This is a genomic window from Streptomyces sp. NPDC050504 (genome assembly GCF_044458065.1).
Classification (GTDB): Bacteria; Actinomycetota; Actinomycetes; order Streptomycetales; family Streptomycetaceae; genus Streptomyces.
This window is the reverse complement of sequence record NZ_JBITHO010000001.1, coordinates 1,176,123-1,232,828: the sequence shown is the minus strand read 5'-3', so window position 1 is coordinate 1,232,828 and position 56,706 is coordinate 1,176,123. Positions and strand designations below refer to the sequence as shown.

Genomic DNA, 56,706 nt, shown 5'->3' with positions numbered 1-56,706 from the left:
TCGGTGCACAACTAGTTCTCGTACCTGAAAAATTCCATGGCTCATCCACGCGGCCGCCTTTCGTGCCGCGCCGTGTCAGGGAATTCTGTTGTTCAGCGCACGGAAAGCCGTCGGCGCAGATTTCCGAGGACGACCCGTCCGATGGTCGCCGGGGTGAACAGGATCGTCGGGGGCGAGAGGAGGGCGCTGACCTTGACGAACTCCTGGGTCAGCGCGGAGTCGCGCTCGGCCGCGGTCATCAGCCGGTCGAAGTACGCGTTGAGGACGCGTACCGGCAGCGGTCGCGGGCCCGCCACCTCGGGCAGCGAGAGGTCGCTGCCGAGGGCCATCCGCCAGGCGACCTCGATCCGGCGGGCGGCCGCCTTGAAGAAGCGTCGAGGCAGTTGCTCCCCGCCCCGCGCCAGGGCGTCGCGCAGCGCCTCGGCCTGGAGCGCGGCCGCGGACATCCCCTGGCCGTAGACGGGGTTGAAGCTGCAGACGGCGTCACCGAAGACGAGCAGCCCTTCGGGGAAGCGGTCCAGCCGCTCGTAGCGCCGGCGCACGCTCGCCGGGTAGCGGTGGGCGACCGGGGCGTCGAGGGGTTCGGCGGCGCAGAGGACCTCGAAGACGTCCGGCGGCACGATGGGTTTGGCGAACTCCAGGAAGTCGCCCGGGTCGGTGGGCGGGTGGTGCCCGCCGTAGCCGATGAGCGTCAGCATCCAGTGGTCATCGCCGTGCTGGAGGAAGGTCGCGCCGGTCGGCCGTCCCGGGCGGGCGCCGACGATCACCACCTTCTTGTCGCCGAGGGCGCCCGGGGCCACCTTGAGGTTGCGGCTGACGTACTTGATGTCGATCGCGAGGCGTTCCTCCTTCGGCGGTTCGTAGCCGAGGTCCGTGAGCCAGTGCGCGGTGCGTCCGCCGCGGCCCGTCGCGTCGACGACGAGGTCCGCGGCGAGTTCCCGTCCGGCTCCGCCGTCCCGGTCGGCGACGCGGGCGCCGACGACGCGCCGGCCGTCCGGGGAGCTCATGAGCCCGGTCGCCTCGCACCGGTCGAGGAGTTCCACGTTCGGCCGTGCCCGCAGCCGGGCGCGGATCCCGCCTTCCAGCCGGGGGCGGTTCGGCTGGTAGGTGGGGATGGGGTCCCTGTAGCGGCCTTCCTGGCTGAGGAGGTGCCCTCCCGGGGCGAAGTGCATCTCGGTGGGTTCCCTGACCACGGGCACCCCGTCCGCCTCGAACTCCTCCAGGAGGCCGGGGAACATCTCCTGGAGCCACTTCGTGCCGGCGGGCAGGATGGCGTGCGCGTGGCGGCCCTGCGGCACGCCCCGCCGGTTGTCGTCCGTCTCCGGCAACGCGTCGCGGTCGACCAGGGTCACCCGGTCGAACCTCTCGGACAGCACCCGCGCGGCGAAGAGCCCGCCGATGCTCGCCCCCAGCACCACGCAGTGGCCGTTCTTTCCCGGTCGGGGCCCTTCCCGGTGGTGCGGGCGGGCGGTGTCGTCTGGCATGCGATTCCTCCGCTGCGCTTGGGGGATGCGGTTATGACGTGGTGGTGGCGCGGCAGGCGGGTCGCTTGTCGCTTTCTTGGGCGTCACCGGGTGTTTCCTCGTGCTTTCGCGCGCTTCCGCATGCTCCCGCGCGTTTTCGACAGGCAGGGGACGGCCGCCTCGTAACCACGGCAGCACTGAACCGTCACGGTCGGCGACCGACCGTGCTGCGGCAATCGGAAAACCTGGTGAATGACGCCCGTTGTTTTTCTGCGGGACAGTCGCGTGGCACCGGAAACTACATCACAGGTAATGGAATTACGTATTCCAGGGGATCCCGCCCGCGCCGGACTTCCCGTCAGCCCGCGGGACTCCCGGCCCCGCCCTCGGGCCTCCCGGCCGCACCTGCGGGATTCCCGGCCGTGCCCGCGAGCACGCCGGACGCCAGCCAGCACGCCGGGAGCGGGGCCACGGTGCGCCCGTGCCCGATGCGCGGATCGTCCCCCGCGTACACCCGGGCGCTCCAGCCGTGGGAGCCCATCCAGGACACGAGGTCGTCCCGGGCGGAGAGCCAGGAGGCCCCCTGCTCCTCGACCCGTTCGCGCACCGGCCGCCCCTCCTCCTCCAGCATGGCCGCCTTGAGGTGCTCCAGCATGAGCCGGCTCCCGGGGGCCGACAGCTCGCCGACACCGGCCAAGATCGCGTCCCCGGCAGCGTCCGTCAGGTACATCAGGAGCCCTTCGACCAGCCAGGCCGTGGGCTGCGAAGGATCGAAACCCGCAGCTCGCAGGCGCGCCTGCCAGTCCTCCCTGAGGTCCGCGGCCACTCCGCGACGCTCGCACGCCAGGGCCAGCCCCGACCGCTCGATCAGCGCGTCCTTGAACGGCGTCATCTCCGGCAGGTCCACCTCGAACCAGCGCGTCCCGGCCGGCAGGTCCAGCCGGACGGTGCGCCCGTCCACGCCCGCGGCCAGCGTGACGACCTGCCGGATTCCCTGCCGGGTCGCGGAGATCACCTCGTCGTCGAAGAACCGGGTGCGCACCGCGAAGTAGGTGGGGAAGCCGGCCGCGCTGCGGTGGGTCTGCTTGATCACCTCGGCCACGTCCGCCAGCGCGGGGTCCTGCGCCAGGACGGAGAGCATCGTGGCGGCGAGCGGGTCCCGGAACAGCGCGTCCGGACGTTCGCTCTCCAGCTGCCGCATCCACGCGACGAAGAGCGCGGTCTGCCCGACCCCGACCGAAGGCGTCTTCAATTCGACCATAAAATCCTCCCCAAGAAGAATTAAAATCGACACAAAGAGGCGAATCACCGCTGGTTCCGTAGCGTCCGAAACGCATGCTGAAATGGCTTGATTTTTTCCTTGGTGGATGGAGCTGGAAAGAGCGCGCGCCAGTAACTCGGACCCGTCCGCAGAACGCTCCGACGATGCGCAGCTCTCTTCTTGAGCGGTTAACTATTGGAATTCTGTGGGCTCTGAAGCTGCGATGGTAGCGTGGTCTCGGTTATCTTCAAGTTTATTCCACGGAGCAGGCCCCCACTGAAGGATGCGTGCATGCTCGACACCCTGGACCGTGCCCTGATCCACGCGCTGCACATAGACGCCCGCGCGCCGTTCAGCCAGATCGCCGCCGCCCTCGACGTCTCGCCCCAGACCATCGCCCGCCGCTACCGCCGACTGCGCGACGAGGCGTCGTTACGCGTCGTCGGACTCGCCGATCCCCACCGCGCGGGTCAGACGCAGTGGCTCGTCAGACTCACCGCCGCGGCGAGTTCCGCGCAGGACCTCGCCCACGCCCTGGCCAGACGGCCCGACACCTCGTGGGTCAAACTCACCTCGGGCGGCACCGAGATCGTGGCGGTCATCCACACGCCGACCGACTCCTCCGACGGCAACTCCCTCCTGCTGCGCGACATCCCCCGTACGAACAACATCACCGCCGTGTCGGCCCACTGTCTGCTGCACATGTACCTCGGGGGCCCCACCAACTGGCGCCGGAGCGCCGACACCCTCAGCGAGGAGCAACAGCGCGCACTGCGGTCGCACGTCGCCGTCGACACGGCGTACGTCGCCGTGCCGCGCCAACTGGGCGACGCGGACACGGATCTGCTGGTCGCGCTCCAGAAGGACGGGCGCGCCAGCCACGCGGACCTCGCCCAGGCGACCGGCTGGTCACCCGTCACCGTCGCGCGCCGCCTGGCCGACCTCCAGGCGGGCGGGGCCATCTTCTTCGACATCGAGGTGGACACCGGGCTGTTCGGCGCCAACACCCGGGCGCTGCTCTGGATGTCGGTGAGCCCCGCGCACCTGGAGCACGTGGCGACGACCCTGGCCGGCCACGACGAGCTGGCCTTCGTCGCCACCACCACCGGCCCCACCAACCTGGTGGCCCAGGCGCTCTGCGAGGACCCGGCCGACCTGCACCACTACCTGTCCCGTCGGCTCGGCTCCCTCGACGCGATCCACACCCTGGAGACCAGCCCGGTCCTGCGGAACGTCAAGGCGGCGAGCCCGATGATCACGGATCTCGCCCGCGGCCGGAGGACCGCTCCGAGCATGCGCGCCCGGACGTGAGTCCTCGGGTTCCGTGCGCCCGGTCGCACGCCGATGCGGCGGCCCAGGGGCCGCCGCATCGTCCGCCCGGGTCCGCCACCCGGTCAGTGCTGTGCCCCGGCGCCGTCCGGGACCTTCTTCTCGACCATCGGACGGCTGCTGACGAAACTCACCACCACCAGTGCCGCGGCGACCCAGAACGCGACCTGGATCGCGTGCAGCGAGGCCGCGGCGCCGCCGGGCACCGCACTGTTGAGGTAGACGCTGCCCAGGACCGCGACGCCGAGCGTGGCGCCCAACTGCTGGACCGCGTTCAACAGCCCGGCGGCCGAGCCGATCTCCTGGGGCTCCAGCGGATGCAGGGAGATGCTGAAGAAGGCGGGGCTGAAGAGACCGGCCCCCACGCCGATGACGCCCAGCGCGCCCAGCAGCGGCACGGGGTACTCCGAGGGATCGGCCGAGCGGTACACGGCGATGGCCGCCAGCACTCCGACCAGGAACACCGCGAGACCGAGGGCCATCGTGCGGTCGCCCAACCGCCGCATCAGGTGGGCGCCCGCCACCCACGACGCGACGGCCAGGCCGACCGACCACGGGGCGAGCGTGAGACCCGCGTCGAGCACGTCGACGTCGAGCCCCAGCTGGAGTTGCAGCACGATGACCATCATCAGCCCGTTCGTCACCGCGAAGAAGGCGGTCGAGGTCACCATGGCGGCCGGGAAGCCGCGCCGCGCGAACAGGCTCGGCTCCACCAGCGGGCTACGGCCGCTCGCGGCCACCCGGCGCTGGTGCACCACGAAGACCGCCATCACCAGCAGCCCGCCCACGATGGCCGCCCAACTCCCCGCCGACAGCGCGGAGATGTCGCCGTCGATGAGCGGGTAGACGACGAGCCCGATACCGGCCACGGCCAGCAGTGTGCCGGTCAGGTCGAGGGTGGGCCGGTTCGGGGCGCGGTTCTCCAGCATCTTGGGGGCGATGGCCAGCACCACCAGCGAGAGCGGAACGTTGACCAGGAAGGTCGCGCGCCACGACGAGCCGAACAGGTCCGCGTGGGTCAGCACGCCGCCGAGCACCGGTCCGCACACGGCGGCCAGACCCATCACGGGGCCGATGCTGCCCAGGGCCTTGGACATCTCGTCACCGGAGAACATGGTTTTGATCAGGCCGATGGTCTGGGGAATGATCACGGCCGCCGCCGCGCCCTGCACCACGCGGAAGGCGATCAGCAGCCCCACGGAAGGCGCCAGGGCGCAGGCGGTGGACGCCAGCATGAATCCGACGATGCCGACGACGAACACGCGCCGCCGCCCGGCGATGTCCCCCAGCCGGCCACCGGTGATCAGCAGCACCGCGAACGGAAGGGTGTAGGCCGTCGTGAACCACTGGATGTCGGACACCGACCCACCCAGGTCGGCGTGGATCGCGGGCGCGGCGACCTGGACGATCGTCGCGTCCAGCAGGTTCATGGCCTCACCGAGCAGCAGGGCGGTGAGCGCCAGCCATCGCCATCGGTACGCCGCCGCGGGAGTCGGCGCGAGCACGCGCTCAGCAGTCATCGGGGTTCCTCTCCGTCATCGTCGGTCCATCCACTCGGCTCCCCCTCCTCTTGGCGGGCAGGGCACCGAGTTCGACCACGCATCACAGTGGAGGGGGCGGCTCGCACGACTCCAGCCGGAGCGCGGAAGTGGAGGATTCCTTCCACCCGGGGCCCGTCCGGTGACGAAATCCCACGCGCCGACCGAGGCCCGTGCCCGCGGCCCTCGACGCGGCACCCGGGCCGACCGGGCCCCAACGGGGTGTGCGCTTCCTTCAGACAGCCGCTCGGGATGGAAGAAATGTGCCAGTCGGCGGCCGTGACTGGAGGTGACGCGCCTGCCGACGCCACGCTGGGGCCCCTTGGTCACCCGCTGTGCACCAGGGCCCTACTCCCCCCTACGTTCTCCCCGCTCAGGAGCGTGAATGGCAGCCCTGCCCGCCACCCAGAGAGAAGTCCGCCTCGTCGCCAAGCCGGACGGCCTGCCGCGGCTGGAGCACCTCCGCGTCGTCGAGACGCCCCTGCCCCCGCCGGACCGGGGCGAAGTACTGGTCCGCAACCGGTTCTTCCACGTGTTCGCCACGCTGCGCATCCTCATCGCGGGCGCGACGCAGGACACCCCGTTCCCCGTCCTCGACGTGGGCGACACCCTGGTCGGTGCGGCGATCGGCGAGGTCGTCCGCGCCCCGGAGGGCAGCGCGCTGCTGCCCGGCGACCTGGTGTCGCACTGGCTGGGCTGGCGCGAGTACGCCGCCGTGCCCACGGCCGGGTGCACGCGTCTGGACAGCGGGGCGCTGCCCGATCCGATCACCCATCTGGAACAGGGCTGGACGGCCTACGCCGCGCTGACCCGCGGGGTCGAAATCCGCCCGGGAGACACGGTGTTCGTCTCCGCGGGCGGCAGCGGGATCGGCGCGATGGCCGGGCAGATCGCCAAGCGGCTGGGGGCCGGCCGGGTCATCGCCAGCACCAGCTCGCGGCAGAAGGCCGACCGCCTCGTGCACGAACTCGGCTACGACGGGGCCGTCGTGCGCGGCGCGGCGCCGCTCGCCGAACAGCTCGCGAAGGCAGCGCCCGGCGGCATCGACGTCTACTTCGACAACGTCGGCGGCGAGCAGTTGCGGGCCGCCGTCGAAGCGGCACGGCCGGGCGCCAGGTTCGTCCTGGTCGGCGCCCTGTCCGGGCAGCTCTCGGAGGACGGCACGGGCACTTCGGCACCCGTCGAGCTGGACTCCCTGCCGCTCATCCACAAGCGGATCGTGATGCGCGGCTTCAGCTCGGACGACTTCGACGACCGTGCGGAGTGGACCGAGCGGTTCGGCGCGTGGCTCCGCGCGGGAGAGATGGTCTTCCCCCACGTACGGGTCAAAGGCATCGAACAGGCGCCGCGGGCCCTGCTGGAGGTGATCGAAGGGCAGCACATCGGTGCCGTCATCGTCGAGCTGTAGCCACGCCTCCACCCCACCCCGCCCCACCCCGCCCGCCACGCCAAGCCACGCCACGAAGGAGTCCCCGTGCCGCGCGCCAGCACTGAAGTCCTCGACCTTCCCGTCGGTGTCCGCCCCGAGCCGGACGAACTGATCCGGGCCGCCATGGAGTGGCACTTCCACCCCGACACGGGTTCCCGGTTCTGGCTGGAACGGGCCGCGACCCTGCCCTTCGATCCCCGCCGCGACGTCCGCACCCACGAGGACCTCCGGCTCTTCCCCAACGTGGCGGCCGAGCTGCGCGACGTCCGCGCCGAGGACCTGGTGCCCCGCGGGTACGGCAAGACCCCCGACGTCGTGGGGGTGTTCGAGAGCGGCGGCACCACGGGAGCGCCCAAGCGGGTCGTCCTGCTCCGCGACTGGCTGGAGCGCATGCTGCACTGGAGCGACGCCAACCTCGACGCCCACGGTTTTCCCCGCGGCGCCGACTGGCTCGGTCTCGTCCCGACCGGCCCGCACATCGTGGGCGAGTACTTCCGCGGGTCCGCGGCCACCCACGGGCGCCACGGCTTCACGGTCGACCTCGACCCCCGCTGGGTGAAGAAGCTGCTCGCGAGCGGGCGGGGAGCCGACGCCGGCGCCTACGCCGAACACCTCGTCGACCAGGCCGGCACGGTGCTCCGCACCCAGGACGTCGGCGTCCTCACCATCACTCCCCCGCTGCTGGAACGCCTGGCGCGCCGGGACGACCTCGCCGAACTGGTCAACGAGAAGATCCGGGCCATCCGCTGGGGAGGCACCCAACTGGATCCCGATTCACGCCACTTGTACAAGACCGAGGTGTTCCCCGAGACGGCCCTGTGCGGCAACTACGGCAGCACCATGATCCTCGGCTTCGCGGGCGAGCGCCCGGACCTCCCCGAGGACTCCGGCTGCGTCTTCGACGCGTACGACCCGTACGTGACGTTCTCCGTCGTCGATCCGGACACGCTCACACCGGTCCCGTACGGCGAGCGCGGCCGCGTCCTGGTCCACCACGTCAGCAAGTCCTTCCTCCTGCCCAACAACCTGGAGCGGGACACCGCGGTCAGGACCGCGCCGCTGCCCGGTCACACCGGTGACGCGGTGGCGGACATCGCTCCGGTCGAGACCTTCGAGGACGAGGCCGTGATCGAGGGGGTCTACTGATGACCGGGACCCGCACCGGACCGGTGCGGCTCGACGCACTGGGGGCGCGGGGCGCCTTCAGGGCCCGCAACCGCATCGCCGTGCACGACGTCGCGGGCCGGGAGGCCGCCGAACTGAGCCTGGTTCCCTCCCTGTTCGTCGAGCGCACGATGAAGTCCCTGCGCCGCGCGTCCAGTCCGGCGCCGGACGACCGGATCGCCATGATCGGCCGCGCCGCCGAGCTGTTCGCGACCGCGGCGCCGGACGGCCGACCGGTCGAGGAGTACGAGTACCTGGTCAGCCGGGTCGGCGGGATCCCGATCACCGAGGTGCGGGCCACCACCCGGGCGATCGCTGACCGGCTGAAGAAGGTCCGCTCCAGCGTGGAGCACGCCAGGCCGACCGGGTCGGTGGCGCGCTGGGACGATCCGTCGACCCGCACCGGGCGTGCGGTGTGGGCGCGGCGCGGAAGCGTCTTCGCCGTGCACGCGGCCGGCAACCATCCCGGCCCGCACAGCCTCTGGCCGGAGGCACTGGCGATGGGCTACCGCGTGGCGGTCCGGCCGTCCCGGCGCGAACCCTTCACCCCGCACCGGCTGGTCTCGGCGCTGCGCGGCGCCGGTTTCGGCGACGACCAGGTGGCGCTGCTGCCGACCGACCACGCCACGGCGGACGCCGTGCTGCGCGGCGCCGATCTGAGCCTGGTCTACGGGGGCGAGGACGTGGTGCGCAGGTACGCCACGAGCGCGTCGGTCCTTCCGCAGGGGCCGGGCCGCTCCAAGATCCTGCTGACCGGTGAGGTGGACTGGCGGGACCACCTCGACACGATCGTCGACTCGGTGAGCGGCCACGGCGGCACCGGTTGCGTCAACACCACCGCCGTCTTCGTGGAGGGCGATCCGACCCCGCTCTGCCGGGCGCTTGCCGAACGCCTCTCCGCCCTGCCCAGCCTGCCGCCGGAGGATCCCCGGGCGGTCTGTCCCGTGCAGCCGCTCGCCGCGGCCAAGGCCCTGGAGGGGTTCCTCGCGCGCAAGGCGGCGGGCGCCGAACCCTGGCTGGGCGGCGACGGCATCGCCGACGAGCTGGGCGACGGCAGCGCGGTGCTCCGGCCCGCCGTCCACCAGCTCGACCGGCCCGACGCGGCGCAGGCCTCCGTCGAACTGCCCTTTCCGTGCGTGTGGGTCGCCCCGTGGACGCGCGAAGCGGGCCTCGCGCCCCTGCGGAACAGCCTCGTCCTGACGGCGATGACGCACGACGACCGGCTCGTCGACCGGCTGTTGGACGAACCGTCGATCAGTAACGTGTACGTGGGAGACCACCGAACGTACTGGATGGAGTCCGGCATGCCCCACGACGGCTACCTCGCCGAGTTCCTGATGCGCTGCAAGTCGGTGATCAGGGGCTGACCGCCCTCCCGGCGCAGGACGCCGCCACCGCCGAGGGGGGATCCTTCCTCCTCGGCGTTCCGGGCAGCCGGGCTCCGACCACGACCGAGCCGAGCACCGATGTGCGCGGGCGTCGCCACCGGCGTTCGGCGCGCCCCGCCACATGGTGCGTGAAGGATGGTGTGCGCATGCTCAACGACCTCGATCGCGCTCTGATCCACGCGCTGCACATCGACGGCCGTGCCTCTTTCACGCACATGGCGAACGTGCTGGCCGTGTCCCCGCAGACGGTCTCCCGCCGCTACGAACGGCTGCGGGAGCAGGCCGCGCTCCGGGTCGTCGGCCTGCCCGACCCCCATCTGACCGGCCACGAACAGTGGCTGCTCCGTCTGACGGCGGCCCCCGAGACGGCACTCGACCTCGCCCGCGCCCTGGTCCGGCGCGAGGACACGTCGTGGGTCTATCTGACCGGGGGCGGCACCGAGATCGTCGCGGTGCTCGAAACGCCCCTGGGCACGGCGCACGGCCACACCCTGCTCCTCCACGAGCTCCCGCCCAGTGTCGGGCTCACCGCCGTGTCCGCGCACCAGCTGCTGCACGCCTACATCGGCTGGCGCACCCCGTGGCGCATGAGCGCCAACGCCCTCACCACGCGGCAGCAACGCCTGCTGAGGGGCGCGAGACCCGTGGGGGGCACCGGGTCACCGCCGCAGGCGGAACACCGGCGGGTGCGGCTCTCGCCCGCCGACCACGCCCTGATGGACGCCCTGCGGAGGGACGGCCGCACCAGTGTCGGTGACCTGTCGGCCATCACGGGCTGGTCGTCGGCGACGGTGTCGCGCCGACTGGACGGCCTGCGCGAATGCGGGGCCGTCTTCTTCGACGTCGAGTTGGACCCCGCGCTCCTGGGCGGCAGCACCCGGGTCCTGCTGTGGATGGCGGTCGCTCCGGCGCACCTCGACGAGGTGGCCACGACGCTGGCCGACCACGACGAGCTCGCGTTCGTGGCCCATACGACAGGACCGACCAACCTCGTGGCGCACGCCCTGTGCGAGGACACCGCGGCTCTGTACCACTACCTCACCCACGGTCTGGGCGGGGTGAAGGCGATCCGCACCCTGGAGACCGCCCCCGTCCTGCGGACCCTCAAGGCGGTGGGCACGATCACCTCCGGCCCGCCCTCGTACCCCCGCTGAGGTCAGTGTCCCGTCGGCGCGGACACCCCGTGCGGGCGCAGGACCATGAGCGAGCCCTCCACGGTGGCCACCATGGCGAAGGGGAACCGGTCGAGTTCGAGGCAGAGCGCGACGTCATCGGGGTGCGAGCCTTCGCGCACGCCTTCCGTCAGCTCGGCGGCGGCGCTCGACTCGGCGGCGCGGCGGAGGTAGTCGGCGGCGTCCGTCGCGTCCCCCGCGGCCCTGCGGGCGATGTACTGGGCGCAGGCCAGGTCTTCCTCGGCCTTCCCGTCCTCGCCCGTGACCACGAACGTGACGCCGTCGTTCCCGTGCTCCCGGAGGAGCAGCGCCGTAGCCTCCGCCACCGCGAAACTGGCGCACAGCACCAGCCGCGCGTCCTTGACCGCGAGGGCGCCGACCGTGCCCGCCGTGGTCTTCTGCACGACGGTCCGGCCGCCCAGGTCGACGGAGCGCAGCAGGGCGGGCGAGTTGACGGCGTCGAACCCCGGCGCGGGCGGGCCGTCCTTGAGCGCCGCCCAGTCCGGGTGGCGCTCCTTCAGCTCCAGCACCTCCTCCAGCGACTCGGCGAGAACGATCTTCTCCGCCCCTTGGGCGAAGGCCCAGGCGGCCACGGTGAAAGCGCGCATGACGTCGACCACGACCGCCACGGGCGGGGTCTCGACCAGTTCGGGTATTCCGAGGAAACGGGTGTCCATCCGGCCATGATCACGTGTGTCGACCCCGGTCACCAGGCATTTTCGCCGTGCCGCTTCGCGGGGCGCCGCTCCCGGCCGGAACCCGGCTCCCGCTTGACCTTGACACGGTGACAAGGTCTTCACTGCTCGCCGAGGAGGTGGTCCGATGACGATCACTAGGCAGGACACACATGCGGACCGGGCGCTCCAGGGGCTGGCGGACGACCGTTCGTCCGTGCGGCTGCGGGCCGCTCTGGACCTCGGTACGGAGCCCGACCCGCGGTTCGTGGACAAGCTGATCGAGCGGTGTGCGGTGGAGCCGGAGTTCTTCGTCCGCGACATGCTGACCTGGGCGCTCACCCGTCACCCGGTGTCCATGACGCTGCCCGCGCTGCTGCGTGAGGTCCGTTCGGAGCGTGCGCAGGCGCGGAGCCAGGCACTGCACACGCTGTCCAAGATCAAAGACGGGCGGGCCTGGCCCGCGATCACCCGGGCGGTGCTGTGCGACGCGGACGACGAGGTGGCGCGCAGTGCCTGGCGGGCGGCGGTCCTGCTCGTGCCGGAGGGCCGGGAGTCCGCGCTGGCCGTGGTGCTGGCCACGCAGCTGGGGCGCGGTGAGCGCCGGACGCAGTTGAGCCTCAGCCGGGCGCTGGTCGCGCTGGGGGACGTCGTCGTGCCCGTTCTACGGGCTCCCGCGGCGAGCCCCGACCCGGGCGTGCGGGCGCACGCGCTCGCCACGCGGCGGCTGCTGCGCGACCCGGACACCGGGTTCGAGTTCGCGATCGAGGAGGCGAAGCGCATCGTGGCCCTCGGCGGTGCCGGCGAGTCGGGTGCGTCCGGCGAGTCCGGCGAGCTCGATGAGGTCGGTGGGGCTGATGAGGCCGGTCAAGGGGGTGCGGGGGATGATGAGGTGTGTTGATCGGTGAGGTGGCTCGACGGTCCGGGGTCAGCGCCCGCATGCTGCGGCATTACGAATCGCTGGGGCTGGTGCGGCCTTCGGGCCGTTCGGGCTCCGGCTACCGGGAGTACTCCGCCGCGGACATCCGGCGGATCTTCCACATCGAGAGCCTGCGGTCGCTGGGGCTGTCGCTGCGGGAGATCGGGCGTGCGCTCGACGACCCCGGCTTCGCGCCGTCGGCGCTCGTCGGCGACCTCGTCCGTCAGACGCGCGAACGCATCGCGGCGGAGACCGAGTTGCTGACGCGGCTGCGCCGGATCGACGCCGCCGGACCCGCCGACTGGGAGGACGTCCTCCAGGTCGTCGCGCTCCTGCAGGCGCTGGGGTCCAAGAGCGCGGACGCGCGCCAGCGCGCGGCGCTCTCTTCGGTCGACGAGGTGCCGGTGCCGGTGGAGGCCCTGGTCGAGGCGGCGTTGGCCGAGGCGGACCCGAACGTCGCCGGGGCCCTTCGGTGGGCGCTGGCCCGGTCGGGCGGTGAGGGCCCCGCGCTCCTGGCGAAGGGACTGGACTCGTCGGTTGCCGCCGTGCGGCAGCGCGCCGTCCTGTCCCTCGCCGAATTGCCCGGTGACGAGGCGGCCGGGCGGTTGCGGGACGCACTCGCGCATCCGGACGCGGTGGTGCGCAGGTACGCGGCCCTTGCACTGGGCGCCCGTGGGGCGACCGACGCGGTGCCGGTGCTCATCGACGTCGTCGTGGCGGGGCGGAACGACACCGACGCGGCCGATGTGCTGAGCGTGCTGGCGGGCGACACCGCGACGGCCGAACGGATCGCGACCGGGCTGGTCGCCCGCCTGGCCGACGACGGCACGGACGCGGCGGCGCGCGGACGGCTCACCCAGGCGCTGGCGGGCATCCCGGGCGAGGCGGCCGCCCGCGCCCTCGTGGAGCTGTCGCACGACGAGGACCGTGCGGTCGCCCTGACCGCGACGTACCTCCTTCGGCTGCGCGACGCGCGGTGAGGCACGCGGCGGGCGCCCGGGACCATCGCCCCGGACGCACCGCGCGTGGCGCGCCGGTCGGGCCGCAGGTCCGTCAGACCATGATGAGCAGGCGGGTCTTCGGCTTGAGCTTCCTGTTCACCGAACGGCTCTGGACGTACACCTCCAGCTCGGGGTTGTTGCCCGCCTTCACGGAGACGGTGCCCCGGACGTCCGCACCGAACAGGAGGCTGCGCGCCGCGTCGCCCGTGTAGGCGCGGTCGGTGGCCTTCTCCACCACGACGACTTCCTTGTCCGGCTGCACCTGGGCCCGTGCGCCCAACTGGTAGTAGCACGCGCCCCGTTCGTACGTCACTCCCGGATGCGAGTCGACGAAGGAACGGATTTCGATCTCCCGGTCCACCTTGAGGAGCCGGTATTTGTCGACCGGAATCGGATCCAGGTTCGCCCGCACTTCGTCGACCGATACGTCCTGGCCGACGGCGAACAGGTTCTTCGTGCCGCGCACGCCCTTTTCCCGCCCCCGGAGAAAGCTGGTGGCGGCCGCCCGTACGGTACCGATCGCTTCCTCCACGCCCTTTTGGGAATCGGCGTCCCAGATGGCGATGTTCCCCGCCGGGAATCCGTAGTTCTGGGCGGTCCGCTTGGCCAGCGAGTTCGGGACGAGGATCGCCGACGTCCAGTGGCCCGGAAGGCCGCCCATCTTCTCGGTGATCCTTTCGAGCCAGGGCCCGAGGATCGCCATGTCCCCGTCGTGCCGCCGGTCGCCGCCCGAGGCGTTCTCCTCCCCGTCGGTCACCACGATCTGCAGGAAGCTGTGCTCGCCGTACTCCTCCCAGATGTGTCCGAGGTCGTCCAGGGACTTCAGGGATGCCTCTATGAGGGCCGTCGCTCCGTTGTTCACCTGGTACAGGCCGCGCATCGACGGAAGGTGTTTCACGTCCATGTCCCAGACCAGGTTCTCCACCTTGTGGTCGAAGGAGTAGAGGCTGATTCGGGTTTCGTGGCCGAGGCTGTCGGATTCGGCCTTCAGACCCGCCACGAACTCGTCCACCACACGAATGAGTTGGCTCTGGTGGGGACGCATCGAACCCGAGCAGTCCACTACCAGTGCGACGTGGTTCACCTTGTGCTGAATCTTCTTTGCGGGCACGCCTCTGATCCCCCTCCGGTGTTCCCGAGTGATGTTTTCACTCTAGGGCGAGGCACTGACAACGACCGGTGGCCCGGAGTCGTCCGGCGGAAAGTCCAGCGGCGTTCACTCCGCGTTCCCCTGGCCGGGTGAGGGTGACGTGCCCGGCCCCATGCGGGGCCCGCATGTTTCTGTTCGGCATTTGAAAGGAACCCTCTGGTGGAGCGCAGGTCCCTGTTCACGGCCACGGCAGGCGCCGTCGCCCTCGGCTCCCTCGCCGCGGCACCCGCCGAGGCCCGTCCTTCCGGTGGAGGTGCGCCCGTGACCTCGTTCAACGTCATCAGCGACATCCAGGGGGACCTCGCCGACCTGACCGTCGCGCTCAAGGACATCAGGGCCACCAACCCCCACGGGTCGGGGCTCGCGGTCGCGGGCGACATCACGCCGCGCGGCTACGACTTCGAGTACGCCGAGGTGCACAAGGTGATGGAGCGCGGCCCGCGGCCGCGCGAGGTCGCCTGGGCGATCGGCAACCACGAGTTCTACGTGCCCAAGTGGGCGGACCCGAAGACCCTCGCCCAGTCCACCTGGCCCAACGGCACGACCGAGGACTCCCTGTTCCGCAGCTTCTACCGCTTCGCGAAGCGCGGGAAGGTCTACACGGAGACGACGTTCGGCGGCGTTCCCGTGCTGAGCATCGGCACCGAGCGCTACATGCACTACCACGACCCGAAGCTCTGGGACGAGGTGTGGCTCAGCGACGAGCAGCTGACCTGGATCGAGAGCCGTCTGCGGTACTGGGCGCGGCGCCGCAGGCCGGTCATGGTGATCACGCACCACCCCCTGCCCAACACCGTCTCCGGCACCCGCAACAAGCTGTACCTCAACGACTACCTCCAGGCCGACCGGCTGCTCGGGATCCTCGGCAGGCACCGCGACGTGTTCCTGTTCAGCGGGCACACCCACTGGGACCTGGCCCTGTCCGACTGGTACGTGCGCCGGGTGGTCCCCGGAACGGCCAACCTCGACGGGTTCTCGGTCGTCAACACCGGCGCGGTGCAGACCGGTTACACGGACAACGGCCAGGGCGGCGAGTCGTCCGTGGACGGGGCCTTCAACCAGGGGCTCCAGGTCGAGGTGCACCGCGACCGCGTCGTCGTCAGGGCCCGCGACTTCGCGTCCGGCAGGTGGCTGAAGCAGATCAGCGTGCCGCTGGCCACGCACATGTGAGCCGAGCGGGCGGGCGCGGCCGTCTCCAGGGCGCCGCACCCGCCCGGCGCCGGTTCACCCCGCCTCGCCGCCCGGCCCCGTTGCCCCGCCTTCCCGCCCCGCCTCGCCGCCCGGCCCCGTCATCCGGCCTTGTCCGCGCGGAAGGCGCGCCGGTAGGCGGCGGGGGTGGTGCGCAGCGCCTCGTGGAAGCGGCGGCGCAGGTTGACCGCCGACGAGAGGCCGACCCGGTGCGCGATGGTCTCCACGGGCAGGTCCGTCTCCTCCAGCAGCGCCCGCGTGGCGGCGATCCGCCGGTCCAGCAGCCAGCGCCCCGGGCTGATGCCCAGTTGCTCGGTGAAGCGGCGGGTCAGCGTGCGGGGCGAGACCTGTGCGCGCAGCGCCATCTCGGTGACGCTGACCGGCTGGTCGAGGCGCGCGGCCAGCCAGTCCAGGAGCGGCGCCAGCGAGTCGGCGACCGGTCCCGACGTGGGCAGTTCGGCGTACTGCAGCTGGCAGCCCTCGCGGTGCGGCGGCATCACCATCTGCCGGGCGACCCGCATCGCGTACGCGGATCCCTGGTCGGCGCTCACCAGGTGCAGGCACAGGTCCACGCCCGCGGCCGCCCCCGCGCTGGTGGCGACGTCGCCGTGGTCCACGTAGAGCACCGCGGGATCGACCTCGACCAGTGGGTGTCCGGCGGCCAGTTCGGCGGCCCTGGCCCAGTGGGTGGCGGCCCTCCGGCCGTCCAGCAGTCCGGCCGCGGCGAGCACGAACGCGCCCGTGCAGAGGCCGACGACGCGCGCGCCGCGCCGGTGCGCCCCGGCGACCGCGTCGATGACGGCCCGGGACACCTCGACGTCGACGCCACCGGCCGCACCGGACGGCCCTTCGGGGACGGCCGTTCCCGGCCAGCCGGGGACCAGCACGGTGTCCGCGCGCTCCAGCGCCTCCAGCCCCGCCGTGACCAGCATGTCGTAGCCGGCCCCGGTCCGCACCGTGCCGGGGTGCTCGGTGCAGACCTCGAACGCGTAGCGGGCGGGGACGTCCGGACCGTGGTCGCCGAACACCTCGGTGGCACAGGCGAGCGGGAAGTTCGACTGCGGGGGTCGCAACAGGGCCACGACCCGGTGCGGTTCAGGGGCCTGCGGCAGAGGACGGAGCGTCATGGCGGGAAAGTACCCCATCATGTCGTTCGAGACACTGGGACGACCGATTGGTCTAGTCCAGCATCGACGGGGTGACCACCGCGCAGACATCAGACGGGGCCGCCCAGCCGGCCCGTACCGCCCAGACCCCGCCCGACGTCGCGGCGGCCCTTCGGCCGCACGACCGGCCGCCGCTGTGGGACCGGCGCTTCACGCTCTACTTCGCCGCCCGCGCGGTCTCGCTGCTCGGGGACGCGATGATGCCCGTCGCCGCCGCGCTCGCGGTCGGCGCGCTGTACGGGGTGTCCGGCGTCGGTCTCGTGCTCGGCGTCTGGACCGGGACGTTCGTCCTCCTGGTCCTGTTCGGCGGCGTGTTCGCCGACCGGTTCGGCGCGCGCCGGATGATGGTCGGCGCGGACCTCGCCCGGGTGCTCACCCAGGGCGTGCTGGCCGCCGCCTTCTTCGCCGGGCCGCCGCCGCTGTGGCTGCTGGTCACCATGGCGGCACTGGCCGGTGCGGCCGTCGCGATGTTCCTGCCGGGGGCGAACGGGATGGTCCCGCTGGTCGCCCGCGAGGCGCAGCGCGCCAACGCCACGCTCAAGGTCGCCGACGCGCTCGCCCATCTGCTCGGCCCCGCCCTGGCGGGGCTGCTGATCGCGCTGGTGGGCGCCGGAACCGTGTACGCGATCGACGCGGGCACCTTCCTGCTCAGCGCGCTGTGCCTGGCGCTCATCCGCCTCGACCCGGTCGGCAGGACCTCCCGGGGCGCCGACACCGGCGCGCACGGCGGCGGTTCCCTCCGGAGGGATCTGCGCCAGGGCTGGCTGGAGTTCCGGGCGCGCACCTGGATGTGGTCGGTGATCCTGATCTGGGTGGTCTTCGGCGTGCTGGTCTTCGGGCCCCTGGTGCCGCTCAGTTCGGCACTGATCGGGGACCGGCTCGGCGCCGACGCCTACGGCCTCGCGGTCTCCCTCCTCGGCGCCGGGACGGTGCTCGGCGGCCTGTTGGCGCTGCGGCTGCGACCGGCCCGCCCGTTGGCCGCCGGTGCGGTGGCGATGATCCTGTACACCGTGCTGCCGTTGTGCGTGGCGCTGGGCACCGACCTGCCGCTGCTGTTGTCGGGGCACGTGCTCGGCGGCGGCGCGCTGGCGTTCTGGTCGGTGATGTGGGCGACCAGCGTGCAGACCCACACCCCGCCCGCCGTGCTCAACCGGGTCAGCGCGTACGAGTTGGCCGGTTCCGTCTCCGGGATCGCGCTCGGCCAGATACTGGCGGGCCCGGCCACCGCACTGGCCTCGCCGGAGCGGCTGCTGCTGGTGTCGGCGGGCGCGTGCGTGGTGGGCTGCGCGGCGCTGCTCGGGACCCCGGCGATCCGCACCCTGCGGCGCGCTGCCGCGTCGGGCGGCGCGGGCGAGGGGCAGGCGGCCCCCGGGTCAGCGTCGCCCCGGCAGGGCACGGGGCCGGACGGCACGGCTGCCTGACCAGGCCCCGAGGACGGCGGTGGCGACCGCTGCCAGACCGGCCGCCTCCGCGTCCTCGGCGATCTCGTCCAGGGCGACGTGACCGGGTTTGCCCACTCCCGGGGTGAGGATCCAGACGAACCCCTCGTCGGTCAAGTACTCGGCGACGTATCCGAGTTCGTCCACGAGGTCGCCGTCGCCCGCCCGCCACCACAGCAGGACGGCGTCGACGGCCAGGTCCGTCTCCCCGTCCACCGTCCCGCCGCCGATCGCCTCCTCGACATCGGCGCGGATGTCGTCGTCGGTGTCGTCGTCCTGTCCCAGCTCCTGGACCACCAGGGGTTCCGTGATGCCCAACGTCCGTGCATAGCGCCGCACTTCACCGGAGCTCATCGTCGCGACCGCCCCACAGGGCCGCGGCGGCGGCCGGCCTCGGGCCGTCGGCACGGAGGGTGTCGCGGGAGGTCGGGGAAGGTCGGCGGTGTCGTCATCCGCCCAGTGTGGTCGACACGGCCCCGCCGCTCCATCCCTGTCCGTCCCCTCCGGGCCCGGCACGCGCTCTTCGGCGCTCGGCCGGGCCGACGGGGCGTCAGCCCGCGCCCGCCGCGCGACGCTCGGACCGGAAGCGGTGAACGGCCCGTCCCGCGCCCAGCGCGGCCGCGCACCAGACGACGGTCTCGGCGACGACGATCGTGGTGGTCATCGTCACGTGGGGGCGGGGCGGCATCACGACCATCTGCGCCGCCGCGCCCACCGGCACCACCAGCGCGGCGAGCAGACCGGGCAGCCCCGGCCGTCGGGCCGCGGCGCCCACCGCGCCCAGGGCCGAGCCGAACAGCACGGCCGCCGTCGACCACACCACCAGTTCCAGCCGGAACAGCGACAGCGGCTCCCCGAGTGCGAAGGCGTCCGTCACGTAGTACGCCACGGAGGCCGCGACCAGCGACAACACCCCCGCAAGGGCGCCCCGGGCCCACGTCCCCGCCAGCCAGCCCAGCGCCACCGCCAGCGCGGCCCAGGCCCACCCGGCGTCCATCAGCAGGCTGAGCACCTTGCTGCCCTTGCCCCAGACCGTGCCGACCAGCGGTTCACCGAGCCCGGTGTACGGCGAGGAGAGCGCGTTGACGAGCGAGGTGACCGCCCCGAAGCCCGCCCCGACCGCGAGGGCCCCCATCGTGATCTTCACATCGGGAGGATAGCCCGGGGCCCACCGCCGCCCACCGGGCGGCTGGTCAGGTGGCCGGTCAGGCGCGGCAGCGCAGCATCACCAGCGGCGGGTTCGCGAGGAGGTCCGCCCAGAAGTCCGCCCCGAACTCCCGGACACCGGCCTCGGACACCTGGAGCGGCACCCACTCCACCTCGCCGAACCCCGCCGCCCGCAGGCACTCCTCGTACACCTCGCGGCGCGGGACGGTCCCGACGATGCTGATCGGCCGCGGGTCGAGGAGGGCCGTGACCCGGACCCTCGGGCCCGCCTCGGCCTCCTCGCCCGTCGGCTCGCAGCGGAAGCCGTACTTGTCCAGGGTCTCCAGGTCGAAGCGGTAGTCGGGCCGTTGGGCGAACACGAAGAACTCCCCGCCCGGCGTCAGGCTCCGGTGGACGTTGCGGCACATCCGCTCCAACTCCGCTATGTCCTGCGCGTAGTTGAGGCACTGCACTCCGAGTGCGACGTCGAAGCGACGCTCCAGGGGACGCAGTTCGGCCACGTCGCCGACCTCGTAGCGCACGCCCAGCGGGTCGCGCGCGTCGATGTCGCGCGCGGCGGCGATCATCTCGGTGGAGATGTCGACGCCGAGCACTTCGGCGGCGCCGCGCCGCTTGCACTCCCTGCTGTAGAAGCCGGTGCCGCACGCCAGGTCGAGCACCGACCTGCCGCTCACGTCCCCGACCATGGCCAGGAAGCTCGGCACCTCCCCGTAGCGGATCAGGGGGAGGGACTTGAACCCCTCGAACGCCTCGCCGATCCCGTCGTACTGCTGCACGCCCACGTGCCGCCCTCCTCGCGCTTCGACCGCGCCCTCCTCGGCGCGGTCGTGGCAGCGAGTCTTCCTCCGCCACCTCGGGACTCCGTACTGGCGGATGGCACGAAGAAGCCGGCCGGCGGACCCCGCATCGGCCAAGGATCCGGGCGTCGCCGCAGGCCAGGCGCTATCCGACGGTCAGGTCGGCGTAGAACATGTGGTGGTCCGAGTTGTCGCTGGGCCGCACCTGGCTCTTGCGCGGGGTGACGCCCCGCAGGAAGACGTAGTCGTACTTGCTCTGCCAGTCGGTGGTCACCCGGCAGGCGCCGTCGCCCGAGGGCCTGCACCGGGGGTCGGCGTCCTTGGCGACGGCCCACATCCTGCCGAGCTCGTAGGCTTCGGGCACCGCGTTGAAGTCGCCGATGACGATCGCGCGGTCGTGCCGTGCGACCTCCGCGGCGAGCACGCCGGCCTGCTTCGCCCTGACCGCCTCCTGGCGCCGCTGGGCGAAGTGCGTGTTGAAGACCCGGACGGACTCGCCGTCCACCGTGGTGGTGACCGCGAGGTAGCCGCGGTCCTCGGAGCCTCCGTCGGGGTACTCCACGTTCACGCGGTCCTTCATCGGCGCGGCCGAGAGGATCGCCTGACCGAAGGCCCCCGGGCTCCACGGCATGCCCCCGCAGCGGCCCCGGTTGCGCAGCACCGATCCGTACTCGACGTGGTAGACCAGCCCGTGGCGGCTCCTCAGCCGGTCCCTGATCTCCTCGACGTCCCGTACGCACGCCTCCTGCATGCCGACGACCTGGGGGGCCAGCGCGGCGATGTCCGCCGCCCTGTCCTCGTTCCGCACCCCCTCCTTGTTGCAGGGGTTGCAGATGTTCCAGGTCATGACCCGGTTCGGCACGGCGGCCCTGGCGGACTCCGTCGGCAGGGGCTTGGTGGGAGCGGGGGCGGGGTCGCCGCCCTGCGTGCTGGAGCCCAGGAGCACCACGCAGGCCACGATCACCGCGCCCACGAACCAGCTCACACCCGTCCTGATCACCATCGCCTCCTCCGGCTGGACGCGCACCGCGTCGCACGTCCCGCCCACGAGGTTATGGGACGGGCCGCCGACAGGGCGTGCGACGGGGAGGGATCCGGCCCCCGGCGCGGGCCCGGGAACACCTGCGGGCCCTCTTGTCACCCCCGCGTTCCGCGTCACCACCAAGCAGTTTCCAGCCACATGCACTTACCATTTCTTTACACACGGGCACGATTCACTCCCCCTTCGTACGCATGCCCTCACGCATGATTGTCGGCTACAGGTAGCTCATGCATACTGCCAAGGACACCCAGACGGGCAGCCCTTGGAAAGGATCTTGAGCGTGCCATCCCGGCGACTCCCCCTTCTCGCCACCGGCCACCATTACCCCCACTCCCCCGACACCTGCGGATTCAAGTGCGGAAACGCCTGCGCCCGCGACGCCCCCAACAAGTCGGGGAATACCTACTTTGGCGATTTATTACGTACGGCTCTTTCCCGCAGGGCTTTACTCGGCACCGGCGCCCTCGCATTGACGCCACTGGCCCAGGCCCCCGCGGCGGCGGCCGACCCAGGCGCGCGGCAGCCGGCCGTACGCGGCTTCGAGCCGGTGCCGCCCGACAGCGGGGACCGCGTCACCGTCCCCGCCGGATTCACGCACGAGGTGCTGATCGGCTGGGGGGATCCGGTCCTGCCGGGCGCGCCGCCCTTCGACTTCGACCGGCAGACCGAGGCCGCGCAGGCCCGGCAGTTCGGGGTGAACAACGACTACTGCGCCCTCGTCCCGCTGCGCGGCGGCGGCCGGTGGCTGATGGTCAGCAACCACGAGTACGCCACCGAGCCGCTGATGTTCCCCGACTGGGACCCGGCGGCACCCACCGAGGCCCAGGTGCGCACCGCCTGGGCGGCGTACGGCATGTCCGTGGTGCTGGTCGAGCGCTCACCGGACGACGGGAGGCTGCGCGCGGCCGTGGACGGGCGGTGGAACCGGCGCATCACCCTGAGCACCCCCTTCGAGGTGCGCGGCCCCGCGGCGGGGGCGCCGCTGCTGCGCACGTCGGCCGACCCCGACGGCCGGCGCGTGCTGGGCACGATGGCCAACTGCTCGGGCGGCACGACGCCCTGGGGCACCGTGCTGTCGGGCGAGGAGAACGTGCACATGCCCTTCGCGCACGCCGACCGGGTGGGCGATCCGCTGCTCCGCGAGGGGCTGCGGCGGTACGGCTTCCCCGAGGGCCCCTCGCTGCGCCGCTGGGAGACCTACGACGCGCGGTTCGACCTCGGCCGCGAGCCCCACGAGGCGCACCGCTTCGGCTGGATCGTGGAGGTGGACCCGCTGGAGCCGGACTCCGTGCCGGTGAAGCACACCGCGCTGGGCCGCTTCAAGCACGAGGGCGCCAACGTCTCGGTCGCCCCCGACGGGCGCGTCGTGGCCTACATGGGCGACGACGAACGCTTCGAGTACGTCTACAAGTTCGTCTCGGACGGGCGCATGCGCACGGGCCGCGACACGGCCGCCCGCGCGCACAACAAACGGCTGCTGGAGTCCGGGACGCTGTACGTCGCCAGGTTCGGCGGGGACAGTCCGCCCGAGGAGATCGACGGGTCGGGGCGGCTGCCGTCCGACGGCGCGTTCGACGGCTCGGGCAGCTGGCTCCCCCTCGCGCAGGGCGACCGCAGCTTCGTGCCCGGCATGAGCGCCCAGGAGGTGTACGTCTTCACCCGGATCGCCGCCGACCGGGCCGGGGCCACCCCGATGGACCGCCCCGAGGACGTCCAGCCGCACCCGGTGACGGGGCGCGTGTACGCCGCGCTGACCAACAACGACCACCGGGGGCGGACCGGCAGGCCGGGGCCCGACGAGGCCAACCCGCGCGTCCAGAACCGCGACGGGCACGTCCTGGAGCTGTGCGAACGGGGCGACGACCCGACCGCGGAGCGGTTCGGCTGGCGGCTGTTCCTGGTCTGCGGCGACCCCGGGTCCCCAGGGACGTACTACGGGGGCTTCGACAAGAGCCGCGTCAGCGCGATCTCCTCGCCCGACAACCTGGCCTTCGACGCGCACGGCAACCTGTGGATCGCCACCGACGCGGGCGGCCCCGGCGGCCGGAACGACGGCCTGTACGTGGTGCCGCTCAGCGGGCCCGAGCGCGGCCGGGTGCGGCGGTTCCTCACCGTGCCCACCGGCGCCGAGTGCTGCGGTCCGGTGATCGGTCCCGACTTCGTGCTGGTCTCGGTGCAGCATCCGGGCGAGCTGCCGGACGCGACCCCGCAGCGCCCCGCCTCGCACTGGCCGGACGGCGGCACCGCGCAGCCGCGCGCGGCCGTCGTCGCCGTGCGCCGCGAAGGCGGCGGGCCGATCCTGGGCCCGCCCCGGTAGCCCGCGACGGTAGCCCTCGGCGGGCGGCCGGCCGCGGCCCCCGGGGTGGCCCCATCGCTTTCGCGCCAACATCGAAAGAACGTCGCCAATCGCGATCAGAAGGTTTTCGCTTTACGTCTTCTTGGGGAAGGATCATCTAGCGCCGAGCACTTCACGCCATGCCCGCCCCCAGGCGGAGCAGGTATTCACACCGGGACTCCCGACACCGTGCCGCCGACGGCACGGACGTTCCAGAGTTTCTGGCCTTCAGAATTCCCGATGCCCGGCAGCGGGAATCGTCCGGCACAAAAGCTCAATTCCTCGTGGGCTTTGTGCGGCCTTCATCACCACGAATGACATGAATGAGTGGGTGGCAGTGCAGACGTCTGTGAATTTCTCCCCGGCAGCCGATTTCTACGACAAGACGCGTGGCGGTGAGGCGCGCGGCCGCAGGATCGCACCGGCCATCGCCGAGCGCATCACGAAGGACGAACCGACCCTCGACGCGGGCATGGGCACCGGCGTGGTCGCCCTGGCGCTCACCGAGACGGGACACTCGGTGGTGGGCATCGACCTGTCCCACTCCATGCTGACGAAGGCGGTGCACCGCGTCGGGAACGTCGCCGCGGCCGCGTCCCTGACCGATCTGCCGTTCGCCGCCGGAACCTTCTCCCAGGTCTACAGCGTGTGGGTCACCCACGTGGTCGGCGACCTGCGCAAGGGCCTGTCCGAGGTGCACCGGGTCCTCAAGCCCGGCGGGCGGTACGTGGTGATCCCCGGCATGATCCTCTTCGACGACCACCCGGTCAGCCGGATCATGGAGGAGATCCAGTCCCGCACCGCGGAGGCCGACGACCGCGCCGAGCGGATCGTCCCGCTGGCCGAGTCGGTCGGCTTCACCGCCGTCGAGGTGGGCGAGCTGGAGGCGGCGGTGCACGAGCACAGCCCCGAGCAGATCGCCTCCGGCCTCGAACAGCGCATGCTGTACCACCTGTGGGCCGTGGACGACTCGGTCTTCGACGAGAAAGTGGCGCCCCTGGTAAGGGAGTTGCGCGCCCAGCCCGATCCGGAGGCACCCGTCGTGCGGCGGACCAGGCGGCAGATCATCGTCCTTGAGAAGCGGGCGTGACCATGACCGAGGCGCACCGCACCGAACTGGCCGCCGAAGTGGCCGCCACCCCGCTGATCGCCATGCTCACCGAGCCCGACTCCCCCGCGGTCCCGGCCGTGACCGAGGAACTGGGCAAGGCAGGCATCCGGGCCGTGGAGATCACCCTCACCTCGCCGAACGCGCTCGACGCCGTGCGCCGCAGCGTCGCCACCGGCGCCGCGCTGGTGGGCGCCGGGACCGTGCGCGACCGGGAGACCGCGCGCCGCGCGGTGGACGCGGGCGCGCACTACCTGCTCACCCCCGGGGTGCTGCCCGACGTGCTGGACGAGGCCGGGAAGCTCGGCGTCCCCGTGGTCTGCGGCGCGTTCACCACCACCGAGGTGATGGAGGCGTGGCGGCTGGGCGCGGCCCTGGTGAAGCTGTTCCCCGCGCGGCTGGGCGGGCCCGCCTACCTGGCCTCGCTCACGATGGCGTTCGGCGACATCCCGATCGTGCCGACCGGCGGCATCACCGCCGACGACCTGGCCGACTACTTCGCGGCGGGCGCCCACGCGGCGGCGCTCGGCCGTCCGCTCGTCGGCGACGCGCTGCACGGCGGCGACCCGGCCGACGTGCGGCACCGGGCGGCCGACCTGCTGGACCGGGTGCGCGCCGCGCGGGCCTGAGCCCTCCTCCGCGCCACCGGGGCGGTCGACCTGCCCGTCCAAGGCGACCGCTCCGCCCACCTCCCGGGCCTGCCGGGGCCGTACACCCCCCACCGTTGTCTCGACGAAAGGGAGACCCTTGGGTCTGCACCGCTCCTTCGCACTCGACGGCAAGGCCGAGCGGATCGACGCTCTGGCGGCCAAACGCAAGAACGTGATCGCCTCCGACCAGATGGTCGAGGGCCACTACCCGGTCTTCGCCGACCGGGCCCACGGCGCCCACTTCTGGGACGTGGACGGCAACAAGTACCTCGACTTCTTCCTCTCGTACGGGACGGTGATCCTCGGCCACACCGACCCCGACGTGGACGAGGCCGTGGTCCGGGAGATCCGGCGGGGCTTCGCGACCGGCCTGATGAAGCCCGTGCAGACCGAGCTCATCGCGGAACTCCTGGAGATCGTGCCAGGCGCCGAGATGGGCATGCTGCTCAAGACCGGTTCCGACGCCACGGCCGCCGCGGTGCGGCTGTCGCGCGCCTTCACCGGTCGGGACCGGGTGGTGCGCTGGGGCTACAACGGCTGGCACGACTGGTGCGCCCAGTGGGACAACGGCATCCCGGCGGTCAGCCGCGCGCTGGTGGACACCTTCACCTACAACGACCTCGACTCGCTGCGCGCGGTCTTCGAACGCCATCCAGGCCAGATCGCCTGCCTGGTCATGATGCCGTTCATGGTCGAGCGGCCTGCGCCCGGATTCCTCGAAGGCGTACGGGAGTTGACCCGCGAGCACGGCACGCTGCTGGTGTTCGACGAGATCCGCTCCGGGTTCCGGCTCGCGCTCGGCGGCGCCCAGGAGCACTACGGGGTCACCGCCGACCTCGTGACGCTCAGCAAGGCGTTCGCCAACGGGTACGCGATCTCGGCGCTGACCGGGCGGGCCGACGTGCTGCGCACCCTGGACACGGTGCACATCTCGTCCACGTACTACGCCAACGCCGACGCGATGGCCGCCGCGCTGGCCACCGTGCGCAAACTGCGCTCGGGCGACCACCTGAAGCGGATCTGGCAGCTGGGCGAACGGCTCCAGAACGGACTCGGCGCGCTCGTCGCGGAGTTCGGGGCGCCGATCGAGGTGGTGGGGCATCCGCCGATGCCGTTCCTCGACTTCGGCTTCGGCGACGAGGACCGCAACCAGAAGGCCAAGCGGAGCTTCTACGCGGCGACGATCGCCGAGGGGGTCTTCCTCCACCCCAACCACCACTGGTTCATCTCGGCCGCCACCACCGAGGACGACATCGACACGGCGCTGCACGCCGCGCGGTGCGGCCTGAAGGCGCTGGCCGCGGACGGGTGGCTCACCGAGGGGCAGGCACGGCAGAAGGAGCACGGGGCGATATGACCGAGTCCGACACACGGCTCGCCGGGCCCGCCGCCGACGGCGGCCTTCCGACGGGCGACCACGGCTGGGGGCTGCTGCGTCCGCGCACCCGCACCGAGGCCCACTGGGCCGAGGAGCAGGAGGTCATCGGGCCCGGCCTCCAGGCGGTGATGCTGCTGTCGCGGCTGTGCGTGGTGGCGGCGGACGGCGCCGAACTGATCGACGTCGACGGCAACCGCGTCATCGACTTCCAGGGCGCGGGCGGCGTCAACTCCATCGGCCACGCGGAGCCGCGCTTCGTCGCCGCCCTGGCCGAGGAGCTGACCCGGGCCACCGCGGGCGCCTTCGCCACGCCCGCGCGGCTCGACATGGTGCGGGTGCTGCGCGACTTCCTCCCCGCCGAACTGGACACCATCCAGCTGTACAGCGGCGGCACGGAGTCGGTGGAGGCCGCGCTGCGGCTGGCCAAGTCGGTCACGGGCAAGCACGAGTTCCTGTCCTTCTGGGGCGGCTTCCACGGCAAGACCATGGGGAGCCTGGCCCTGACCGCGGGCGCCCGCTCGGGCCTGGGGCCGCTGCCGCCCGGCTACTTCTCCGCCCCGTACGCCAACTGCTACCACTGCCCCTTCAAACTGACCGCGCCCGACTGCGGCTTCGCCTGCGTGGAGCACGCGCGCGACGTCATCAAGGAGAACTCCACCGGGGCGCTCGCCGCGATCGTGGTCGAGCCGGTGCAGGGCAGGTCGGGCAACGTGGTGCCGCCGCCCGGATACCTGACCGCGCTGGGCGAGGTGGCGAAGGAGTTCGACGCGCTGCTCGTCTCGGACGAGATGATGACCGGTTTCGGCCGCACCGGCGCCCCGTTCGCGTACCAGCACGAAGAGGTGCGCCCCGACGTGCTGACCGTCGGCAAGGGCATGGGCGGCGGTTACCCCGTCACCGGTGTCGTCGCGGCCAAGGAGACCATGGCGGCAGCGCCCTTCTCCGACCCGAGCGCCAGCTCCTCCAGCTTCGGCGCGTTCCCCATGGCGTGCCGCGCGGTGGCCACCACCACGGAGATCATGGGCGACGACAAGCTCGTCGAGAACGCCGCCGAGCGGGGCCGGGAGATGCTGGCCCAGCTGAGCGACCTGGTCGAATCAGCCCCGCTGGTCGGCGACGTGCGCGGAGCGGGGCTCGCGCTCGGCATCGAGCTGGTGGCGGACAAGCGCACCCGCGAGCCCGCCCCCAAGAGCGTGGTGCAGCGCGTCTACCTCGAACTGCTGGAGGCGGGCGTCCTGGTGATGCTCGGCGGCAACACCCTGCGGCTGTACCCGCCGCTGACGATCGGCCGCGAGCAGGCGGACACCGCCGTCGGCATCGTCCGCGAGACCCTGCTGCGCACCAGGGGCGAGGGATGACCGCCGTGCTCGACCCCGTCGCCCTCACCGCGACGGCCCGCAGGGCCGCGACCGCCGCGGGCGACGAGCTGCTGCGCCGCCGGGGCGGTCCGCTCGCGGTGCGCACCAAGGAGGGCGACGCGCTGGTCAGCGACGCCGACACGGCAGCGGAGCGCGCCGCGCTGGCGGTCCTGCGCGCCGAGACGCCCGGCTTCGCGGTGGTGTCGGAGGAGGCCAGCCCGCACTGGCCGGACGACGGGCGGCCCGCCTGGATCCTCGATCCGCTCGACGGGACCACCAACTACGTGCGCGGGCTGCCCGACTACGCGGTCGCGCTGGCCCTCGTCGCGGCGGGCCGCACGGAGCTGTCGCTGGTACTGCTGCCCGAGTACGGCACGGTGTTCCGGGCCGTCGCCGGGGCGGGTGCCTTCCGCGACGAGGTGCCGCTGCGCCTCGCGGACCGGCCGCCGGGGCGCCCGCTCGCGGGGACCGGTTTCGGCACGGAGGGCGTGGTGCGCGAGCGGCAGTGCTCGGTGGCCGACCGCCTGCTGCGCGGCGGCTTCGAGATACGTGAGCCGGGCAGCGCGTCCACCGGGCTGTGCCGGGTCGCCTCGGGGTCGTACGACGGCTATCTGGAGTTCGGCATCGGGGTGTGGGACACCGTGCCGGGCGCGCTGCTGGTCGGCGAGGCGGGCGGGGTCGTCACCGGCTGGGGCGGCGGGGCCTTCACGCCCCGGCACGGCCACCTCGTCGCCGCGTCGCGCGCCGTGCACGGCGAACTGGTCGAGGCCGGGGGCCCCTGCCCGCCGGTCGCGGATGCGGGAGGTCCGACATGAGCGCTACACCTGGTGCGCGTGCGCCGATCGGCCGGGAGACGACGGTGTCGGTGGCCGTCGTCGGGTTCGGCACGGCGGGCGGCGGGCGGCTGAGCGGTTACGGGGCGGTGCCGGGCGTCGAGGTGACGGCGGTCGTCGACCCGTCGCCGGAGCGGCGCGGGCAGGCGGCGCGGCTGCTGCCCGGCGGGCGGGTCTTCGCCTCGTACGAGGAGCTGGCGGCGAGCGGTGACACGCGGGTGGACGTGGTGGACGTCTGTACGCCGCCCGCCCTGCACGACCGGCTCACCCGTGCGGCGCTCACCGCGGGCAGGCACGTCATCTGCGAGAAGCCGGTGGCGGTGCGCGGTGCGCAGGCGCGGGAACTGATCGCGCTGGCCCGGGAGCGGGGACGGTTGCTGTTCCCCTCGCACAACTACGGGACGTCGCCGCTGATGCGGACGTTGCGGGGCGCCATCGACGGCGGGCCCGCCGAGACCGGTGCGACCGGTGCGACCGGTGCGACCGGGAACGGTGCGGACGGGCCGGGCGGCGGCATAGGCCGGTTGGAGTCCGCGACCTTCCGCATCCTGCGCGACCGGCACGCCCGCGGGGTGCCGGGCTTCGCGCCCGACTGGCGGCGCTCGGCCGAACTGGCGGGCGGCGGGATCCTGTTGGACCACGGGACGCACTGCGTCTACATGGCGCTGCGGCTCTTCGGCCGGGCGCCCGCGAAGCTGTCGTGCACCGTGGAGCGGCCCGGCGGGGATCCGGGGGCGGTGGACGAGGCGGCCCGGCTGCGCCTGGACTTCGGCGACGGCACGTGCGACATCGAGCTGAGCTGGACGAGCGGCGAACGCTCCAACCACTACGCCGTCTCGGGCTCCGACGGGGCACTGAGCATCGACGACGGGGAGGTCACCGGCCGCGGTCGCGCGGGCGAATGGCGCCGCTCCCTGGTCTCGCCGAGCAAGGACCAGACGCATCTGGAGTGGTTCGCGCCGATGTACGAGGACTTCCGGCGGGTGCTGGCCTCCCCGGACCTGTGGGACGGGCCCGCCGGGGAGATCGAGGACACGGCGCGGATCGTCGAGGCGGCCTACGCGTCGGCGGCCTCGGGCGGCCGCACGGTGCCGATCTGATCCGCGGGACGGACCCGGGGCCCCGGCCGGTGCGTCGGCCGGGGCCCCGTCGTCGGGCGCCGGGTCAGGCCGCCGGGCCCCCGCCGATCGCGCGGGCGAGCAGCGGGCCCTCCTCCGTCAGGTTGTCGAAGGTGGTGGAACGTTCGTGGGAGGCGAAGTAGTGGCAGATCACCCGGTCGTCGATGGCCGGCAGCCACTCCAGGCGACCGGACCTGTAGGGCTCGCCGAGGTCCCGTGCGCCCCCGTCGCCGAGGCGGCCGCCGAGCAGCGAGTACGACATCTGCGTGACGTAGCGCGGGGCGAAGGCGATCTCCCGGGGCAGCGCCTTCAGGGTCTCCTCCAGGAAGTCCGCGTCGAAGAACGCGGCGGTGTCGACGGCGGCGAACCCGCAGCACATGTACGGCACGTACGGGGTGCCGGGCAGGTGGTCCGCTATCCAGTGCACGCCCTGGGGCTCCCAGCCGAACTCCGGCGAGTACAGGAAGGCGGGGCGCTCGCCCCGGGCGGCGGCCGCCCAGTCGACCAGGGCCCGCGGGCGCGAGAGGAACACCACGTCGCTGTCCATGCTGACCACCAGCGGCGCCTCGCTCAGCAGGAAGTAGTCGACGAGCTGGAGGATGCGGACGTTGCCCTGCCGGACGGCGGCGAGCGTGGGGTGGCCGGCGAGCTTCTGGGCCACGCGCCGGTCCGCCTCGGCGCGGCCGATGATCCGCACGTCGGGCACCTGGCGGCGCAGCCGGTCGGTGTCGCGCGCGGTGAGCGTGCCGTCGTCGTGGACCACCGGCGTGACCTCGGGCCAGTGGCGGGCCAGCGACTTGGCGGCGAAGAGGTAGAGGGGCACGTGGTCGGAGGAGACCAGGCTGTGCACCTCCACTCCGTGCTCCCCGGTGAAGCGGGGGGTCTTCGTGGCGAGCAGCTGCCTGGTGAGGGCGAACGCCTCCCCCGTGTTTCCTGCGGTGACGGCTCCGGACTGGCTCATGCGGGTCTCCTTGACCGAAGGACAAACATGAACGAACACCGCAATTATGATCAATTCCCTTGCCCGCGTGAAGAGTTGGACTGGTTCTTCCTGACTCCGCACGAGGCGGACGTGGTGCGCGAGGCGACGGCGCTGCTCGTCCCCGGGCCCGCGGACGCGCCGGGCGAGAGTGCTCCCGGGGCCCGCGAGGCGGACGTCGTGCGGTACGTCGACCGGCTGCTGGGCGCGTTCGCGGTCGAGCCGCCCCTGGTGTACGCGTCGGGGCGGGCCGACGGGTCCTTCCTGCCGCTCTCGCCCGCCCAGCGGGTGGGCTGGCGCCGCCGCGTCGAGGACCTCCAACTGGCGTACCGTTCGGGCGTCCCGACCCTGGACCGGCTCGCGGACGGCGACTTCGCCCGCGCCGCGACCGGGGTCCGCCACCGGGCGCTGTGCGACGCCGAGGCCACGGCCTTCCGCGACCTGCTCTTCGACCACGCGATCGAGGGGACGTACGGCGACCCGGTCTACCGGGGCCGGCCGACCGCGGTGGGCCGCACGGTCCTGGGCATGCCGGGGGACCGGCCGGGGGCGCCCGGCGCCCGGGAGAGCGGCGACGGCCCCTTGCGGCCGTACACGGGCGAAGGCGCCGATCCCGTCGCGGCCCTGGCCCGGCACTTCCTGGAGGCGGCCCGCGCGGTCGCCTCGCCGGGGGGCCACGATGGCTGAGCGCGCGGTGGTGGTGGGCAGCGGCCCCGGCGGCTCGGTGGCCGCGATGGTGCTGGCCGAGGCCGGCTGGGAGGTCACCGTCCTGGAACGCGGCCCCAACCACTTCGACGACCTGCGGCAGGCCGCGCCGCGCCACGCGTTCTCCACGGACGAGATCAAGGGCCCGGTGCGCGGCTTCGAGTACCCCGATCCGCTGGCCGAGCCCCGGGTGTTCCACGACCGGGGCTTCCCCGGGCCGCCGCACACCGGTTTCGTCAACGCGCTGCCCGCCGCGGTCGGCGGGGGATCGGTGCACTGGGACGCCAAGACGCCCCGGCTGTGGGACGTGGACTTCGCCAAGCGCTCGACGCTGGGGCCGCTGCCGGACGCCTCCGTGGTGGACTGGCCCTTCGACTACGCGGAGTTGGCCCCGTACTACACCGAGACCGAGGCGCTGCTCGGTGTGCAGGGCGACCGGGCCGCGCTGCCCGCGGCGACGCTGCGCCGCGCGCCGCGCGAGACGGACTTCCCGATGCCGCCCGGCCCCGACCAGGAGTCCTCGCTGCGGGTGGCGCGGGCCGCGCGGGAACTCGGGCTGGCCCCGTACCCGATGCCGATGGCCGCCAACTCCCGCCCGTACGACTCCCGTCCGGCCTGTACGGACTGCGGGGCGTGCTGCGGTTACGGCTGCCCGAACCAGTCGCGCGGCAGCGCCCTGTCCGCGCTGCGCCGGGCGGTGCTCGCCGGGGCGCGGGTGCTGCCGCTGGCCACGGCCGTGGCGGTGCGCCACGCGGGGCGGCGGGCGAGCGGCGTGGTGTACGCGGACACCGAAGGGCGCCGCACCGAGCTGCCGGCCGACCGGGTGGTGCTCGCGGGCTCGGCGGTGGAGAGCTGCCGACTGGCCCTGCTGTCCGAACTCCCTGATCCTTCGGGGCTGTTGGGGCGGCACCTGATGTTCCACTGGTACTCCGTCGCGTACGGCCTCTTCCTGGGCGAGCGGGTGCGCAGCGCGCGCGGGCGGAACATCACGCACGCGATCGACGACTTCGCCGACCCGGAGCACCCGGGCGCGCGGGAGGCGGCCCGTGCCGCGGGGCTGCCGTACCTGCGCGGCGGCGTGGTGGAGCTGGGCGGCGGGCAGCCGGGGCCCGTGACGGAGGGCCGGATCTACCGGCGGCTGCTGCCGAAGCTCGCGGGCGCGCCGTACGGCCCGGCGTTCCAGCGGCTGATGCGCGAAAGCCCCTTGCGGGACCGTCTGCTGGGCGTGCAGATGCACGGCGAGGACGTCTCCCAGCGGGACAACCGGATCGATCTGGACCCGGGGGTCAGGGACTGGCTCGGGGTGCCCGTTCCCCGGATCGCCTGGGCGCCGCACCGCCACGAGACCACGGCGCAGCGCTTCTACCTGCCGCGCCTGGCCGCGCTGTTGCGGGCGGCGGGCGCCGACGAGGTCGCCGCGGTGCCGGAGACCAGGTCGCGGGCCTTCCCCGGCGAACCCGGCGCGGTGCCGGGGAACTTCCACACGCTCGGCGGGATGCGGATGAGCGACGACCCGCGGGCGGGCGTCACCGACGGGGTGGGCCGGATGCACGCCCTGGACAACGTCTTCGTCGCCGACGGCGGCCTCTTCCCCACCTCGGGGGCGCACAACCCCACCCTGACGATCATGGCCACCGCGCTGCGGAACACCAGGAGGACGACGTGAGCCACGCGACCGCCGAGGGCAACAGGCCCTACGCCTTCGACCCGGCCACCGCACTGGGCTGGAAGAACATCGGCCTCGACGGCCTCGGCTGCTTCCTGCGCTCCGTGGAGGCGGTGCTGATCCAGCAGGGGTACGGGGCGGTCGACGTGGCGCGCGGGCTCGCCGCGCCGCTCGACCTGGTGCGGCGCGGCGAGTGGTACGGGCCGATGAGCGAGTTCCCCGCTTGCACCGTCCGCTGGTACCTCGCCGACATCGGCGGGGGCCACCGCCAGTGGCCGCGCGTCGCCGAGCTCGTCGCCTCGGGCACTCCCGTGGTGCTGATGCCCGACGGGCACCACTGGCCGGGCGACGACCACGAGGGCAAGGAGCACTACCACCACCACATGGTGCTGGCCCACCACCTCGACGCGGACGGGCTGCACCTGCTGGACACCGACGCCCCGGCCGAGGCGGGGCACCGCAGGGTGCTGCCGGTCGACGACGCGCTGCGCGCCTCCTGCACCCGCTACGCGGTCCTGGAGCGGATCGACGCACCCCCGGCGGACCGGCTCGACGCGCCGACGGAGGAGTCGGCGGACGAGCTGGCGGACGAGTCGGTGGACGAGCTGGCGGACGAGCTGGTGCGGGCCTCGCTGCTGCCGCTGGCCGAGGACGTCGCCGAGCTGCGCGCCTTCCACGCCGACGTGTGGTCGGGGGCACGGCTGCCGCTGCTGCTGGCCAAGGGCATGGACGTGTGGGTGCTCGGGGACGTACAGCCGCAGCTGTTCCTGCTGGGCCACGCCCTGGCCGGGGCGGACGACCCGCGTGCGCGGGAGGTGTCCCGGGCGTCGCTGGCGGCCGCCGCGCGGGCGCAGAAGGTCGGGCTGCTGCTGCTCGGGCTGCACCGGTTCCGCTCGGAGGGCGTCTACGCGATGACCCACGAGGAGATCGCGGTGCTGGCGGACGCGTGCGCCGAGCTGCTGGCGGCGATGTGCCGGTACGCCGGGGTGGAGCCGCCGCGGGTCACGGGGGACGGCCTGCGGCTCGTGCGGCGGCTGCGCGGCGAGTCCCAGTGGTGCTTCGGAGAGGGCGGGCCACTGCCCGAGCTGACTTTCGGCTAAACATCGGAAAATCCCCGTCCCACTCTGCGAAAAGAATGCGGCCGCAGGGACGGAAAAGCACGTCCAGAACGGGGTTCCACTTTTATTCGACAGAGGTTTGACAGCGGTAGATGATCGACTTAGTGTATGGCCTGGATTTTGCGCTATCCATGCTGCGAGCAGAGGAGTCATTGTGACCCTGAACAGCGAAAACAGCAGTGCAACAGTAGATCGGACCGCTATTTTCGACGAGGTTCGTACGGTTCTGGTCGAGCAGTGCGAAACGCCTGAGGAAATCGCTTCCGCACTCACCGAAAAAGACCCGATGGACCGCCTAGGGCTCGATTCCATCACGCTCGCCTACGTCTTTACTTATTTCGAGCAGAAGCACGACCTGACCTTCGAGAACGAGGACATCGACCCGCTGCGCTACAGCGAGGTCGGTGAACTGCTCGACGTACTGGCCGCCCGGATATCCGAGGCCGCCGCGGGGGCAAGGTGACCACGTCCCGCGCGCCCGCGCCCCCCGCGCCGTCGCCCCCGGGGACCCCGGCGGACGCGGCGGCCCCCGACGACCGGCTGCTGATGGACACGTTCATGTCCCAGTACCGGCTGCCGGCGGTCGCCGTCGCCGACCGCCTCGGGCTCTTCGCCGCGCTGGCCGCGGCGCCGTCCGACGTCGGGGCGCTGGCCGGGGCGCACGGCCTCGACCGGCACGGCACCTCGGTCCTGCTGGAGTTCCTGGCCGCCCAGGGGTACCTCGCCGTGCACGGCGGCCGGTACCGCCCGACGCCGTCCGCGCGCGCCTTCCTGCTGCCGGGCAGCGCCCGCTACTGGGGGCCGATGCTGGGCCTCGGCTGGGACGAGCGCTGCACCGCGGTGCAGCAGGTGGTCACCACCGGCACCCCGCACGGCTACCGGGGCAAGGGCATCTGGGAGACCCACGGCCGCTCCCGGCGGCACGGCGAGCAGTTCACCCGGGCCATGCACGCCCACTCCGCCGCGCCAGCCGCCGCCCTGGCGGCCCAGCTGGACCTGGCCGGCTGCGCCGCGCTGCTGGAGGTCGCGGGCGGCGTCGGCACCTTCGCGATGGCCCTGGCCCGCCGCAACCCCCACCTCAAGGCCACCGTGCTGGACCTGCCGGTGGTCGAGCGGGAGGCGCACCGGCTGCTGGCCGACGCGGACCTCGCCGACCGGGTCGCGCTGCGCACCGGCGACATGTTCACCGACCCCTGGCCCCACGGCCAGGACCGGGTGCTGTTCGCGGACGTCCTCAGCGACTGGGACGACGAGCGCTGCCGCACCCTGCTGGAGCGCGCCCGCGCCGCCCTGGCCGCCGACGGCCGGCTGCTGGTCCACCAGGTGCTGCCCGACGACGCGGCCCGCCTCTCCCCCACCGTCACCGGCTACTCGCTGGCCCTCGCGGTGATGACCGGCGGCCGACTGCGCACCCTGCCCGAACTCACCGCCCTGCTCACGGCAGCGGGCTTCACCGACTGCGCCGCGCTGCCCGTCTACGGCCACTACGCCCTGGTCACCGCACGGCCCGCCTGACGCCGACACCACCGGACCGCGCCGGCACCGCGCCGCCGCCGTCCCGCACCCGAACGGGAGAGGACATGGACAGCTCACCCCGCGTCACCGCGATCATCACCAGCCGCGAGCGCTTCTCGTACGCCGAGGAGTCCATCGCGAGCTTCTACGCCCACACCGATGTCCCCTGCCAGGTCGTGTACGTCGACGTCAACTCCCCGCGCGACCGCTGGGAGCGGCTGCAACGGCTGAGCGACGTCCACGGCTTCACCGCCGTGCGCGTCAACAAGTACGTCTCCCCCAACTGCGCCCGCAACATCGGGCTGCGCTACGCCGAGGGCGAGTACGTCGTCTTCCTCGACAACGACGTGGACTACACGCCCGGCTGGCTGGAGCCGCTGCTCGCCTGCGCCGACGAGGAGAAGGCCGCCATGGTCGGCCCGCTCTACCTGCACGGCCCGCTGGAGGAGCAGACCGTCCACATGGCGGGCGGCGACATGGAGTTCTCCGGCACCTGGGGCACCCGCGAGTTCACCCAGACCCAGCGCTACTTCATGAAGCACGTCTCCGAGGTGCCGGCCGACGAACTGCGCCGCCAGCGGTGCGACATCATCGAGTTCCACTGCGCCCTGGTGCGCCGCTCGGTGTTCGACCGGGTCGGCGGCATGGACGAGGGGCTGCTGACCACCCGCGAGCACCTGGACTTCAGCCAGCGCGTGCTGGACGCGGGCGGCACGGTGTGGTTCGAGCCCTCCTCGGTCATCACCTACCGGATGCCGCCGCCCTTCGCGCTCACCGACCTGCCGTACTTCATGCTGCGCTGGAGCGACGCCTGGACGGCCGAGACGCTGAAGCACTTCGCCACCAAGTACGGCATCAAACCCGCCTACGTGGACCGGGTCACCAAGAACCGCAAGGGCCGCCAGTGGCTGCTGTTCGAGCAGATCAAGCAGTACCTGCCGGACGCGCTCGGCCCGACCGGCACCAAGGCCGTCAAGCGCGCCTTCCAGAAGGTCGAGCCGATCGGCAACCGGCTGCTGGTGGAGTTCATGGCGCTGCGCGAGCCCCCGCTCGACTGGCAGGTCCACCACGGCGTCCGCAGGGCCGCCCCGCGACCGGCCGCCGCGGGCACCGCTTCATGAGCGTCCGCCCCCCGGCCCCGCCCCGCACGTTCGTCGTCACCGGCATCCCCGGCAGCGGCAAGTCGACGGTGGGCGCGCTGCTGGCGCGCCGCTTCGAGCCCGCCGTGCTGATCGAGGGCGACGTGCTGCGGCGCATGGTGGTCACCGGCCGCGCCGAGATGACGCCGGACCCCTCGCCGCAGGCCCTGCACCAGTACGGGCTGCGGCTGCGCCACCTGGCGCAGCTGGCCCGCTCGTACGCCGCCGAGGGCTTCACCGTGGTCGCCGAGGACAACCTGCTGGGCGAGCACCTGGAGCGGTTCGTCGGCCTGCTCGGGGACGCCGGGCCGCGCCACGTCGTCGCGCTCGCCCCGGACAGCGACGCGGTGCTGAGCCGCGACGCGGGCCGGGCCGACCGGGCGTACGAGGGGGACGGCTGGGGGGCGCGGGAGCTGGACCGGGTCTTCCGCCGCGACACCGCGCGGCTCGGCCTGTGGCTGGACACCTCGGGGCAGAAGGCCGAGGAGACCGTGCGGGAGATCCTGGACCGGCTCGACGAGAGCGCGCTGCCGTGACGGCCGCAGAGGGGCGCCCGGCGGAGACGGGCCGGGCCCGGGAGCCCCGGGTGGAGGTGCACCAGGCCCTGGTGACGTCGGCCGAGGCCCGGGGTTGCGCCGGGCTGCTGGACGCCGTCGAGCGCGGCAGGGCCGCCCGGCTGCCCGCCCCCGCCGCCGCCCGGTTCACCGTCGCCCGCGGCCTGCTGCGCACGGTGCTGTCGGCGCGGCTGGGGCTGCCGCCCGCGCGGGTGCCGCTGGTGGCGCACTGCCCCGGGTGCGGGGCGGCGGGCCACGGTCCCGTACGGCTGGCGGACGACGCCCCCGAGCGGGACAGCGCCGCCGGGCAGGACGCGGCACACGTCCCCGAGTGGACGCTCTCCGTCGCCCACTCCGGGATCCTGGTCGCGGTCGCCGTGGGCCACCGGGCCGGGGCGCTCGGCGTCGACGTGGAGACCGCCGAACGGGCCGAGGACATCGAGGCGTTGGCGCCCCGGCTGCTCGGTCCCGTCCACCGGGAGCGGCTCGCCGCACTGCCCGCCCCCGCCCGGCGTGCCGCGCTCCTGCGGGTCTGGACGGGCGCCGAGTCCTACGCCAAGGCCACCGGCACCGGCCTCGGCCACGCGCTGGCCGGCGTCCGCGCCACGGTCGACGCCAGGGGCCGGGTGCGCGTCGCGGCCCCCGAAGAGCCCGCGGGCTGGTCGGTGCGGTCCGTGCCCGCCCGTGCCCCGGGCTACGCGGCGGCCGTCACGGTCCGCCGCGGCGCCCGCGTGCACACCCGTCCGCGCAGCCGACCGCACATCGGCAGGACCCCCGGCTGACGGACCGCCCGACCGACGCACCGCCCGACGCACCGACCGGCTGACGGCAAGCACACGAAGAGGGAGACGGATGCGGCACCCCGACAACACACCGGCCACACCGGCCGCGCCGAACGCACCGGCCACACCGAACGCACCGGCCGATCCGGCCGACGGCGCGCTGGAGACCCTGGTGCGGACACGGCTCGCCGAGCGGATCGGCACGGAGCTCTCCCGGAGCATCGGCCGCGACGAGGCCTTCTACGACCTCGGCATCGACTCGCTGGACATCGTGACCGTCCTCGCCGACCTGGAGCGGGACTGCGACGTCGAGCGGATCGCCGACGGCGAGCTGTGGGACATCGCGGACTCGGTCGGCGCCCTCGTGCGCCACCTGTCCGCGCACGGCCGACTGCCCGGGGAGGCCCGGTGAGCGGCGGCGCCGTCGCCGTGACCGGGCTCGGCGTCCTCTCCCCCGGCGGCGCGGGCACCGACGCCCTGTGGCGGGCGTGCGAGAGCGGCGACGTCGACTTCCGTACCGTCGAGCACTTCGACGTGTCCCGCACCGGAGCACGCGTCGCCGGATTCGTCCCCGACGCCGCGACGGGTCCCGGCGCACCGCCGCCCGGCGACCCCGGCCGCCTCCCCTACCTGGTGCACCGGGCCACCGGCGAGGCGCTGGCCGACGCCGCGGCCCGCACCGGCGGCGCGGGCCGCGGGGTGCGCACGGCGCTGGTGCTGGGCAGCACGGACAGCGGCGGCTGCCCGTCCGCCGAAGCGTGGCGCGCCTGGCGCGACGGGCGTTCGCGGGACGCGGGCGCCGGATGGACGCCGTACGCCCCGCCCGCCTGGGACGGGCCCGTGGTGCAGGTGGGCAACGCGAGCGCCGCCGGCGCCGCCGCGCTCGGGGTCGGCGCGGACCTGCTGCGCGGCGGGGTCGCGGACCGCGTCGTGGTGTGCGGCGTCGACACCGTGACCGAGACCGCGTTCCAGGGGCTGGCGTCGCTGCGCACGCTCAGCCCCGGCGGCTGCCGTCCCTTCACCACCCGCCGCGCCGGGATCCGGATCTCGGAGTGCGCCGCCGCCGTGGTGCTGGAGCGCGCGGCCGACGCGCCCCTGGCCCTGCTGCGCGGCTGGGGCAGCAGCAACGAGGCGACCCAGGCGGCCCGCCCCGACTTCGAGGGCGTCGCCAAGGCGGTGCGCAGGGCGCTCGCGGACGCCGGGGCCGGGCCGACGGAGCTGGGCTACGTGAACGCGCACGCCGCCGGGACCCGCCACGGCGACGTGGCCGAACTGCGCGCCCTGGAGGAGGTGCTGGGCGACCACCTGCCCCGCATCCCCGTCGTCAGCAGCAAGGCGGCGCTCGGCCACTGCCAGGGCGCCGCGGGCACCGTGGAGGCGATCGTGACCGTACTGACCCTGCTGCGCGGTGAGGTGCTGCCGACGCTCGGGCTCGCCGAGCGCGACCCGCGCTGGGACCACCTCAACCTAGGCGACAAACGGCCCGACCGGCCGCCGCACACCGCGCTGACCATCTCCTGCGGCCTGGGCGGCTCCAACGTGGCGGTGGTGTTCAGCCGTGACTGACACCGCGGGCACGGCCCGGATCACCGCGGCGGCCGTACGCCGCACCGAGCGCGCGTTCCCCCGCGTCCCCGAGGACACCGCGCAGCTGCCCCGGATGCCGCTCGCCGTGCGCGACGTGCTGGGCCCCGAACTCCTCGCCACCGCCCGGCAGGCGCTGGACGGCGCGGGCATCGGCGCCGACGACGCGCGGGCGCTCGGCTGCGTCACCGCCGCGCACCGGGCCACGTCGGCGACCGCCGCGTACATCGCCGAAGTCCTCGACGGACCGGGACCCCGCTGGCTGGCGCCCGAGTGCTTCCTGCACTACTCGCCCCACTCGCTGACCGGTCTGCTCTGCATCGAACTCGGCCTCGACGGCACCGCCGTCACGCTGACGGGCCCGTCCGGCGGCGTGGACGCGCTGGGTTACGCCGCCTCTATGATCGCGTCGGGCAGGCTGCGCCGGGTCCTGGTCACCACCGCGCACTGGACGCCGCCCGCCGACCCCCGGGAGAGCGGTCCCGTACCGCTGCGCACCGCGGCCGTGGTGCTGGACGGCGCCGACGGCTGGGGCAGCGTCACCGACTGGCAGCCGGGCGGCACCCACCCCGCCGTCCACGAGCCCTCGCACGCCCCCGACCCGAAGCGCACCGACACCAGCGAGACGTTCGCCGTACTGGCCGACTGGCACGCCCTGCGCCCGTCCGTCCCCCTCGAACTCCAGGGCGGCGGCTCGCGCCTCGTGCTGCACCCGGGGGGCGCCGCATGACCGCCACCCTCGCGGGCCTGCTCGCGGCGCGCGCCGACGCCACCCCCGACCGTGCCGCGCTGGAGCACCAGGGCTGGGTCGTCACCTGGGGCGAGCTGGCGGCCCGGGTGCGCCGGGCCCGGCCCCGGCTGCGCGGCGCGGGACACGGCGCGGGCGCGCGGGCCGGCGTCCTGGCCCGCAACCACCCCGACACGCTCGTCGCGCTGCTCGCCTCGGTCGCCGAGGGCGCGGAGCTCGTGCTGTACGACGGGCGGGCCACCGGCCACGAGCGCGAGCAGGTGGCCTCGCTCGCCGGGGTGCCCGGCTGGCACGTGCCGTCGGCCGCCGACCACCGGGAGGACCCGGCCGGGAACGACCCGCCTCTCCCCGGGGACGCGGCGCAGGCGCCGTACCTCGGCCTGGTCACCTCGGGCACCGGCGGGCTGCCCAAAGTGGCGCGCAAGCACTGGGGCGCGACCCTGGCGAACGCGGAGCGCTTCGCCGCGCTCGCCGGGTACCGGGGCGAGGACCGGATCCTGTGCACCACACCGCTGCACCACGCCTACGCGTTCGGGGTGGCGGTGCTCCCCGCCCTGCTGACCGGCGCCACGCTGGTGTTCGCGCCGCACCCGGCCGCCCCGACGACGCTGGCCCGCGCCGTGCGCGAGAGCCGCGCCACCGTCGTGCAGAGCGTGCCGTTCCTCTACCGGGCCCTGCTCGACTGCGGCGAACCGCTCGCCCCCTCGGCCCTGCGGGTCTGCGTCAGCGCGGGCGAACCGCTCCCCGCCGAACTGGCCGACGCCTGGCTCACCGCGGTCGGCACACCGCTGCGCGACCAGTACGGCTCCACCGAGTTCGGCCAGATCGGGTACGCGGCCGACGCCCCGGGCGGCCCGCTGCGGCTGGTGCCGGGCGTCGAGGCGCGGCTGCGCGGCCCCGACGGCTCCTGGATCGCCGCGCCCGGCCCCGGCACCACGGGAGAGCTGTACCTGCGCCAGGACGGCACGGAACCCGTCGCGTACTGGGGTCTGCCCGAGCTGGGCGGGGCCAGTCACGTCGACGGCTGGTTCCGCACCGGGGACGCCGGACGGATCCCCGCGCCCGGCCTGGTCGTCGTCGAGGGCCGCACGACGCGGCGCATCTCGGTCGCCGGGCGCAAGGTCGACCCGGACGAGGTGGAACGGGCGCTGAAGGCCGCGCCCGGGGTGCGCGACTGCCGGGTGGCGGCGCCGCCCGAGGGAAGCGCGGGGCACGGCGACCGCTTCGTGGCGTTCGTCGCGGTCGACCCCGGGGTGACCGAGGTCGCGGTGCGCCGCCACCTGGCGCGCACCCTCTCCTCGTACAAGGTCCCCACCCGGTTCCACCTGCACGACGCCCTGCCGCGCACCGGCACGGGAAAGGTGCACATGGCCCGCCTGTGGCAGCACGCGGCGGCGGGCCCCGGCCAGGAGGAAGGCGCATGACCACGACCGTGTACGAGGCCGTCGCGTCCGGCGGGTACGCACTGCTGTTCCCCGGGGCGGGCGCTCAACTCCCCTCTATGGCCCGACGGTTGTGCCGTTCCTTCGAATCGGCGGCCGACGTCCTGGAGCGGGCCGAGAAGGTGACCGGGCTCGATCTGGTGCGGCTGTGCCAGGAGGGCACCCCCGCCGAGCTGGCCACGGCCGAGGTGTCGCACCCGGCGATCGTGGCCACCGGCCTCGCGGCGGCGGCCGCGCTGCGCGAGCACCTGGGGGCGCGCTGGACGCCTCCGGCACTGGTCGGCGGGCACAGCCTGGGGCACTTCGCCGCCCTCGTCGAGGCGGGTGCCGTGGACTTCGACGACGCGCTGCGGCTGGTCGCCCGGCGCGCCCGGCTGATGAGCGAGCAGACCCGGCTGCGGCCCGCCCTGATGGCCTCCGTCGGCGGCGTGCAGCCGAAGCGGGTGGTCGGCTGGTGCGCGGACTGCCCGCCGGAGCACGGCGTGGTGGTGGCGGCCTGTTTCAACGGACCGGAGCAGACGGTGGTGTCGGGCGACGCGGCCGCCGTGCGCTGGGTGAGCGCGCGGGCCGGGGAGGAACCGGACGTCCGCGTACGGGAGTTGACGGCGGGCGTCGCCTCGCACTCCCCGCTGATGGACCCCGTGCAGCGGGAGTTGCGGCCCGACCTGGCCGCCGTCGCGCTGGCGTCGCCGACCGTCCCCGTCCTGCTCAACAGCACCGGTCTGGCCACCCGGGACACCGGGGCGCTGCGCACGGACCTGCTGGAGCAGCTCGCCGTGCCGGTGCGGTGGAACGACGCCCTGCGCACGGTCGTCGCCGCGGGCCTCACCGTCGTGCTGGACACGGGCCCCGGCCAGGTGCTCGCCCGCGCCGCCGCGCTGCACCCCGAACTCGACCCCGTCGCGCTGAACTTCATGCGCCCGCTGGAGAAGGCGGTGCCGCTGCCGTGACCGGAGGCAACGGGCCCGGCGGCCGCTCCGCGCTGGTGTTCGGCGGCAGCCGGGGCATCGGGCTGGCCACCGCGCGGGCGCTCGCGGAGCAGGGGCACCGGGTGGCCGTCGCCGCCCGGGGCGTCACCGACGACGGGCCGGGGCCCGGCGGTTTCACCGCCGTGCGCTGCGACGTGACCGACGGCGCCCAGGTGGACGCCGCGTTCGCCGGTGCCGAGGCCCGGCAGGGGCCCGTACAGATCGTCGTGGCCTGTGTGGGCGTCCGCCGGGACGGGCTGCTCCAGCGGACCGACGAGACGTCGTTCCGGCAGGTGGTGGACGCCAACCTCACCGGGTCCTGGCGGATCGTGCGCCGCGCGGCGCCCGCGATGGCCGAGCGTTCCTGGGGCCGGCTGGTCCTCGTGTCCTCGGTCGCCGCGGTGCTCGGCACGGCGGGACAGGTCTCGTACGCGGCGGCCAAGGCCGGCCTGTCCGGACTCGCCCGCAGCGCGGCGCGCGAGCTGGGGCCGCACGGGGTGACCTGCAACGTCGTGCTGCCCGGCTTCGTCGACACCGCCCTCACCTCGGACCTGGCGCCGCGCCGCAGGGAAGCGGTCCTGGCCGCCGCCCCGCTGGGCCGGGCCGGGCGTCCCGAAGAGGTCGCCGCCGTGATCGCCTTCCTCGCGTCCGAGGCCTCGGGCTACGTCACGGGCGCGGTGGTCCCGGTGGACGGGGGGCTCGCGATGGGCCACTGATCCGCGCGCACGGCCGCTCCTTCAGCCCTGAACCGTTCCCCTGCCGTCTCCCGGCCCGCACCCCGCACTGCCCTGGAGCCCCCATGCGGACCCTGCTCGTCGACAACCACGACTCCTACAGCCACAACCTGTTCCAGCTCATCGCCCGCACGATCGGCACCGAGCCCCTGGTGGTGCGCAACGACGACGCGGCCCTGCGCCTGCTCGACCCGGACGACTTCGACGCGCTGGTGATCTCGCCCGGCCCCGGACACCCCGGCCGCGCCCGGGACTTCGGGCTCGCCTCCGACCTGCTGTCCGGCTCCGGGCTGCCCACCCTCGGCGTGTGCCTGGGCCACCAGGGCATCGCCCTGGCCACCGGGGCCCGCGTGGAGCGCGCGCCCGCGCCCCGGCACGGCCACCTCAGCACGATCCGGCACCTCGGCAAGGACCTGTTCGCGCGCATCCCGCAGCACTTCACCGGCGTCCGCTACCACTCGCTGGCCGTACCTGAGCCGCTGCCCGCCGCGCTGGAGGCGACGGCCTGGGCGGAGGACGGCGTCGTGATGGGGCTGCGCCACCGGTCGCTGCCGCAGTGGAGCGTGCAGTTCCACCCCGAGTCGGTGGCCACGGAGTACGGCGCCGAACTCGTCGCCAACTTCGCGCGCCTGGCCCGCGCGCACCGCCGCCCGCGCGCACGGGCCGTGCCCGCAGGGCCGACCGCCGCGGTCGGGCCCTCGGCGGTCTCCGTGGGCGCCCCGGGGGCCGCCACGTCCGACGGTTACCGGCTGCACGTGCGCACCCTGCGCGCGGAGCCGGACACCGACGCGCTCTTCCGCTCCCTGTTCGCCCGCTCCCGGCACGCGTTCTGGCTGGACAGCTCCCGGGTCGAGCCGGGGCTCGCGCGGTTCTCGTTCCTCGGGGACGCGGGCGGGCCGCTCGCGGAGACCGTGCGCTACCGCGCGGGGTCGGGGGGCGTCGAGGTGACGGCCGCCGACGGCCGCGCGACCACCGTGCCGGGCACGGTCTTCGACTACCTGCGCGCGCAGCTGTCCCGACGGCGGATCGCGGCGCCCGCGCTGCCCTTCGACTTCACCTGCGGATACGTCGGCTGGTTCGGCTACGAGCTGCGGGCCGACTGCGGCTCCCCGCTGAGCCGTCCCAGCACGGGCGACGACGCGGCGTGGATCTTCGCGGACCGGCTCGTCGCGGTGGACCACGAGCGCGGCGAGACCCATCTGCTCTGCCTGTCCCGGAACGGCAACGGCAACGGCAACGACGCCGGGTGCGACAGCGAGCGCGCCGAGGCGTGGCTGCGCGAGACCGGCGCCCGCGTCGCCGCGCTGCCCTCACCCGGCACCCGCGCGGACGTCCGTACCGTCGCGGGAGAGGGCCCTGCCGAGTCCTGGCTGGACCGGGACGGCGCGCAGTACCTCGCGGACGTCCGGCGCTGCCACGACGAGCTGCACGCGGGCGAGAGCTACGAGATCTGCCTGACCAACACCGTCCACGTGCCCGTCGACGCGGACGCGCTCGCGGTGCACGGCCTGCTGCGGCGGCTCAACCCGGCGCCGTACGCGGCGTTCCTGCGGTTCGGCGGCACCGAGGCCGTCTGTTCGTCGCCCGAGCGCTTCCTGCGGATCGCGCCGGACGGCACGGTGGAGAGCAAGCCCATCAAGGGCACCGCCCCGCGCGGCGCGGATCCGGCCGAGGACGCCCGCCTCAAGGAGGCACTGGCCCGCGACCCCAAGACCAGGGCCGAGAACCTGATGATCGTCGACCTGCTCCGCAACGACCTGGGCCGGGTCTGCGAGATCGGCAGCGTGCACGTGCCCCATCTGATGCGGGTGGAGAGCTATGCGACGGTGCACCAGTTGGTGTCCACCGTCCGGGGCACCCTGCGGCCGGGCACCGACCCCGTCGACTGCGTGCGCGCCTGCTTCCCCGGCGGGTCCATGACCGGTGCGCCCAAACTGCGCACGATGGAGATCATCGACCGGCTGGAGGGCGCGCCGCGCGGCCTGTACTCCGGCTCGATCGGCTACCTCGGGCTCGCCGGTGGCGCCGACCTCAACATCGTCATCCGCACCGCCGTCCGCACCGGCGGCCGGTGGACGGTCGGGGCGGGCGGCGCGATCGTCCTCGACTCCGACCCGGCGGACGAGTACCGGGAGATGCTCCTCAAGGCCGCTGCCCCGGTGCGGGCCCTGCTGCGCTCGGGGCGCGGCGCGCCCGTGCCCGCGGGGCCGCTCCCCCATGACGTCCCGGCCACGTTCCGGGCCTGATCACCCCTGCGAAACACCGCTCACCGTCCCAGTACGACACCCCTCACCACTCGAATCGGGAGACACCATGACCGTCGAAAACCGCCTGCTGTCCGTCCTCGCCTGCCCCGTCTGCAAGCAGCCGCTCCAACTCGACGCCGACGGAGCCGGGTTGACCTGCCGGGGCGCCGAGTGCGGGCGCGGCTACCGGATCGTCGACGGCATCCCGGTGCTGATCGCCGACGAGGAGCTGGCCACCGCCTCCGTGTCCGGCTCACTGGACGCCTGACCCCGCGCGCGCCTCGGGCGAGGGAGGGACACCCGGTGGACACCCAGCGAACAGTGCCGGCCCGCGCCGTCGGCGCCCGCCACCCGCGCGGACTGCTGACGCTCTGGGGCGTCGAGATGTGGGAGCGGTTCAGCTTCTACGGCATGCGGGCGATCCTCGTGCTCTTCCTCGCCGCGCCGACCGAATCCGGCGGCCTCGGGCTGGCCCCGCACGTCGCGGCGGCCGTGTTCGGGGTGTACGGGGCGCTGGTCAACCTCCTCGCGCTGCCCGGTGGTTGGCTGGCCGACCGGCTGTGGGGATCGCACCGCGCGGTGCTGTGGGGCGGCGTGACCATCACGGCGGGCCACACGGTGCTCGCGGTCCCCGCGGGCGTCGCCTTCACCTACACCGGCCTGCTGCTGGTGGCCGTGGGCACGGGCCTGCTGAAGCCCGGCATCTCCACGATGGTGGGCCGCCTGTACGACTCCGAAACCGACACAGGCACAGGCACCGCAACCGGCACCGCAACCGCCACCACCACCGAGCGAACCGACGGGGAGGGCTCGGCGCGGCGGGACGCCGGGTTCTCGCTGTTCTACATGGGCATCAGCATCGGGGCCTTCGCCGCCCCGCTGATCACCGGCTGGCTCGGCGAACGCGTCGACTGGCACGCCGGGTTCGGTGCCGCGGCCCTCGGCATGCTCGTCGGCCTGGCGGTCTGCGTGCGCGGCCGCGACCGGCTGCCCGAGCACGTCCGCGCCCCGGTGCGGGCCGCTCCCCCGGCCGACCTGCGGCGGATGTTCCTGGCGTCGGCCTGCGCGCTGGTGTTCCTGGCCGTGGTGTTCGCACTCGCCGTGCTGTGGGGGCAGTCCACCACGGACGCGGCGATCCAGTCCGTGACGTGGCTGACCATCGCGGTGCCGCTGGTCTACTTCGTGCTGATGTTCCGTACGGCCGGTCTGGACCCGGTGGACCGCAGCAGGCTGGGCGCCTACGTCTGGATCTTCCTCGCGGCCTCGGTGTTCTGGATGATCGCCGAGCAGGGCGGCTCGCTGATCAGCCTGTTCGCCCGCGACCACGTGGACCGCGACCTGTTCGGCTGGGAGTTCCCCACCAGTTGGTTCCAGTCGCTCGGCCCGCTCTACAGCATCGTGCTGGCGACCGCGTTCGCCGCGCTGTGGCTGCGGCTGGGCAGCCGTCAGCCCAGTACGGCGGCGAAGTTCTCGCTCGGCCTGTTCGGGCTCGGGGTGGCGACGCTGATCATGGCGGGTGCGGCGCTGGCGGCCGACGGCGGCGGGCGGGTCACTCCGCTCTGGCTGATCGTGGCGTTCCTCGTACAGATCATGGCCGAGATGTGTCTGAGCCCCACCGGGTTGAGCGTCACCACCCGGCTGGCTCCCACCCGGTTCGCCAACCAGATCATGAGCCTGTGGTTCCTGTCGGTCGCGATGGGCAGCGCGCTGAGCGCGCAGGTGGTGCGGCTCACCACCGTCTGGTCCCCGGCGACCTACTTCACCGCACTGGCGGGTGCGGCGCTGCTCTGCGCGGCGGCGGTGGCGCTGGCCCGCAAGCGGCTGCGCCGGCTGATGCGCGGGGTGACCTGATCCTGGACGCCGGGAAGCGGCCCGCCCGGTTCAGCCGCGACCGTGCGGCGCGCCGTGCCAGCGCCAGTCGATACGCCGGGGGCGGTCGGGGGTCTCCGTGCGCCCGGTGGCCCACAGCAGGGTCGACCACGGGGCGCCGACGACGGGCACGTCGGGGAACAGGCGCGCCAGGGCCCGCTCGCTCAGGTCCTCCGGGGGCTCCTGCGCGCAGTCCAGGCCCCGGGTGATGTCGTACGCGTGGACCAGTGCCTCGACGACGCCCATGGCGGCGAAGCCCTCCGGGCCGGAGGCTCCGAAGACGTGCGGGGCCGTTCACTCCGCCGCCGGCCCCGCCGCCGACCCCGTCGCCGACATCCACGCCGCGTACAGCTTCGCGTACCTGCCCGGTCGTGCGATCAGTTCGCTGTGGCTGCCCTGTTGGACGATGCGGCCCTGTTCGAAGACCAGCACGTGGTCGGCCGCCTCGGCCGTCGAGAGGCGGTGGGCCACCGAGACCGCGGTGCGGCCGCGCATGGCGTTCTCCAGTGCCCGCTGGAGGCGCTGCTCGGTGGCCGGGTCGACGGCGGACGTGGCCTCGTCGAGCACCAGCAGGTCGGGGTCGGCGAGGTAGGCGCGGGCCAGTGCGACCAGTTGCCGCTCGCCTGCCGACAGTGCCTCGCCGCGCTGGCCGACGGGGGTGTCCAGGCCGTTGGGCAGCCCGGCGAGCCAGCCGTCGAGGCCGAGCTCGCGCAGGGCGCCCAGCACCTCCTCGTCGCTCGTGCCGGGGCGGCCGTACGCGATGTTCGCGCCGATCGTGGTGTCGAACAGGAACCCGTCCTGCGGCACCATCACCACCCGCTCGCGCAGCGAGGAGAACGGCACGTCGGTCAGCGGCACCCCGCCGAGCTCCACCCGGCCCGACGTCGGGTCGGCCAGCCTGATCAGCAGCTTCGCGAACGTCGACTTGCCGGAGCCGGTCTCGCCGACCACGGCGACGCGGGTGCGCGGCGCGATGTGCACCGACACCTCGTGCAGCACCTGGGGGCCGCCCGGGTAGGCGTACCCGACGTCGTCGAACCGCACCTCGACCGGGCCGCGCTCCAGCGCGGTGCCCGCCTCTCCCGGGTCGGGCACGTCGATCGGGGTGTCCACCACCGCGAGCGCGCGGCGCCACCCCGCGAGGGCGTTCTGGAGTTCGTTCAGCACTTCGGTGCTCATCTGGGCGGGCCCGATGAACAGCGTGACCAGGAACAGGAACGCGACCAGCTCGCCGGCCGTCAACTGCCCGCCGACGCCCAGCAGTACGCCCAGGCTGACCACGCCGCCGATCGCGAGCGCGGCGGCCACCTCGCCGCTGGAGAGCGTGACCGCGACCAGCCGCTGCGCGCGGCTCTGGGCCCGCCGGTGTTCCTCCACCGCCGTGTCGATGCGCCGTCCGATGAGGTCGCCCGCGTCGTAGGCGTGGATGACGGCGGCGCCCACCACGGCCTCGCCCGTCGCGGCGAGCATGTCGCCGCCCCGGGTGCGCACGCGGCCGTACGCCGTGGACAGCCTGCGCTGCAGGGACGGCAGCACCAGGACGAGCGGCACGAACACCGCCCACACCATCAGGGCCAGTTGCCAGGAGTAGACGAACATCACCACGCTGCCGACGCCCAGTTGGCACAAGCTCACCATGAACATGCCGCCGAACTGGAGGAACGTGCTGAACTGGTCGACGTCGGCGGTGACCCGCGCCACCAGGTCCCCGCGCCGCTCGGCGCCGAGCGCGGAGGCCGACAGGTCGTGCACCCTGCGGAACGCCTTGACCCGCAGCGTCGCGAGCCCCGCCTCCGTGCTGCGGTAGAGGCGGTGGTTCATGAGGTACGTGACCCAGGCGGTGCCCAGCACCGCGACGGCGCAGACGCCCACCGTGGTCAGCACGAACCCGGTGCGCGGCCCTTCCCCGGCCGTCAGTCCCTCGTCGAGGACGAGCTGTACGGCGATGGGCACGACCACGCGGCCCGCCGCGGCGAGCAGGGCCAGGAGCGCCACGACGAGCAGCCCCTCGCGCAGGCCGGGCGAGACTTCGAGCGCCCGGCGGAACGTCGCCGTGGCGCTCCGCTGCTCTCCGGTGATGCGGCTGCTCACGCCGTCTTCCCTTCCGCGTCGTGCGTGTCGTGCTCGGGCGCTTCTCGCTCTTCCAGTTCTTCGCGTTCGTACGCGGTGACCAGGGTGCGGTAGCCGGTGCACCGGGCGCGCAGTTCGTCGTGCGTGCCGCTGTCGACGACGCGTCCGCGCTCCACGTACACCACGTGGTCGGCGAGTGCGATGGTGGCCTGCCGGTAGGCGACGACCACGAGCGTGGAGGGCACCCGCGCGCCGCGCAGCCCGTTCAGGATCCGGCTCTCCACGTACGGGTCGATGCTGGAGGTGGCGTCGTCCAGGACCAGCAGCCGCGGGCGGCGCACCAACGCCCTCGCCAGCGCGACGCGTTGGCGCTGGCCGCCGGAGAGGGTGGCGCCGCGCTCGCCGACCCTGGTGTCCAGGCCCCGCGGCAGCGCACGCACCACGTCGGCGACCCACACCGCCTCCAGGGCCTCCCAGACCCGGTCGTCGGGCAGGTCGAGGCCGAGGAGCACGTTGCCGCGCACGGTGTCGTCGAAGAGCAGCGTCTCCTGCGGGACGAACGCCACGGCGGACGGCACTTCGCCCGAGCGCATCTCGCGGGCGTCGACCCCGTCCATCAGCACGTCGCCCCGCACGGGGTCGACGAGCCGCACCATGAGGGCCGCCAGCGTGGACTTGCCCGACCCGGTGGGACCCACGATCGCGACGGTGCGCCCGGGGCCCACCGTGAGGGTGACGTCGTGCAGGACGGTGCCGCCGTCGTAGGCGTAGCTGACGCCCCGGGTGTCGAGGCCGATCGGCCCCGCGTCGGAGAGCCGCAGCTCGCCGTTGGGCAGGTCCCCCTCTGCATCCAGGACGTGCCGCACCCTGGACCAGCCGACGGTGCTGCGCGGCAGTTCGGCCAGGACCCAGCCGAAGGCCCGTACGGGGAAGGCGATCATCGTGAACAGGTAGGAGACCTGGACGAGTTCGCCGACGGTGACGGCGCCCTGCGACAGCCGGGCGGTGCCGACCGCGAGCACGGTGAGGATGCCCAGGTTGGGCAGCGCGTCGAGCATCGGGTCGAAGCGCCCCCTGGTGCGGCCGACCGCCACGTTCGCGTCGCGCAGCCGGGCGGCGGCGTCCGCCATCCGGGCCGTCTCGTGCTCTTCGAGGCCGAGGGTCTTGACGACCAGCGCCCCGTCGAAGCTCTCGTGCGCGATGTCGCTGGCCTCGGCGCGCAGGCCCTGCGCGTGTGCCGCGAGCGGGGTGAGTCTGCGCTGGTAGAAGACGTTGAGCAGGCCGATCGCGGGAAAGACGAGCAGGCTCACCCCGGCCAGTACGGGATCGACGGCGAGCATCGACACGATGGTCGCGGCCAGCATGACGACGACCCCGATGGCCGTGGGCAGCGGCACGATCGGCGCCCAGGCGGCCTCCACGTCGGCGTTGACGTTGGAGAGCAGTTGGCCCGCGGGGTGGCGCTGGTGCCAGGAGAGCGGCAGCCGCAGGTAGCGGTGGGCGATCTTGCGGCGGTAGGTGGCCTGGAGCCGGAACTGCATGATGCCCGCCCCGACCCGGCGGCCGATCACTCCGACCACCCGCAGCATCGCCACGCCGAAGATCGCGAGGCCCGCGCCGGTCAGCGCGGCCGCGGTGGTCCTGCCCTCGTCGAAGGCGGGCAGGACCACGTCCTCGGTGATGCGGCCCAGCGTCCAGGACGTGGCGACCGGGGCCACGCCGTACAGGCCGCTGGCGAGGAGCGCCGCGCAGAAGATCCAGGGTTCCTCACGTACGGCGACGGAGAGGACGCCCATGCCTCTGCGCAGGGTCGACCGGTCGGTTGCGGACACGGGGTGGTTCCTCTCGTACGGTACGTGCGGCGTCCGCGCGGGGGTGCGGCAGCGGACGCGGTGTCATTGGCGCGCTCCGGCGGCGGCGGGCAGTCCGTCCAGGAGGGCCAGGTCGTCGTCGGTCAGCCGGACGTCGGCTGCGGCGACGTTGCTCTCCAGGTAGCGGACGTGCTTGGTGCCGGGGATCGGGACGACGTGGCCGCCCTGGGCGAGCACCCAGGCGAGCGCGGTCTGCGCGGGGGTGGTGCCGTGGCGCTCCGCGACGGTGCGCACCCCGTCGAGCAGGCGCAGGTTGGCCGCGAAGTTCTCTTCCTGGAAGCGGGGGTTGACGCGCCGGTAGTCCCCTTCGGGGAGGTCGCCGGCCGAGCCGAACCGGCCCGCGAGGAAGCCGCGGCCGAGCGGCGAGTAGGCGATGAGCGTGATGTTCTCGCGGGCGGTGTACGGCAGCAGTTCCGCCGTCGCCTCGCGGGTCCACAGCGACAGTTCGGCCTGGACGGCGGCCACCGGGTGGACGCCCTGCGCGGTGCGTATCTGCTCGACGGTGACGTCGGAGAGGCCGAGCGCCCTGGCCTTGCCCGCCCGTACGGCCTCGGCCATGGCGCCCCAGGTCTCCTCCAGGGGCACTTCGGGGTCGACGCGGTGCAGTTGGTACAGGTCGACGTGGTCGGTGCGCAGGCGGCGCAGGCTGGCGTCGATCGCGGCGCGGACGTGCTCGGGCCTGCCGTCGCGGCGCAGCCGCGTCTCGCCCTGGACGAAGCCGACCTTGGTGGCCAGGAACGCCTTCCCGCGGCGGTCGGCGAGCGCCCTGCCGACCAGTTCCTCGTTGGTGTGGGGGCCGTAGACGTCGGCGGTGTCGATCAGGTCGGCGCCGAGGTCGAGGGCGCGGTGCAGCACGGCGACGGAGGCGTCGTCGTCCCTGCCCTCGGGGTCGTAGGCGTACGACATGCCCATGCAGCCCAGTCCGACGGCACCCACCTCGGTGCCGTCGGGGCCGATCCCCAGGGTGCGCAACATGGTCTCCTCGCTCGGGTTCCGGATGGGGCGGGAACCGGGCCCGCGGGCCGGGGCGTCGCCGCGCCCCGGCCCGCGGGCCCGGTCGGCGGGTCAGGCGACGGCGCCGTCGGTCCAGGCGCGCTTCAGGATCTCGTCGACCGTCTCGTCGACGGTCTGCTCCGAGGTGTCGAGCCACAGCCCGATGCGGGGCGTGCTGTCCCGGAGGATCCTGTCCATCGCCGCGGGCTGCCAGTCGGGGCCGTAGCCGGTCTTGGCGCGCTTCTCCTCGCGCCGCGCCACGGCCTCGGGGTCGGGCGCGAGCACCACGACGGCGAGCGGGCGGGTCTTGATCAGCTCGGCGATCTCGCCGAGGTACTCGCCGATCAGGATGTCCTGCACGATGGCGGTGAACCCGGCCGCGGCATAGGCGTCGGCGGCCGTGGCCGCCAGTTCGTACCGCAGCCTGAGCTGGGCGACCGCCTCCGGCAGGGCCTCGGCCGTCATGTGCTCCTGGCCGTTGACGATCATGCGGCGGAAGGTGTCGCCCCGCACGTGCGCCGAGCGCGGCAGGCGCTCGGCGAGCGCCTGGGCGACGGTGGACTTGCCCGCGGCCGAGATGCCCGTGACGACGATGACCCCGGGGGCTCCGTCGGGGGTGGGCGCGGCGGAGTGGGTGGTGTCGGTCATGGAGAGGTGGATTCCTTTCTGAACACATAACTCGGACGCCCGAACGCGGCGCCCTGACGACTCCGGCAGCGCTCAGGCGCGTTCGAGGACCAGGAGGTCCATCGAGGCCGGACGTCGCGTGGAGATGCCCCAGGTCCCAGGTCGGGGGTCCCGGCGCACGCGCAGACCGTGTCGCGCGGCCACCGACAGGATGTGGTCGAGGCGGTACGCGATGGCGTACGTGGGCTCCGTCTCGGAGTGCACGTAGTAGTCGCCGTGGTCGTGCGTGAAACTGAAGGCGGTCTCGCCGCGGGCGATGTTCGCGGCGACCGCGTCGTCCACCAGGTAGGCGGTGGCGAAGCACTGTCCGCCGGGCCTGAGGACCCGCGCGGACTCGGCGAGGTAGTTCTCCATCTCGGCCGGGCGCAGATGGCTGATCAGCCCGATCAGCGCGGCGATGTCGAAGGCCGCGTCGTCGGCGGGGAAGCGGAAGTCCGCCGAGGAGAGGGTGCCCTCGGGGTTGTAGATCTCCTGGCGGATGTCGACGTGCTCGAAGCGGAAGTTGGGATGGCGCGGCGTGATGGTCCGGCCGCACCAGTCGATCGCGTGCGGCACGATGTCGAAGCCGAGGTAGGAGCCCTCGGTGAGGACGTCCGTGAGCGGTACCGCGATCCGCCCCGCTCCGCATCCCGCGTCTAGCACGTCGTGCCCGGGGCCCATGCCGAGTTCGTCCCGCATGTACGCGGTGATCTCGCGCCCCACCTTGAGGAAGTCACCGTTGCCGATGAACCTGCGGTAGCGCCGGGGCGGCAGCAGCGGGTGTTCCCGTCCGCGCACCCGGTCCCACAGGTCCATCACGTGTAATCCGGTGTTGTAGCCCGACCGGCGTAAGCGTTCCACGCCCGTGGCCGAGCGCAGCGACGAGGTGTACTTCGTTGCCCTGAGCGACTTCAACTCCGACTTGCTGCCAGGCAAAGGAGTTGCCCCTTTCCATGGTGGGTGCGTGTGGCGTGTGCCCGCAGTCCCGCCCTCGTGGGTCCGGTCTCGTGGTCCGGCTTCCTGATCCGGGTCGGCGTCTTCCGGATCGCTCGGCGCCTCCGCGCGCGAGAGCGCGGCCGTCTTCGAGGCATGCCGCAAACATGGAACCGGAACGTGCCAACGGCGGCTTCCGGCCCACCCGTTCAGGATGTCGATCAGTCAAGGAATGGTCAACAGCACCTCGGGGCGACGGTGTCGTAAAACCGGCCCTGCGGCCTGCTCGCCGCATCCGCGCGGGCTCCGGCAACACGCCGCAGGCCCCGCGATACGGCGGCGCACCCGCCGTGCACGGCCCCGTCCGCGGCAACCCGAGGGCGCCGGTGGAGAGTTCACCGGTATGGCCGATCTACGTGGGTGATGCAGCGACCTCGCGGCGTGGGGCCGCCCGCCCTCCGCGCTCCCCGGCAGGGTCTCGCGCGCACCGGTGTCCGTCACGCGGCGGAGCCCGTCGCGGCCTCCCTGAGCGGTGCGCAGAACCGCAGGGCCGCGGGCAGCGGGGTGGCGGGCAGGGCCACGTGGACGGCGCGGCGCGGCGCGAGGCCCTCGATGCGGCGCAGCACGATCTCGTCGGGCACGGCCCAGGCGGCCAGCGAGGGGACGAGCGCGACCCCGAGGCCCGCGGCCACGTACCCGAACTTCCCCGTCCACTCCGCGATCCTGACGGTCTTCCTGGGCCGGAACCCCGCGCGTGCGCAGACCTCGGTGAGCATCATGGGGCGATCGGCGGGGGCGTCCTGGAGCCACGCCTCGTCCCGCAGTGCGTACAGGTCGACCGTCCCGGCCCCGGCCAGGGGGTGGCGTCGCGGCAGCGCGACGAGGACCTCGTCCTCCAGCAGCAAGGCCGTCGTCACCCCGTCGACCGGGGGCAGGCCCGCCGGATAGTCGCTGACCACCGCGAGGTCGAGCGCCCCGTCCGCGAGGCGCCGCAGCAGCGCGCCGCTGCGGCCCTCGACCGCGACGACCTCGACGTCGGGGGCGGTCCGCCCGAACTCCCGCAGGGCCGTGGGCACCAGGGAGATGTTGGCGGTGGAGAACGCCCCGACGCGCAGCGTGCCGCCCAGGCCCTCGCGGATCATCGAGAGTTCCCGGTCGGCGCGCGCCAGCCGGTCGAGCACGTCCACCGCGTGCCGGTACAACGCGTGTCCCGCGGGGTTGAGCCGCACGCCCCTGGCCAGCCGTTCGAACAGCGCCCCGCCCGCCCGCTGTTCCAGGGACGCGATCCGCCGGGACACCGCGGACTGCGTGTAGTTGAGCCGCTGGGCCGCCTTGGTGAACGACCCGGTGTCGGCCACTGTCACCAGCAGCCGCAGTGCGTCGATCTCGTACACATTCCCCCCGCGCATGACTCCGATGCGATCCGGTCGCTGGTCGGATGGATCAACCGGCTCTACCTTCCAACCATGCTTCCGAACAATCCAGTTGAGACGGGCGGCGGCAGTTCCCCGCGCGCGCACCACAAGTCCACCGCCCTGTCGCCCGAGACCGTCGCGCTCGCCGAGCGGCACCGGCTCGGCGCGCTCCGGGGTGCGTACGCCCCCCGGCGCCTGGGCAAAGTGATCTTCGCCCTCTACGTCTTCACCCTCATCCACCTCCTGGCGCTCCTCATAGTGCCCGGCCTGGTGTTCTACTGGTGGTTGCGCAAGACCCCGAACTTCAGCAGGAAACAGGCCGCCAAGCGGCTCTGCCTGTTCGAGCACGGAATGATCGTGGACCCGCAGTCGGGCGCCGGTGCCGTCGTGGTCCGCTGGGAGTCGGTGCGCCTGTACCAGAAAGTCACCCAGCTGATCGTCGACGGCCTCCCCGCGCCCACCAAGTACGTCTTCACGGCCATCGATCCGAGCGGCGCCCACGTCAGGATCACGGAGTTCTACAACGGCCCCGAGTCCTGGGGGCCGTGGATGCAGAACGCCGTCGTCCGCGCCCAGCACCACGCGAAGACCCAGGACGTCCTGGCCGGGCGGACCGTCGACTTCGGCACCCTGTCGCTGTCG

52 protein-coding genes (1 of these 52 cut by a window edge) are annotated in these 56,706 nt (G+C 73.4%); 34 read left to right on the top strand and 18 right to left on the bottom strand.

Annotation, left to right across the window (positions count from 1 at the left end; genetic code table 11):
* Window positions 1-92: 92 nt before the first annotated feature.
* Window positions 93-1,484, bottom strand: a complete 1,392-nt coding sequence (locus ACIBNE_RS05085) for an FAD-dependent oxidoreductase (RefSeq protein WP_399269625.1) — start codon at window positions 1,482-1,484, stop codon at window positions 93-95.
* Between the two features lie 337 nt (window positions 1,485-1,821).
* Window positions 1,822-2,724, bottom strand: coding sequence for an SAM-dependent methyltransferase (locus ACIBNE_RS05080; protein WP_399269623.1), 903 nt, complete (start codon window positions 2,722-2,724; stop codon window positions 1,822-1,824).
* A gap of 291 nt (window positions 2,725-3,015) precedes the next feature.
* Between ACIBNE_RS05080 and ACIBNE_RS05075 the strand changes: the two genes are divergently transcribed.
* The gene (locus tag ACIBNE_RS05075) at window positions 3,016-4,035 is read left to right on the top strand and encodes an Lrp/AsnC family transcriptional regulator (RefSeq protein ID WP_399269621.1); all 1,020 of its coding nucleotides are present in this window, start codon (window positions 3,016-3,018) and stop codon (window positions 4,033-4,035) included.
* An 83-nt stretch (window positions 4,036-4,118) separates the two neighbouring features.
* Here ACIBNE_RS05075 and ACIBNE_RS05070 read toward each other — a convergent pair whose 3' ends face one another.
* Window positions 4,119-5,573: an MFS transporter gene (locus tag ACIBNE_RS05070; protein ID WP_399269619.1), complete on the bottom strand. Its 1,455-nt coding sequence runs from the start codon at window positions 5,571-5,573 to the stop codon at window positions 4,119-4,121.
* A 403-nt stretch (window positions 5,574-5,976) separates the two neighbouring features.
* Between ACIBNE_RS05070 and ACIBNE_RS05065 the strand changes: the two genes are divergently transcribed.
* The 4 genes from ACIBNE_RS05065 to ACIBNE_RS05050 all read left to right on the top strand — a co-directional run bounded on the left by ACIBNE_RS05065 (window position 5,977) and on the right by ACIBNE_RS05050 (window position 10,726).
* Window positions 5,977-6,999: an MDR family NADP-dependent oxidoreductase gene (locus tag ACIBNE_RS05065; RefSeq protein ID WP_399269617.1), complete on the top strand. Its 1,023-nt coding sequence runs from the start codon at window positions 5,977-5,979 to the stop codon at window positions 6,997-6,999.
* A 66-nt stretch (window positions 7,000-7,065) separates the two neighbouring features.
* A complete protein-coding gene (locus ACIBNE_RS05060) occupies window positions 7,066-8,166 on the top strand; it encodes a phenazine antibiotic biosynthesis protein (protein WP_399269615.1) in 1,101 nt (366 codons plus the stop codon).
* The gene (locus ACIBNE_RS05055; RefSeq protein WP_399269613.1) at window positions 8,166-9,551 is read left to right on the top strand and encodes an aldehyde dehydrogenase family protein; all 1,386 of its coding nucleotides are present in this window, start codon (window positions 8,166-8,168) and stop codon (window positions 9,549-9,551) included. The genes ACIBNE_RS05060 and ACIBNE_RS05055 overlap by 1 nt, the downstream gene beginning before the upstream one ends.
* A gap of 167 nt (window positions 9,552-9,718) precedes the next feature.
* A complete protein-coding gene (locus ACIBNE_RS05050) occupies window positions 9,719-10,726 on the top strand; it encodes an Lrp/AsnC family transcriptional regulator (RefSeq protein WP_399269611.1) in 1,008 nt (335 codons plus the stop codon).
* A gap of 2 nt (window positions 10,727-10,728) precedes the next feature.
* Here the strand turns inward: ACIBNE_RS05050 and ACIBNE_RS05045 are convergent, their stop codons facing one another.
* Window positions 10,729-11,421, bottom strand: a complete 693-nt coding sequence (locus ACIBNE_RS05045; protein ID WP_399269609.1) for a 2-phosphosulfolactate phosphatase — start codon at window positions 11,419-11,421, stop codon at window positions 10,729-10,731.
* 145 nt (window positions 11,422-11,566) lie between these two features.
* On the opposite strand from ACIBNE_RS05045, the gene ACIBNE_RS05040 reads away from it, so the two are divergent.
* Both ACIBNE_RS05040 and ACIBNE_RS05035 read left to right on the top strand, forming a co-directional pair.
* Entirely contained in the window at window positions 11,567-12,319 is a 753-nt protein-coding gene (locus ACIBNE_RS05040; RefSeq protein WP_399269607.1) for a HEAT repeat domain-containing protein, read from the top strand.
* Window positions 12,313-13,317 (top strand): MerR family transcriptional regulator, encoded by a 1,005-nt coding sequence (locus ACIBNE_RS05035; protein ID WP_399269605.1) that lies wholly within the window; start codon window positions 12,313-12,315, stop codon window positions 13,315-13,317. The genes ACIBNE_RS05040 and ACIBNE_RS05035 overlap by 7 nt, the downstream gene beginning before the upstream one ends.
* Before the next feature lie 73 nt (window positions 13,318-13,390).
* Here ACIBNE_RS05035 and ACIBNE_RS05030 read toward each other — a convergent pair whose 3' ends face one another.
* Window positions 13,391-14,449, bottom strand: coding sequence for a VWA domain-containing protein (locus ACIBNE_RS05030; RefSeq protein ID WP_399269603.1), 1,059 nt, complete (start codon window positions 14,447-14,449; stop codon window positions 13,391-13,393).
* A gap of 198 nt (window positions 14,450-14,647) precedes the next feature.
* Here ACIBNE_RS05030 and ACIBNE_RS05025 point away from each other — a divergent pair, with 198 nt between their 5' ends.
* A complete protein-coding gene (locus tag ACIBNE_RS05025; RefSeq protein WP_399269601.1) occupies window positions 14,648-15,658 on the top strand; it encodes a metallophosphoesterase family protein in 1,011 nt (336 codons plus the stop codon).
* 119 nt (window positions 15,659-15,777) lie between these two features.
* Here the strand turns inward: ACIBNE_RS05025 and ACIBNE_RS05020 are convergent, their stop codons facing one another.
* Entirely contained in the window at window positions 15,778-16,803 is a 1,026-nt protein-coding gene (locus ACIBNE_RS05020; protein ID WP_399269598.1) for a GlxA family transcriptional regulator, read from the bottom strand.
* A gap of 71 nt (window positions 16,804-16,874) precedes the next feature.
* On the opposite strand from ACIBNE_RS05020, the gene ACIBNE_RS05015 reads away from it, so the two are divergent.
* Entirely contained in the window at window positions 16,875-18,263 is a 1,389-nt protein-coding gene (locus ACIBNE_RS05015) for an MFS transporter (protein ID WP_399269596.1), read from the top strand.
* Here the strand turns inward: ACIBNE_RS05015 and ACIBNE_RS05010 are convergent.
* From ACIBNE_RS05010 to ACIBNE_RS04995, 4 genes are all read right to left on the bottom strand, one after another.
* Window positions 18,216-18,599 (bottom strand): DUF3052 family protein, encoded by a 384-nt coding sequence (locus ACIBNE_RS05010; protein ID WP_399269594.1) that lies wholly within the window; start codon window positions 18,597-18,599, stop codon window positions 18,216-18,218. The two genes, ACIBNE_RS05015 and ACIBNE_RS05010, sit on opposite strands and share 48 nt — an antisense overlap.
* A 232-nt stretch (window positions 18,600-18,831) precedes the next feature.
* Complete coding sequence (locus ACIBNE_RS05005) at window positions 18,832-19,428, bottom strand: hypothetical protein (protein WP_399269592.1); 597 nt, start codon at window positions 19,426-19,428, stop codon at window positions 18,832-18,834.
* Between the two features lie 58 nt (window positions 19,429-19,486).
* The gene (locus tag ACIBNE_RS05000) at window positions 19,487-20,230 is read right to left on the bottom strand and encodes a class I SAM-dependent methyltransferase (RefSeq protein WP_399269590.1); all 744 of its coding nucleotides are present in this window, start codon (window positions 20,228-20,230) and stop codon (window positions 19,487-19,489) included.
* A gap of 160 nt (window positions 20,231-20,390) precedes the next feature.
* Window positions 20,391-21,248: an endonuclease/exonuclease/phosphatase family protein gene (locus ACIBNE_RS04995; protein ID WP_399270082.1), complete on the bottom strand. Its 858-nt coding sequence runs from the start codon at window positions 21,246-21,248 to the stop codon at window positions 20,391-20,393.
* A 319-nt stretch (window positions 21,249-21,567) separates the two neighbouring features.
* Between ACIBNE_RS04995 and ACIBNE_RS04990 the strand changes: the two genes are divergently transcribed.
* The 7 genes from ACIBNE_RS04990 to ACIBNE_RS04960 all read left to right on the top strand — a co-directional run bounded on the left by ACIBNE_RS04990 (window position 21,568) and on the right by ACIBNE_RS04960 (window position 30,049).
* Complete coding sequence (locus ACIBNE_RS04990) at window positions 21,568-23,604, top strand: PhoX family protein (RefSeq protein ID WP_399270080.1); 2,037 nt, start codon at window positions 21,568-21,570, stop codon at window positions 23,602-23,604.
* Between the two features lie 355 nt (window positions 23,605-23,959).
* Window positions 23,960-24,712, top strand: a complete 753-nt coding sequence (locus ACIBNE_RS04985) for a class I SAM-dependent methyltransferase (protein WP_399269588.1) — start codon at window positions 23,960-23,962, stop codon at window positions 24,710-24,712.
* A 2-nt stretch (window positions 24,713-24,714) separates the two neighbouring features.
* Entirely contained in the window at window positions 24,715-25,359 is a 645-nt protein-coding gene (locus ACIBNE_RS04980; protein ID WP_399270078.1) for a bifunctional 4-hydroxy-2-oxoglutarate aldolase/2-dehydro-3-deoxy-phosphogluconate aldolase, read from the top strand.
* A 118-nt stretch (window positions 25,360-25,477) separates the two neighbouring features.
* Window positions 25,478-26,737 carry an aspartate aminotransferase family protein gene (locus tag ACIBNE_RS04975; protein WP_399269586.1) on the top strand — a complete coding sequence of 420 codons (1,260 nt, stop codon included), beginning with the start codon at window positions 25,478-25,480 and terminating at the stop codon, window positions 26,735-26,737.
* Window positions 26,734-28,116 (top strand): aspartate aminotransferase family protein, encoded by a 1,383-nt coding sequence (locus ACIBNE_RS04970; protein ID WP_399269584.1) that lies wholly within the window; start codon window positions 26,734-26,736, stop codon window positions 28,114-28,116. Before ACIBNE_RS04975 ends, ACIBNE_RS04970 begins: the two co-directional genes overlap by 4 nt.
* Window positions 28,113-28,931 (top strand): inositol monophosphatase family protein, encoded by an 819-nt coding sequence (locus tag ACIBNE_RS04965; RefSeq protein WP_399269582.1) that lies wholly within the window; start codon window positions 28,113-28,115, stop codon window positions 28,929-28,931. The genes ACIBNE_RS04970 and ACIBNE_RS04965 overlap by 4 nt, the downstream gene beginning before the upstream one ends.
* On the top strand, window positions 28,928-30,049 hold the full coding sequence (locus ACIBNE_RS04960; protein WP_399269580.1) for a Gfo/Idh/MocA family protein: 1,122 nt from the start codon (window positions 28,928-28,930) through the stop codon (window positions 30,047-30,049). Before ACIBNE_RS04965 ends, ACIBNE_RS04960 begins: the two co-directional genes overlap by 4 nt.
* Window positions 30,050-30,113: 64 nt before the next feature.
* On the opposite strand, the gene ACIBNE_RS04955 is transcribed toward ACIBNE_RS04960, so the two are convergent.
* Complete coding sequence (locus ACIBNE_RS04955) at window positions 30,114-31,028, bottom strand: hypothetical protein (protein ID WP_399269578.1); 915 nt, start codon at window positions 31,026-31,028, stop codon at window positions 30,114-30,116.
* Between the two features lie 75 nt (window positions 31,029-31,103).
* On the opposite strand from ACIBNE_RS04955, the gene ACIBNE_RS04950 reads away from it, so the two are divergent.
* The 17 genes from ACIBNE_RS04950 (at window position 31,104) to ACIBNE_RS04870 (ending at window position 48,098) form a co-directional block, all read left to right on the top strand.
* Window positions 31,104-31,733 carry a hypothetical protein gene (locus ACIBNE_RS04950; RefSeq protein WP_399269576.1) on the top strand — a complete coding sequence of 210 codons (630 nt, stop codon included), beginning with the start codon at window positions 31,104-31,106 and terminating at the stop codon, window positions 31,731-31,733.
* Window positions 31,726-33,417 carry a GMC oxidoreductase gene (locus tag ACIBNE_RS04945; protein ID WP_399269574.1) on the top strand — a complete coding sequence of 564 codons (1,692 nt, stop codon included), beginning with the start codon at window positions 31,726-31,728 and terminating at the stop codon, window positions 33,415-33,417. Before ACIBNE_RS04950 ends, ACIBNE_RS04945 begins: the two co-directional genes overlap by 8 nt.
* Window positions 33,414-34,517 (top strand): hypothetical protein, encoded by a 1,104-nt coding sequence (locus ACIBNE_RS04940; RefSeq protein WP_399269572.1) that lies wholly within the window; start codon window positions 33,414-33,416, stop codon window positions 34,515-34,517. The genes ACIBNE_RS04945 and ACIBNE_RS04940 overlap by 4 nt, the downstream gene beginning before the upstream one ends.
* A 172-nt stretch (window positions 34,518-34,689) precedes the next feature.
* The gene (locus ACIBNE_RS04935) at window positions 34,690-34,998 is read left to right on the top strand and encodes a phosphopantetheine-binding protein (protein ID WP_399269570.1); all 309 of its coding nucleotides are present in this window, start codon (window positions 34,690-34,692) and stop codon (window positions 34,996-34,998) included.
* Window positions 34,995-36,050, top strand: coding sequence for a methyltransferase (locus tag ACIBNE_RS04930; RefSeq protein ID WP_399269568.1), 1,056 nt, complete (start codon window positions 34,995-34,997; stop codon window positions 36,048-36,050). Before ACIBNE_RS04935 ends, ACIBNE_RS04930 begins: the two co-directional genes overlap by 4 nt.
* A gap of 65 nt (window positions 36,051-36,115) precedes the next feature.
* Window positions 36,116-37,171 (top strand): glycosyltransferase family 2 protein, encoded by a 1,056-nt coding sequence (locus tag ACIBNE_RS04925; protein ID WP_399269566.1) that lies wholly within the window; start codon window positions 36,116-36,118, stop codon window positions 37,169-37,171.
* A complete protein-coding gene (locus tag ACIBNE_RS04920; protein ID WP_399269564.1) occupies window positions 37,168-37,725 on the top strand; it encodes an AAA family ATPase in 558 nt (185 codons plus the stop codon). The genes ACIBNE_RS04925 and ACIBNE_RS04920 overlap by 4 nt, the downstream gene beginning before the upstream one ends.
* Window positions 37,722-38,525, top strand: a complete 804-nt coding sequence (locus ACIBNE_RS04915; protein WP_399269562.1) for a 4'-phosphopantetheinyl transferase family protein — start codon at window positions 37,722-37,724, stop codon at window positions 38,523-38,525. Before ACIBNE_RS04920 ends, ACIBNE_RS04915 begins: the two co-directional genes overlap by 4 nt.
* A 70-nt stretch (window positions 38,526-38,595) precedes the next feature.
* Window positions 38,596-38,937 carry an acyl carrier protein gene (locus ACIBNE_RS04910; RefSeq protein ID WP_399269560.1) on the top strand — a complete coding sequence of 114 codons (342 nt, stop codon included), beginning with the start codon at window positions 38,596-38,598 and terminating at the stop codon, window positions 38,935-38,937.
* Window positions 38,934-40,091 (top strand): beta-ketoacyl synthase N-terminal-like domain-containing protein, encoded by a 1,158-nt coding sequence (locus ACIBNE_RS04905; RefSeq protein ID WP_399269558.1) that lies wholly within the window; start codon window positions 38,934-38,936, stop codon window positions 40,089-40,091. The genes ACIBNE_RS04910 and ACIBNE_RS04905 overlap by 4 nt, the downstream gene beginning before the upstream one ends.
* Window positions 40,084-40,839, top strand: a complete 756-nt coding sequence (locus ACIBNE_RS04900; RefSeq protein WP_399269556.1) for a hypothetical protein — start codon at window positions 40,084-40,086, stop codon at window positions 40,837-40,839. Before ACIBNE_RS04905 ends, ACIBNE_RS04900 begins: the two co-directional genes overlap by 8 nt.
* Window positions 40,836-42,281 carry a class I adenylate-forming enzyme family protein gene (locus tag ACIBNE_RS04895; protein WP_399269554.1) on the top strand — a complete coding sequence of 482 codons (1,446 nt, stop codon included), beginning with the start codon at window positions 40,836-40,838 and terminating at the stop codon, window positions 42,279-42,281. Before ACIBNE_RS04900 ends, ACIBNE_RS04895 begins: the two co-directional genes overlap by 4 nt.
* On the top strand, window positions 42,278-43,249 hold the full coding sequence (locus ACIBNE_RS04890; RefSeq protein ID WP_399269552.1) for an ACP S-malonyltransferase: 972 nt from the start codon (window positions 42,278-42,280) through the stop codon (window positions 43,247-43,249). The genes ACIBNE_RS04895 and ACIBNE_RS04890 overlap by 4 nt, the downstream gene beginning before the upstream one ends.
* Window positions 43,246-43,983: an SDR family oxidoreductase gene (locus ACIBNE_RS04885; RefSeq protein WP_399269550.1), complete on the top strand. Its 738-nt coding sequence runs from the start codon at window positions 43,246-43,248 to the stop codon at window positions 43,981-43,983. The genes ACIBNE_RS04890 and ACIBNE_RS04885 overlap by 4 nt, the downstream gene beginning before the upstream one ends.
* 83 nt (window positions 43,984-44,066) lie before the next feature.
* Window positions 44,067-46,247 (top strand): aminodeoxychorismate synthase component I, encoded by a 2,181-nt coding sequence (gene pabB / locus ACIBNE_RS04880; protein WP_399269548.1) that lies wholly within the window; start codon window positions 44,067-44,069, stop codon window positions 46,245-46,247.
* Between the two features lie 67 nt (window positions 46,248-46,314).
* A complete protein-coding gene (locus tag ACIBNE_RS04875; RefSeq protein ID WP_399269546.1) occupies window positions 46,315-46,515 on the top strand; it encodes a Trm112 family protein in 201 nt (66 codons plus the stop codon).
* A 35-nt stretch (window positions 46,516-46,550) separates the two neighbouring features.
* Window positions 46,551-48,098 carry a peptide MFS transporter gene (locus ACIBNE_RS04870; protein WP_399269544.1) on the top strand — a complete coding sequence of 516 codons (1,548 nt, stop codon included), beginning with the start codon at window positions 46,551-46,553 and terminating at the stop codon, window positions 48,096-48,098.
* A 30-nt stretch (window positions 48,099-48,128) separates the two neighbouring features.
* On the opposite strand, the gene ACIBNE_RS04865 is transcribed toward ACIBNE_RS04870, so the two are convergent.
* The 7 genes from ACIBNE_RS04865 to ACIBNE_RS04835 all read right to left on the bottom strand — a co-directional run bounded on the left by ACIBNE_RS04865 (window position 48,129) and on the right by ACIBNE_RS04835 (window position 56,058).
* Window positions 48,129-48,362 carry a hypothetical protein gene (locus ACIBNE_RS04865; RefSeq protein WP_399269542.1) on the bottom strand — a complete coding sequence of 78 codons (234 nt, stop codon included), beginning with the start codon at window positions 48,360-48,362 and terminating at the stop codon, window positions 48,129-48,131.
* A 48-nt stretch (window positions 48,363-48,410) separates the two neighbouring features.
* Window positions 48,411-50,207, bottom strand: a complete 1,797-nt coding sequence (locus tag ACIBNE_RS04860) for an ABC transporter ATP-binding protein (protein ID WP_399269540.1) — start codon at window positions 50,205-50,207, stop codon at window positions 48,411-48,413.
* On the bottom strand, window positions 50,204-52,018 hold the full coding sequence (locus tag ACIBNE_RS04855) for an ABC transporter ATP-binding protein (protein ID WP_399269538.1): 1,815 nt from the start codon (window positions 52,016-52,018) through the stop codon (window positions 50,204-50,206). The genes ACIBNE_RS04860 and ACIBNE_RS04855 overlap by 4 nt, the downstream gene beginning before the upstream one ends.
* Before the next feature lie 63 nt (window positions 52,019-52,081).
* Window positions 52,082-53,032: an aldo/keto reductase gene (locus tag ACIBNE_RS04850; protein ID WP_399269536.1), complete on the bottom strand. Its 951-nt coding sequence runs from the start codon at window positions 53,030-53,032 to the stop codon at window positions 52,082-52,084.
* A 90-nt stretch (window positions 53,033-53,122) separates the two neighbouring features.
* On the bottom strand, window positions 53,123-53,698 hold the full coding sequence (locus ACIBNE_RS04845) for an AAA family ATPase (protein ID WP_399269534.1): 576 nt from the start codon (window positions 53,696-53,698) through the stop codon (window positions 53,123-53,125).
* A 72-nt stretch (window positions 53,699-53,770) separates the two neighbouring features.
* Window positions 53,771-54,652: a methyltransferase domain-containing protein gene (locus ACIBNE_RS04840; protein ID WP_399269532.1), complete on the bottom strand. Its 882-nt coding sequence runs from the start codon at window positions 54,650-54,652 to the stop codon at window positions 53,771-53,773.
* 494 nt (window positions 54,653-55,146) lie between these two features.
* Window positions 55,147-56,058, bottom strand: a complete 912-nt coding sequence (locus tag ACIBNE_RS04835) for a LysR family transcriptional regulator (protein WP_399269530.1) — start codon at window positions 56,056-56,058, stop codon at window positions 55,147-55,149.
* A gap of 57 nt (window positions 56,059-56,115) precedes the next feature.
* Here ACIBNE_RS04835 and ACIBNE_RS04830 point away from each other — a divergent pair, with 57 nt between their 5' ends.
* On the top strand, window positions 56,116-56,706 hold the 5' portion of the coding sequence (locus ACIBNE_RS04830; protein WP_399269528.1) for a DUF6585 family protein. 207 nt of this gene lie beyond the right edge of the window; 591 of the gene's 798 nt are visible here — the first part of the coding sequence; the start codon lies at window positions 56,116-56,118; the stop codon falls past the right edge of the window.

Excerpts from the sequence above, each read along its gene's own strand:
- ACIBNE_RS05085 (WP_399269625.1), bottom strand. The coding sequence starts at position 1,484 with ATGCCAGACGACACCGCCCGCCCGCACCACCGGGAAGGGCCCCGACCG.
- ACIBNE_RS05080 (WP_399269623.1), bottom strand. The coding sequence starts at position 2,724 with ATGGTCGAATTGAAGACGCCTTCGGTCGGGGTCGGGCAGACCGCGCTC.
- ACIBNE_RS05075 (WP_399269621.1), top strand. The coding sequence starts at position 3,016 with ATGCTCGACACCCTGGACCGTGCCCTGATCCACGCGCTGCACATAGAC.
- ACIBNE_RS05070 (WP_399269619.1), bottom strand. The coding sequence starts at position 5,573 with ATGACTGCTGAGCGCGTGCTCGCGCCGACTCCCGCGGCGGCGTACCGA.
- ACIBNE_RS05065 (WP_399269617.1), top strand. The coding sequence starts at position 5,977 with ATGGCAGCCCTGCCCGCCACCCAGAGAGAAGTCCGCCTCGTCGCCAAG.
- ACIBNE_RS05055 (WP_399269613.1), top strand. The coding sequence starts at position 8,166 with ATGACCGGGACCCGCACCGGACCGGTGCGGCTCGACGCACTGGGGGCG.
- ACIBNE_RS05050 (WP_399269611.1), top strand. The coding sequence starts at position 9,719 with ATGCTCAACGACCTCGATCGCGCTCTGATCCACGCGCTGCACATCGAC.
- ACIBNE_RS05045 (WP_399269609.1), bottom strand. The coding sequence starts at position 11,421 with ATGGACACCCGTTTCCTCGGAATACCCGAACTGGTCGAGACCCCGCCC.
- ACIBNE_RS05040 (WP_399269607.1), top strand. The coding sequence starts at position 11,567 with ATGACGATCACTAGGCAGGACACACATGCGGACCGGGCGCTCCAGGGG.
- ACIBNE_RS05020 (WP_399269598.1), bottom strand. The coding sequence starts at position 16,803 with ATGACGCTCCGTCCTCTGCCGCAGGCCCCTGAACCGCACCGGGTCGTG.
- ACIBNE_RS04995 (WP_399270082.1), bottom strand. The coding sequence starts at position 21,248 with ATGGTGATCAGGACGGGTGTGAGCTGGTTCGTGGGCGCGGTGATCGTG.
- ACIBNE_RS04980 (WP_399270078.1), top strand. The coding sequence starts at position 24,715 with ATGACCGAGGCGCACCGCACCGAACTGGCCGCCGAAGTGGCCGCCACC.
- ACIBNE_RS04970 (WP_399269584.1), top strand. The coding sequence starts at position 26,734 with ATGACCGAGTCCGACACACGGCTCGCCGGGCCCGCCGCCGACGGCGGC.
- ACIBNE_RS04965 (WP_399269582.1), top strand. The coding sequence starts at position 28,113 with ATGACCGCCGTGCTCGACCCCGTCGCCCTCACCGCGACGGCCCGCAGG.
- ACIBNE_RS04960 (WP_399269580.1), top strand. The coding sequence starts at position 28,928 with ATGAGCGCTACACCTGGTGCGCGTGCGCCGATCGGCCGGGAGACGACG.
- ACIBNE_RS04955 (WP_399269578.1), bottom strand. The coding sequence starts at position 31,028 with ATGAGCCAGTCCGGAGCCGTCACCGCAGGAAACACGGGGGAGGCGTTC.
- ACIBNE_RS04945 (WP_399269574.1), top strand. The coding sequence starts at position 31,726 with ATGGCTGAGCGCGCGGTGGTGGTGGGCAGCGGCCCCGGCGGCTCGGTG.
- ACIBNE_RS04925 (WP_399269566.1), top strand. The coding sequence starts at position 36,116 with ATGGACAGCTCACCCCGCGTCACCGCGATCATCACCAGCCGCGAGCGC.
- ACIBNE_RS04920 (WP_399269564.1), top strand. The coding sequence starts at position 37,168 with ATGAGCGTCCGCCCCCCGGCCCCGCCCCGCACGTTCGTCGTCACCGGC.
- ACIBNE_RS04910 (WP_399269560.1), top strand. The coding sequence starts at position 38,596 with ATGCGGCACCCCGACAACACACCGGCCACACCGGCCGCGCCGAACGCA.
- ACIBNE_RS04895 (WP_399269554.1), top strand. The coding sequence starts at position 40,836 with ATGACCGCCACCCTCGCGGGCCTGCTCGCGGCGCGCGCCGACGCCACC.
- ACIBNE_RS04890 (WP_399269552.1), top strand. The coding sequence starts at position 42,278 with ATGACCACGACCGTGTACGAGGCCGTCGCGTCCGGCGGGTACGCACTG.
- pabB (WP_399269548.1), top strand. The coding sequence starts at position 44,067 with ATGCGGACCCTGCTCGTCGACAACCACGACTCCTACAGCCACAACCTG.
- ACIBNE_RS04875 (WP_399269546.1), top strand. The coding sequence starts at position 46,315 with ATGACCGTCGAAAACCGCCTGCTGTCCGTCCTCGCCTGCCCCGTCTGC.
- ACIBNE_RS04865 (WP_399269542.1), bottom strand. The coding sequence starts at position 48,362 with ATGGGCGTCGTCGAGGCACTGGTCCACGCGTACGACATCACCCGGGGC.
- ACIBNE_RS04850 (WP_399269536.1), bottom strand. The coding sequence starts at position 53,032 with ATGTTGCGCACCCTGGGGATCGGCCCCGACGGCACCGAGGTGGGTGCC.
- ACIBNE_RS04845 (WP_399269534.1), bottom strand. The coding sequence starts at position 53,698 with ATGACCGACACCACCCACTCCGCCGCGCCCACCCCCGACGGAGCCCCC.
- ACIBNE_RS04835 (WP_399269530.1), bottom strand. The coding sequence starts at position 56,058 with ATGCGCGGGGGGAATGTGTACGAGATCGACGCACTGCGGCTGCTGGTG.